General features: G+C 64.6%; 53 protein-coding genes and 1 tRNA gene (1 of these 54 cut by a window edge). 16 read left to right on the forward strand and 38 right to left on the reverse strand.

Features of this window, described 5'->3' with window-relative positions; all coding sequences use genetic code 11:
* The 17 genes from ABIB45_RS13120 to ABIB45_RS13200 all read right to left on the reverse strand — a co-directional run.
* Positions 1-190, reverse strand: partial view of an amidohydrolase gene (locus tag ABIB45_RS13120; RefSeq protein WP_354216300.1) — the 5' portion only. Its footprint begins 1,469 nt before the window's first position; the window shows 190 of its 1,659 coding nt (coding positions 1-190); its start codon is at positions 188-190; its stop codon lies off the left edge, out of view.
* Between the two features lie 93 nt (positions 191-283).
* Positions 284-3,208: a DEAD/DEAH box helicase gene (locus ABIB45_RS13125; protein WP_354216301.1), complete on the reverse strand. Its 2,925-nt coding sequence runs from the start codon at positions 3,206-3,208 to the stop codon at positions 284-286.
* Between the two features lie 24 nt (positions 3,209-3,232).
* Positions 3,233-4,027, reverse strand: coding sequence for a twin-arginine translocase subunit TatC (gene tatC, locus ABIB45_RS13130; protein ID WP_354216302.1), 795 nt, complete (start codon positions 4,025-4,027; stop codon positions 3,233-3,235).
* A 48-nt stretch (positions 4,028-4,075) separates the two neighbouring features.
* Complete coding sequence (gene tatA / locus ABIB45_RS13135; RefSeq protein ID WP_354216303.1) at positions 4,076-4,351, reverse strand: Sec-independent protein translocase subunit TatA; 276 nt, start codon at positions 4,349-4,351, stop codon at positions 4,076-4,078.
* A 32-nt stretch (positions 4,352-4,383) separates the two neighbouring features.
* A complete protein-coding gene (locus tag ABIB45_RS13140; RefSeq protein WP_354216304.1) occupies positions 4,384-4,728 on the reverse strand; it encodes a hypothetical protein in 345 nt (114 codons plus the stop codon).
* A 419-nt stretch (positions 4,729-5,147) separates the two neighbouring features.
* Positions 5,148-7,133, reverse strand: coding sequence for a helix-turn-helix transcriptional regulator (locus ABIB45_RS13145; RefSeq protein ID WP_354216305.1), 1,986 nt, complete (start codon positions 7,131-7,133; stop codon positions 5,148-5,150).
* A gap of 104 nt (positions 7,134-7,237) precedes the next feature.
* Positions 7,238-7,633, reverse strand: a complete 396-nt coding sequence (locus ABIB45_RS13150; RefSeq protein WP_354216306.1) for an FKBP-type peptidyl-prolyl cis-trans isomerase — start codon at positions 7,631-7,633, stop codon at positions 7,238-7,240.
* Positions 7,634-7,672: 39 nt separating this feature from the next.
* Positions 7,673-8,602: an FKBP-type peptidyl-prolyl cis-trans isomerase gene (locus ABIB45_RS13155; RefSeq protein WP_354216307.1), complete on the reverse strand. Its 930-nt coding sequence runs from the start codon at positions 8,600-8,602 to the stop codon at positions 7,673-7,675.
* A 109-nt stretch (positions 8,603-8,711) separates the two neighbouring features.
* Positions 8,712-10,076 carry a Pup--protein ligase gene (gene pafA / locus ABIB45_RS13160; protein ID WP_354216308.1) on the reverse strand — a complete coding sequence of 455 codons (1,365 nt, stop codon included), beginning with the start codon at positions 10,074-10,076 and terminating at the stop codon, positions 8,712-8,714.
* Position 10,077: 1 nt separating this feature from the next.
* Complete coding sequence (prcA, locus tag ABIB45_RS13165) at positions 10,078-10,797, reverse strand: proteasome subunit alpha (RefSeq protein ID WP_354216309.1); 720 nt, start codon at positions 10,795-10,797, stop codon at positions 10,078-10,080.
* Between the two features lies 1 nt (position 10,798).
* Positions 10,799-11,620, reverse strand: coding sequence for a proteasome subunit beta (gene prcB, locus ABIB45_RS13170; RefSeq protein WP_354216310.1), 822 nt, complete (start codon positions 11,618-11,620; stop codon positions 10,799-10,801).
* 76 nt (positions 11,621-11,696) lie between these two features.
* Positions 11,697-11,900 (reverse strand): ubiquitin-like protein Pup, encoded by a 204-nt coding sequence (locus ABIB45_RS13175; protein WP_354216371.1) that lies wholly within the window; start codon positions 11,898-11,900, stop codon positions 11,697-11,699.
* An 85-nt stretch (positions 11,901-11,985) separates the two neighbouring features.
* Complete coding sequence (gene dop, locus ABIB45_RS13180) at positions 11,986-13,659, reverse strand: depupylase/deamidase Dop (protein ID WP_354216311.1); 1,674 nt, start codon at positions 13,657-13,659, stop codon at positions 11,986-11,988.
* Positions 13,656-15,404 (reverse strand): proteasome ATPase, encoded by a 1,749-nt coding sequence (arc, locus tag ABIB45_RS13185; RefSeq protein ID WP_354216312.1) that lies wholly within the window; start codon positions 15,402-15,404, stop codon positions 13,656-13,658. The genes dop and arc overlap by 4 nt, the downstream gene beginning before the upstream one ends.
* An 82-nt stretch (positions 15,405-15,486) precedes the next feature.
* Positions 15,487-16,548, reverse strand: a complete 1,062-nt coding sequence (locus ABIB45_RS13190) for a tRNA (adenine-N1)-methyltransferase (RefSeq protein WP_354216313.1) — start codon at positions 16,546-16,548, stop codon at positions 15,487-15,489.
* 107 nt (positions 16,549-16,655) lie between these two features.
* Positions 16,656-17,822, reverse strand: coding sequence for a site-2 protease family protein (locus tag ABIB45_RS13195; protein ID WP_354216314.1), 1,167 nt, complete (start codon positions 17,820-17,822; stop codon positions 16,656-16,658).
* On the reverse strand, positions 17,819-18,505 hold the full coding sequence (locus tag ABIB45_RS13200) for an HAD family hydrolase (protein WP_354216372.1): 687 nt from the start codon (positions 18,503-18,505) through the stop codon (positions 17,819-17,821). The genes ABIB45_RS13195 and ABIB45_RS13200 overlap by 4 nt, the downstream gene beginning before the upstream one ends.
* Positions 18,506-18,706: 201 nt before the next feature.
* Here ABIB45_RS13200 and ABIB45_RS13205 point away from each other — a divergent pair, with 201 nt between their 5' ends.
* Positions 18,707-19,612 (forward strand): PAC2 family protein, encoded by a 906-nt coding sequence (locus tag ABIB45_RS13205; protein WP_354216315.1) that lies wholly within the window; start codon positions 18,707-18,709, stop codon positions 19,610-19,612.
* A 52-nt stretch (positions 19,613-19,664) separates the two neighbouring features.
* Here ABIB45_RS13205 and mshC read toward each other — a convergent pair whose 3' ends face one another.
* Both mshC and ABIB45_RS13215 read right to left on the reverse strand, forming a co-directional pair.
* Positions 19,665-20,942, reverse strand: coding sequence for a cysteine--1-D-myo-inosityl 2-amino-2-deoxy-alpha-D-glucopyranoside ligase (gene mshC / locus ABIB45_RS13210; protein ID WP_354216316.1), 1,278 nt, complete (start codon positions 20,940-20,942; stop codon positions 19,665-19,667).
* Positions 20,943-20,957: 15 nt separating this feature from the next.
* Positions 20,958-21,791 (reverse strand): undecaprenyl-diphosphate phosphatase, encoded by an 834-nt coding sequence (locus tag ABIB45_RS13215; protein ID WP_354216317.1) that lies wholly within the window; start codon positions 21,789-21,791, stop codon positions 20,958-20,960.
* Positions 21,792-21,841: 50 nt separating this feature from the next.
* Between ABIB45_RS13215 and ABIB45_RS13220 the strand changes: the two genes are divergently transcribed.
* Positions 21,842-22,777: an aldo/keto reductase gene (locus tag ABIB45_RS13220; protein ID WP_354216318.1), complete on the forward strand. Its 936-nt coding sequence runs from the start codon at positions 21,842-21,844 to the stop codon at positions 22,775-22,777.
* A gap of 30 nt (positions 22,778-22,807) precedes the next feature.
* Here the strand turns inward: ABIB45_RS13220 and ABIB45_RS13225 are convergent, their stop codons facing one another.
* Positions 22,808-23,074: a hypothetical protein gene (locus ABIB45_RS13225; protein WP_354216319.1), complete on the reverse strand. Its 267-nt coding sequence runs from the start codon at positions 23,072-23,074 to the stop codon at positions 22,808-22,810.
* 39 nt (positions 23,075-23,113) lie between these two features.
* Here ABIB45_RS13225 and ABIB45_RS13230 point away from each other — a divergent pair, with 39 nt between their 5' ends.
* On the forward strand, positions 23,114-23,347 hold the full coding sequence (locus tag ABIB45_RS13230) for a DUF5703 family protein (RefSeq protein WP_354216320.1): 234 nt from the start codon (positions 23,114-23,116) through the stop codon (positions 23,345-23,347).
* Positions 23,348-23,370: 23 nt separating this feature from the next.
* Here the strand turns inward: ABIB45_RS13230 and ABIB45_RS13235 are convergent, their stop codons facing one another.
* Positions 23,371-24,531 carry an acyl-CoA dehydrogenase family protein gene (locus ABIB45_RS13235; RefSeq protein WP_354216321.1) on the reverse strand — a complete coding sequence of 387 codons (1,161 nt, stop codon included), beginning with the start codon at positions 24,529-24,531 and terminating at the stop codon, positions 23,371-23,373.
* 12 nt (positions 24,532-24,543) lie between these two features.
* Positions 24,544-25,848 (reverse strand): M20/M25/M40 family metallo-hydrolase, encoded by a 1,305-nt coding sequence (locus tag ABIB45_RS13240; RefSeq protein ID WP_354216322.1) that lies wholly within the window; start codon positions 25,846-25,848, stop codon positions 24,544-24,546.
* Between the two features lie 172 nt (positions 25,849-26,020).
* On the opposite strand from ABIB45_RS13240, the gene ABIB45_RS13245 reads away from it, so the two are divergent.
* Both ABIB45_RS13245 and ABIB45_RS13250 read left to right on the forward strand, forming a co-directional pair.
* Positions 26,021-26,103, forward strand: a tRNA-Leu gene (locus ABIB45_RS13245).
* A 158-nt stretch (positions 26,104-26,261) separates the two neighbouring features.
* Positions 26,262-26,564 (forward strand): DUF4193 domain-containing protein, encoded by a 303-nt coding sequence (locus ABIB45_RS13250; RefSeq protein WP_056339942.1) that lies wholly within the window; start codon positions 26,262-26,264, stop codon positions 26,562-26,564.
* Between the two features lie 159 nt (positions 26,565-26,723).
* Here the strand turns inward: ABIB45_RS13250 and ABIB45_RS13255 are convergent, their stop codons facing one another.
* Positions 26,724-27,188 (reverse strand): GatB/YqeY domain-containing protein, encoded by a 465-nt coding sequence (locus ABIB45_RS13255; protein WP_354216323.1) that lies wholly within the window; start codon positions 27,186-27,188, stop codon positions 26,724-26,726.
* Positions 27,189-27,298: 110 nt separating this feature from the next.
* Between ABIB45_RS13255 and ABIB45_RS13260 the strand changes: the two genes are divergently transcribed.
* Complete coding sequence (locus ABIB45_RS13260) at positions 27,299-28,042, forward strand: M50 family metallopeptidase (RefSeq protein WP_354216324.1); 744 nt, start codon at positions 27,299-27,301, stop codon at positions 28,040-28,042.
* Positions 28,043-28,052: 10 nt separating this feature from the next.
* Entirely contained in the window at positions 28,053-29,192 is a 1,140-nt protein-coding gene (locus ABIB45_RS13265) for a glutathione S-transferase family protein (RefSeq protein WP_354216325.1), read from the forward strand.
* A 335-nt stretch (positions 29,193-29,527) separates the two neighbouring features.
* On the opposite strand, the gene ABIB45_RS13270 is transcribed toward ABIB45_RS13265, so the two are convergent.
* Positions 29,528-29,851 (reverse strand): hypothetical protein, encoded by a 324-nt coding sequence (locus ABIB45_RS13270; RefSeq protein WP_354216326.1) that lies wholly within the window; start codon positions 29,849-29,851, stop codon positions 29,528-29,530.
* Between the two features lie 151 nt (positions 29,852-30,002).
* On the opposite strand from ABIB45_RS13270, the gene ABIB45_RS13275 reads away from it, so the two are divergent.
* Positions 30,003-31,067: an FUSC family protein gene (locus tag ABIB45_RS13275; RefSeq protein WP_354216327.1), complete on the forward strand. Its 1,065-nt coding sequence runs from the start codon at positions 30,003-30,005 to the stop codon at positions 31,065-31,067.
* Here the strand turns inward: ABIB45_RS13275 and ABIB45_RS13280 are convergent.
* From ABIB45_RS13280 to ABIB45_RS13290, 3 genes are read right to left on the reverse strand one after another with little or no spacing between them, the layout of a single operon-like run.
* Complete coding sequence (locus ABIB45_RS13280; RefSeq protein WP_354216328.1) at positions 31,064-31,975, reverse strand: MaoC family dehydratase; 912 nt, start codon at positions 31,973-31,975, stop codon at positions 31,064-31,066. The two genes, ABIB45_RS13275 and ABIB45_RS13280, sit on opposite strands and share 4 nt — an antisense overlap.
* On the reverse strand, positions 31,972-33,312 hold the full coding sequence (locus ABIB45_RS13285) for a 3-oxoacyl-ACP reductase (protein ID WP_354216329.1): 1,341 nt from the start codon (positions 33,310-33,312) through the stop codon (positions 31,972-31,974). The genes ABIB45_RS13280 and ABIB45_RS13285 overlap by 4 nt, the downstream gene beginning before the upstream one ends.
* A gap of 9 nt (positions 33,313-33,321) precedes the next feature.
* Positions 33,322-34,689, reverse strand: a complete 1,368-nt coding sequence (locus ABIB45_RS13290; protein ID WP_354216330.1) for an acetyl-CoA C-acetyltransferase — start codon at positions 34,687-34,689, stop codon at positions 33,322-33,324.
* Between the two features lie 61 nt (positions 34,690-34,750).
* On the opposite strand from ABIB45_RS13290, the gene ABIB45_RS13295 reads away from it, so the two are divergent.
* Together ABIB45_RS13295 and ABIB45_RS13300 are read left to right on the forward strand one after the other, a co-directional pair.
* Positions 34,751-35,458, forward strand: a complete 708-nt coding sequence (locus ABIB45_RS13295) for a TetR/AcrR family transcriptional regulator (protein WP_502909180.1) — start codon at positions 34,751-34,753, stop codon at positions 35,456-35,458.
* 1 nt (position 35,459) lies between these two features.
* Positions 35,460-37,619, forward strand: coding sequence for an acyl-CoA dehydrogenase family protein (locus ABIB45_RS13300; RefSeq protein WP_502909181.1), 2,160 nt, complete (start codon positions 35,460-35,462; stop codon positions 37,617-37,619).
* Positions 37,620-37,793: 174 nt separating this feature from the next.
* Here the strand turns inward: ABIB45_RS13300 and glgA are convergent, their stop codons facing one another.
* Complete coding sequence (gene glgA, locus ABIB45_RS13305) at positions 37,794-38,990, reverse strand: glycogen synthase (RefSeq protein ID WP_354216332.1); 1,197 nt, start codon at positions 38,988-38,990, stop codon at positions 37,794-37,796.
* 101 nt (positions 38,991-39,091) lie between these two features.
* On the opposite strand from glgA, the gene glgC reads away from it, so the two are divergent.
* The 3 genes from glgC to ABIB45_RS13320 are packed head-to-tail and all read left to right on the forward strand — an operon-like array spanning position 39,092 to position 42,548.
* Positions 39,092-40,507: a glucose-1-phosphate adenylyltransferase gene (glgC, locus tag ABIB45_RS13310; protein ID WP_354216333.1), complete on the forward strand. Its 1,416-nt coding sequence runs from the start codon at positions 39,092-39,094 to the stop codon at positions 40,505-40,507.
* A 60-nt stretch (positions 40,508-40,567) separates the two neighbouring features.
* Positions 40,568-42,031: an SDR family NAD(P)-dependent oxidoreductase gene (locus tag ABIB45_RS13315; RefSeq protein ID WP_354216334.1), complete on the forward strand. Its 1,464-nt coding sequence runs from the start codon at positions 40,568-40,570 to the stop codon at positions 42,029-42,031.
* A 49-nt stretch (positions 42,032-42,080) separates the two neighbouring features.
* Positions 42,081-42,548, forward strand: coding sequence for a pyridoxamine 5'-phosphate oxidase family protein (locus ABIB45_RS13320; RefSeq protein ID WP_354216335.1), 468 nt, complete (start codon positions 42,081-42,083; stop codon positions 42,546-42,548).
* Positions 42,549-42,566: 18 nt separating this feature from the next.
* Here the strand turns inward: ABIB45_RS13320 and ABIB45_RS13325 are convergent, their stop codons facing one another.
* The 3 genes from ABIB45_RS13325 to ABIB45_RS13335 all read right to left on the reverse strand — a co-directional run bounded on the left by ABIB45_RS13325 (position 42,567) and on the right by ABIB45_RS13335 (position 45,973).
* Positions 42,567-43,418 carry a transglutaminase family protein gene (locus tag ABIB45_RS13325; protein ID WP_354216336.1) on the reverse strand — a complete coding sequence of 284 codons (852 nt, stop codon included), beginning with the start codon at positions 43,416-43,418 and terminating at the stop codon, positions 42,567-42,569.
* Positions 43,415-44,341, reverse strand: a complete 927-nt coding sequence (locus ABIB45_RS13330; RefSeq protein ID WP_111909491.1) for an alpha-E domain-containing protein — start codon at positions 44,339-44,341, stop codon at positions 43,415-43,417. Before ABIB45_RS13330 ends, ABIB45_RS13325 begins: the two co-directional genes overlap by 4 nt.
* 75 nt (positions 44,342-44,416) lie before the next feature.
* Complete coding sequence (locus ABIB45_RS13335; RefSeq protein ID WP_354216337.1) at positions 44,417-45,973, reverse strand: circularly permuted type 2 ATP-grasp protein; 1,557 nt, start codon at positions 45,971-45,973, stop codon at positions 44,417-44,419.
* Between the two features lie 191 nt (positions 45,974-46,164).
* Between ABIB45_RS13335 and ABIB45_RS13340 the strand changes: the two genes are divergently transcribed.
* Positions 46,165-47,169, forward strand: a complete 1,005-nt coding sequence (locus ABIB45_RS13340) for a YeiH family protein (protein ID WP_502909183.1) — start codon at positions 46,165-46,167, stop codon at positions 47,167-47,169.
* 65 nt (positions 47,170-47,234) lie between these two features.
* Positions 47,235-49,853 carry an aminopeptidase N gene (gene pepN / locus ABIB45_RS13345; protein WP_354216339.1) on the forward strand — a complete coding sequence of 873 codons (2,619 nt, stop codon included), beginning with the start codon at positions 47,235-47,237 and terminating at the stop codon, positions 49,851-49,853.
* Positions 49,854-49,872: 19 nt separating this feature from the next.
* Here the strand turns inward: pepN and lplAB are convergent, their stop codons facing one another.
* From lplAB to ABIB45_RS13370, 5 genes are all read right to left on the reverse strand, one after another.
* A complete protein-coding gene (gene lplAB, locus ABIB45_RS13350; RefSeq protein ID WP_354216340.1) occupies positions 49,873-50,964 on the reverse strand; it encodes a lipoate-protein ligase LplAB in 1,092 nt (363 codons plus the stop codon).
* 107 nt (positions 50,965-51,071) lie between these two features.
* Positions 51,072-51,329, reverse strand: a complete 258-nt coding sequence (locus tag ABIB45_RS13355; RefSeq protein ID WP_024365679.1) for a type B 50S ribosomal protein L31 — start codon at positions 51,327-51,329, stop codon at positions 51,072-51,074.
* A 105-nt stretch (positions 51,330-51,434) separates the two neighbouring features.
* The gene (locus ABIB45_RS13360; protein WP_354216341.1) at positions 51,435-52,259 is read right to left on the reverse strand and encodes a TrmH family RNA methyltransferase; all 825 of its coding nucleotides are present in this window, start codon (positions 52,257-52,259) and stop codon (positions 51,435-51,437) included.
* Between the two features lie 7 nt (positions 52,260-52,266).
* Positions 52,267-53,052: a sulfite exporter TauE/SafE family protein gene (locus ABIB45_RS13365; RefSeq protein ID WP_354216342.1), complete on the reverse strand. Its 786-nt coding sequence runs from the start codon at positions 53,050-53,052 to the stop codon at positions 52,267-52,269.
* Between the two features lie 15 nt (positions 53,053-53,067).
* Positions 53,068-53,853, reverse strand: coding sequence for an ABC transporter ATP-binding protein (locus ABIB45_RS13370; RefSeq protein ID WP_354216343.1), 786 nt, complete (start codon positions 53,851-53,853; stop codon positions 53,068-53,070).
* A gap of 143 nt (positions 53,854-53,996) precedes the next feature.
* On the opposite strand from ABIB45_RS13370, the gene serB reads away from it, so the two are divergent.
* Complete coding sequence (gene serB, locus ABIB45_RS13375) at positions 53,997-54,890, forward strand: phosphoserine phosphatase SerB (RefSeq protein ID WP_354216344.1); 894 nt, start codon at positions 53,997-53,999, stop codon at positions 54,888-54,890.
* A gap of 139 nt (positions 54,891-55,029) precedes the next feature.
* Here the strand turns inward: serB and ABIB45_RS13380 are convergent, their stop codons facing one another.
* Entirely contained in the window at positions 55,030-55,782 is a 753-nt protein-coding gene (locus ABIB45_RS13380; RefSeq protein ID WP_354216345.1) for an SDR family oxidoreductase, read from the reverse strand.
* 127 nt (positions 55,783-55,909) lie between these two features.
* Entirely contained in the window at positions 55,910-56,635 is a 726-nt protein-coding gene (gene fabG / locus ABIB45_RS13385) for a 3-oxoacyl-ACP reductase FabG (RefSeq protein WP_354216346.1), read from the reverse strand.
* Positions 56,636-56,730 lie beyond the last annotated feature (95 nt).

A 56,730-nucleotide genomic window follows, 5' to 3' on the forward strand; every position in this document is an offset into this window, starting at 1 on the left:
GGTCGATGATCTCCATGGACGAGTCCGCAATGGATGACGCTGCCTGTTCGGAGCCCACCCAGGCAACGGTGTCGCCGTCCACCACCATGGCGGTGGCCAACGGATCCGCGGCCGAGTACACCGAGCCGTTACGGTACAGGACCACCTTGCGCTCGGGCGGGGCAGGCACGGTGTAACGATCAATGGTCATCGGGGTAAAGCTCCTGGGTAGGGGTGGACAGCACCGGCTGCCGGTACATCAAAGGACTGTTGTATCTATGGTCGTACATCAAGGACGGCTTCATCACAGCACAGACGAGTACGCCACTACACCGCGGCGGATCAGCGAGATGGCCTCCGAACATAGCCGTGCGAGACGTGGATCAAGGCCGGGAATCTTGGCCAGTTGGTCCAGGAGGTCAATAACCTGCTTGACCCAGCGGACAAAGTCGCCCGCCGCCAGGTCAGTGCCGTTCAGCACGTCCTGGAGGTGCCGTCCCTTTGCCCACTTGTACATGGGCCAGACAAGTCCCAGTTCGGGTTCCCCGGTCAGCGGCAGCTTGTTCTGCTCTTCGACGTCCTCCAGCGCGGACCACTCACGGACCACCAGATCCACGGACGTTTCCAGTGCGATGCTCGGCATTCGGGGGCGGAGCCCCCTGTCTTCGCGCTTGGCCTGATAGACGAGGACACTCGCCAGGGCTGCAACCTCGACGGCGTCAAGATCGCCGAACGCACCCAACCGGAGGGACTGTGAAATCAGCAGGTCCTTCTCGCCATAGATCCGGCGGAGGCGCTGGCCGTCGGGACTGATGGACAGGCGGCCATCGGCGCCGGCCTCCAGGTAGCCGTAGGCCGACAGGACGTCGCAGACACGGTCGAACGTCTTCGCAATCGTATTGGTCCGGCCTTGGATCTGGCGGACCAGTGCGTCCGTATCGCGGCGCAGCTTCCACCAGCGTTCTGACCAGCGTGCGTGGTCTTCACGCTCGCTGCACCCGTGGCAGGGGTGTGCCCGGAGTGCCCGGCGAAGCTCCGTGATCCGCTTCTCCTGGTTGGGCAGCACACTTCCCAGGCCGAAGTCAGTGGTGCGGCCTGGCGCGGGTGGACGGTTTTCCCGCAGGGCGTTCCGGGCCGACGAGGCGAGGTCGCGCCGTGACTTGGGGATTTTGGCGTTGAACGTCTTCGGAATCCGGATCCGCGTCACGGGTGCGATGGGACCTTCGAGGTCCTCGGCGCCGATCCGTCTAAGCTGGTTGTCAAGGGTGAGGACCGCAGGCCGTGGCTCCCGGCCGCTGTGGTCCGAACTGAGCACAACGGCCAGCCCGGGAGCCCGCCCTCCCGGAACGTCCACCACGTCACCGGGCATGAGCCGTGCAAGGGAGTCCTCGTTGAGGGACTTCCGGGCCCGCGATTTGGTCCGCGAGGTGACATTTTCGGCGTCGGACAGTTCACGGCGTAACCGCGCATACTCGGTGAAGTCGCCGAGATGGCAGGTCATGGATTTCGCGTAGCCTGCAAGGGACTCTTCCCGGCTGCGCACCTGCTTGGCGAGACCCACCACGGACCGGTCCGCCTGGAACTGTGCAAACGAGGATTCGAGGATTTCCCGCGCGCGGGCGCGGCCAAACTGTGCCAGCAGGTTGATGCTCATGTTGTATGTGGGCTGGAAGCTTGAATTCAGCGGATAAGTCCGGCGCGAGGCGAGGCCAGCCACCGCCGCAGGATCCGTCCCCGGCTGCCAGAGGACCACCGCATGGCCTTCGACGTCGATGCCCCGGCGGCCGGCGCGTCCGGTCAGTTGGGTGTACTCCCCTGCTGTGATGTCCACATGGGCTTCGCCATTGAACTTGTCCAGTTTTTCCAAAACCACGGACCGGGCGGGCATGTTGACGCCAAGGGCAAGGGTCTCGGTGGCGAAGACAGCCTTAACCAGTCCCTCGACGAAGAGTTTCTCCACCACTTCCTTGAACGTGGGCAGCATGCCGGCGTGGTGGGCGGCGAAACCCCGCAGCAGGCCCTCCCGCCACGTCCAGAAGCCCAGGATGTCCAGATCCTCAGGCGGGATGTCCTGCCCCGCTTCGTCGACGCGCTGGACAATGATGCGCTGCTCCTTCTCCGTGGTCAGCCAGAGCCCCGACGAGACGCACTGGGCCACGGCGGCGTCGCAGCCAGCACGGGAAAAGATAAAGGTGATGGCCGGCAGCAGGTCCTGGCGGTCCAGGCTGGCAACCACCTGGGGACGGCTGGCCTTCCGGACGGCACCGGGCAGTGGTCCCTGTGACGTGCGGACCTCTGCACGTTGCCGGTGCTGGCGGCGCTGGCTCCGACCGCCATGGCCGAACCGTCCACGGAAGCTCTCCTGGCCTTCGCTGCGGGCCATGGCAAGCAGGTCCGGGTTGACCTCGAACCGCCGCCCTGCGGAGTCATCGCGGGCGGCGGCATCCCGTTCTGGATCCGGCTCTTCCCGGACCGGCAGGGGTGCTCCGGTCTGGGCGTCCGCGGGCGGCGCAATTTCGTCAAAAGTAGTTTCGCCGGCGAACAGGTCCACAATTTCCCGGCCCACCATAACGTGCTGCCACAAGGGAACAGGCCGGTGCTCGGAAACGATGATGTCGGTGTCACCGCGAACGGTGTCCAGCCACGCACCGAACTCTTCTGCGTTCGAAACCGTGGCACTGAGCGAAACAACCTGGACTTCGCTTGGAAGGTGGATGATCACTTCCTCCCACACGGCGCCGCGGAAGCGGTCTGCGAGGTAGTGGACTTCGTCCATGACCACAAACCCGAGGTCGTCCAGTGTGGCGGATTCGGCGTAGAGCATGTTGCGGAGGACTTCGGTGGTCATGACCACGACCGGGGCGTCCCCATTGATGCTGGTGTCGCCCGTCAGGAGCCCAACGTTTTCCGCCCCGTATTTTTCGGCGAGTTCGGTGAACTTCTGGTTGCTTAGCGCCTTGATGGGCGTGGTGTAGAAAGCCTTAAGATGCCGCTCCAACGCAAGGTAAATGGCAAACTCCCCCACAATGGTCTTCCCAGCGCCGGTAGGGGCGGCCACCAGCACTCCCCTGCCTTCCTGAAGGGAACGGCAGGCGAGGCGCTGGAATTCGTCGAGTTCAAAATCGAGGGTGCGGACAAACCCGCCCAGGTAGGTGCGCCCCTCGGCTGTGCGTTCCGCGCTGGCCCGGTAACTTTCAGAGGGCGAGAGCGGCCCGGAGATAGAGGACATGCTTCAAGCCTAGTGCGCTGCGCGCTACAGGTTCTTCAGTTCACTGCCGGGAGTAGCGATGTCGGCTGTTGCGTCCGTCTCGGCAACTTGTTTCGCCACCCGTTTGTCCTTGCGCTTGTCGTTGAAGATACACAGTCCAATGGCGGCGAAAAACAGGATCAGCAGGGGTGCAGCCAGCAGGAACATGGACAGCGCGTCGGTCCCTGGTGCGGCCAGGGCGGCGAGGACGAATACCAGGAAGACGATGATCCGCCAGGCTTTGAAGATGGTCCGGCCCCGCACAATCCCGGCCAGGTTGATACCCACCAGGATCACGGGCACCAGGAAGGAAATACCCAGGGTCAGCAGCATCTGCGTTGCGAACGTGAGGTAGTCGGTAGCCGAGATGTTGTTGGCGCCGGTCTGGGGGGTGAACTGGAGCAGTGCCCTGACTACCGTAGGGAAAACCAGCCAGGCCACAAAAACGCCGGCCAGGAACAGGGGTACGGCGGCAGTCATAAAGCCGAGCGTGTAGCCCCGTTCCTTCCGGGTCAGCCCGGGGGTAATAAAAGCCCAAACCTGGTAGATCCACACCGGGCTGGAAATCACCAGCCCGATCTGGATGGCAATCTGGATCTTGAAAGCAAACGGATCCGCGATGGTCGCAAAGTTCAGGACAGCCGTCCGGCCGGTTTCATGGGCAATGGATATCAGCGGGGCCGAGAGGCTTCCGACGACGGGGTCGTAAAGGAACCAGCCTGCCACGGCGGCAAGCAGCACAGCAATTGCCGATTTGATCAGCCGGTTCTTGAGCTCCTTGAGATGGTCCCAAAGAGCCATCCGCCCCTCCGGGTTGGATTTACGGCCCCGCGTCAGTGCCACTGTAGGTTATGCGCGGTTAGACGGCGGAACGTCAGTGCCGTCCGTCGGCTCGCCGGGCTTGGGGTGCGGGTGATTGACGATCTTGCCTTCCACCGGCCCCGAGGCGTCGTCGGTGGATTCAGTCTTGCCGTCGTTCTTCATCTCCTTGACCTCGGATTTGATGATCCGCATGGACTGGCCCAGGCTGCGGGCCATGGCAGGGAGCTTGGGCGCAGCAAAAAGAAGCAGCGCAACGACGATGATTATGACAATTGGCCAGGGGCCATCAAAGAGTCTTCCCACGGGAATTCCTTTCCTCTTACAACATCCTACGTCTAACTGAGATCCAGATCGCGAAGCGACTGGGGCTGGCCCCGATGGTGCTTGCGCTGTACCCGCCTCTGGCGGCGGTCCTCCCGGCGGGATGACTTGGATGCGTCGTAATCATGTCGCATCTGTGCAGGCGAGGCAAAAATGGCGCCGCCCGGTTGGACCGGCGCGGCACTTTGTGGCTCGCCGGCCACGACCGGTGCCAGGTGACCGAATTTCGAACCGGCGTCGCCAAGATCCTTCAGTACCGCCCTGATCTGGCGGTACAAACGGATGCCCAGGAGGACATAAAGGAGCAGGGACAACGCAACGAGCGCTATCCAGATCAGGATCCATGACCACCAAGGCATGCTGACGAGTCTAGACGATATGAGGGAGTGGGGGGGGCTGGCCGTGGGCGGCCCTTGGTCCTCTTGGAGTCCATTCTCGCCCCGGCGGATCCGGACCGCGACTGGGCGCAGGTGGGCACAAGGCAGCGCGTGGAGTGAACTCGCGTCGCGACTATGAGTAACCGGAAACGGCCACGCTCGACCCGAGAGAAGCAATCCGCACCAGCCGAACCCCTCGTCCTGCGGTAACCAAACCCGTGCATATTAGTCTGACAAAACCACGTCGCCAACGACACGCTGACCACCCCCACCAGACGCCCCGGACCAAACAAGATGCGAACCACGGACCAACCTGCCCACGGCACTTATCAGAAAAGCGGCCCCCGGCTTTCAAGCCCGCGACCGCTTCCCACTCTCCTCTTGACAGAATCCACTACATGTTAGTCGCCGTAGCGGACCAGGGCCGCCTCGATCCAGGCCCGCGACGCGGCCGCAAGGTCCACGGGGTGCAGGATCCGTGCCGACCCGCCATGCTGTGCCACGAACATGGGCAGCCAGGTTGTGCTGCCAAACCGGATCTCGGCCACGAGTCCGCCGTCCGGCAGGGTTGCCACCCGTTCGGCATAGTAGTCGTCGGCCAGTCCCGCGCCCTTCCTGGTGAGCTGCACCAGGACGGTGGTGTCGTCGTCGTTGGGCGTGAACAGTTTGGCCGGGAACCCTTCTTCCGGCCGGACCTGCGTGGACGCCGGGTTTCCGTTCGGCGCAATCCCCTGGACCCTGTCCAGCCTGAAATTCCGCAGTCCCCGGGCGGAGTGGCAGTAGGCCTCGAAGTACCAGGTGTTGTCCAGCGAGTACAGACGGAGCGGGTCCACGTTCCGTTCGGAGACCTGGTCCCGCTGAGCGGATAAATACACCAGCCGCAGCTGTGAGCGGTCCCGGATGGCATCCCGGACCACGTGAAGGACGGCCGAATCCGCGGGCCCGACTTCCGGGCCGGCCAGCGAACCTGCCCGGAGACCCTCTTCACCGGCCGCCGCCATTAGTTTAAGGGTCACCGATTCCAGGGCGCCGCCCTCGGCGAGTTCCGGAAGCCCGTTCAGCGTCTCCAGACCGGTCAAGAGTGCGCAGGCCTCATCCACGGTGAACCGGACCGGCCTGGTGAGGTCCAAATCCTGGGTGATGTAGACATGGCCTTCCTCCCAGTGGATATCCAGCAGGTCGTCAGGATAGCCCCCGGGCAGGCCGGAACAGATGAGGATCCGGAGGTCACTCTCCAGCTCGGCGGGTGTGATCTCGAACCGTGCTGCGACGTCGTGGATGTGCAGGCCCTGGTTGTGGACCAGGAAAGGCACCAGCTGCAACATGCGCTTGAGCTGGTCCTCCGAAGTACGCTTGCGGACGGACGGGCCGCGCGGGGAGTCCGCAAACCGGTAGCCAGGAACCGGAACCGCGCAGAACGTGGCGGCGCTCTGCAGCCGGTGACGCACTGCCGCCACCAGTTCCTGGGGCTCACGGGCCACGGCGTCCGGTCCGTAGGAGGCGAGCTCCTCGGCCAGCACCTCGGTGTCCCGGAACTCCACGTGCAGCCGTTCGTCGGCGCCGTCGGGCGTTTCCGCACTGAGGTTGGGCACCAGCGCGGCGCGCCGGCGCAGACCAAGGAGGCGCCCCCTCCGGACGTCCACGACGGCGGTCCGGAGCGGAAGTTCGGGGAGCCCGTCCAACTCTTCGCGGATGTTGAAATCCGCCGGCGGCGAGTACGATTCCTTGCCCAGCACGGTGACGCCGCCGGTGAACCGGGAAAGCCGGAAATGGCGTGGCGCCAGTCGTGAACGGTCGTAGCCGGTCAGGTACCACTGGCCAAACCGGCTTCCGAGGCCCCACGGTTCTACCGTCCGCTGCTCTTCCTTGCCCGTGGTGCCGGCGAGGTACCGGAAACTGACCGGGTGCCGGGCATGCATGGCCGCAACAACGTCGTCGAACGCCTGGCCGGCCGGTCTAATCCGCGGCTGCACGCCGAGCGGAAGTTCGACGTCGGACAGCGTTCCGGAGGCCTGGAGCTTTCGCAGGGCGTTGGCGGCGGCAGCCCCCAACGCGGCGCGCTCCCATAGCTGGGAAGCCAGGAGAAGGACTGTCCACTCCCCCGGGCTGAGCCGGACATCGGGCAGGCGGTTCGATTCCTTGCCGATGCGGTAGCGCGTGGTCGCCGGGTCATCTTCGCTCCAGCCGTGGTCCGTCACCGTTTCCACGTCGAAGCCGAACTGTCGGAGGTCGTTCTTGTCCCGCTCAAACATCCGGCCGAACGCGACGTCGTTGCCGGAGGTGTCGTGGTAGACCTTCGCCCGCAGCTCTGAGCGGCGCAGGCCATATTTGGTGTTCAGAAGGGCGATCAGGAGGTTCAAGAGGCGCTCAGTACGGGTGACGGACACTCTGGCTACGTTACTAAATTCCTTCGCGGAAAGCCGAAAGCGCGGCAGCAACCGGGAAACAGCTCCTGATTGTTACCGCGCTTTCCGGTCCCAGTGTTTTCCGGTCAGCGGACGCCGACGAGGTCCACCACAAAGATCAGTGCTTCGTTGGGGCCGATTGCCCCACCGGCACCGCGGGAGCCGTACGCCAGCTCAGAGGGAATCTCCAGGCGGCGGCGGCCGCCCACCTTCATGCCCAGCAGGCCCTGGTCCCAGCCCTGGATGACCTGGCCCACGCCGACACGGAAGTCCAGCGGCGCGCCGCGGCCCCAGGAAGCATCGAATTCTTCGCCGGTGGACCAGGCCACGCCGACGTAGTGTGTCGACACAGTGTCGCCCTTCTTTGCCTCGGTGCCGTCGCCCTCAATGAGGTCAGTGATGACCAGCTCGGTGGGGACATCGCCTTGCGGGAAGTCAATCTCCGGCTTCTGGCGGTCGAAATCGCGTTGACCAAATGACATGTTTCTCCTTCGTATGGTGGGTGGGTGATGTGTTGAAAGCTATTTGACGCCCAGGATGTCCACAACGAAGACAAGGTCACCCTTGGCTTCGCCCTGGCCGGCATCACCGTATGCGAGGTCCTTGGGAACGACAAGGAGGACGCGGGAGCCCACCGTTTTGCCTGCGAGTCCCTGGGTCCAGCCCTTAATGACGCCGGTCAATGGGAAGCTGGCGGGCTTGCCGCGGTCAAAGCTTGAATCGAACTTGGTGCCGCCCACGAGGTTGACGCCCACATAGTTGACGGTGAGCGTGTCAGTGGCCTTCACTTCCGCGCCCTTTCCCTTGATGAGGTCCTGCGCCACCAAGGCGGTTGGTGCCGCGGCACCCTCGACGTAGATCTCGGGGATGCCCTGGTCATTTTCCTTGACCGTCGGTAGTCCGGCGGGCGGGGTGACAGTTTCGCCCTCAGGCTTTTCGAGCGCCTGCGCCACGTCTTTCGCAGAAATCAGCTTGATCACCAGAAGCTGGGTTGGCTGGGCTGTGGCGCCCGCAGCGGCAGCCTTCCCGGGTACGGCAAGGGCCAGGGTTGAACCGAGTTTCGCCCCCACAAAAGCGTTGTAGATGACCGGGCTTCCGGTCTTGAGGTCCTCGCTGAGCTCGAGCGGCTCAGGTTCTCCCGGGAAGGTATCTTCCAGCGTGGAACCGTCGGTTCCGTTGACTGCGAGAATCGAAATGTTGGCGATCTGGTTTGCTTTTACCGGGGCGCCGTCACCTTCAGCGAGCACCTTGATGGTGGGTGCTGTGACCTCCAGCGGCTTGGTGAACTCAACACCCGGAGCTTTTTTGTCCCCATTTTCCGTCAGTTTCAGGGAGTCGAACTTGGCAGTGTCACCGGCCGACTGGCTGGTGGGTTCCGGTGCCGCGGGCGAACCGCCACAAGCGGTAAGCAGCAGCAGACCGGGGATAAGGATTGCTAGGAGTCGGCGCACGTAAGAGAACTTTCGTCGGGGCAAGGTGGACGCGATACCGGAACAGGTGCCCGGCACCGCTGCAGGGCCAAAGAATGGCCCTGCCAAGGATAGCCCCTGAACCTGAACGTCACCCCATAGAGTTCAAGAGGGCATCCACCCGGTCATCGATGCTGCGGAACGGATCCTTGCACAGGATGGTCTGGTGGGCGCGGTCGTTGAGCTTCAGGTGTACCCAGTCCACGGTGTAGTCCCTGCCCAGTTCCTGTGCCCGCCGGACAAAGTCGCCCCTGAGCTTCGCGCGGGTGGTCTGCGGCGGTGCATCCACGGCGTCCTTGATCACGGTGTCGTCAACCACGCGACGCACCGCGCCCCTGGCCTGCAGCAGGTAATAGAGGCCGCGGGTCCGTGAAATATCGTGGTAGGTCAGGTCAAGCTGGGCGATCCGGGGTGCATCCAGGCCAAGGCCGTGCCGCTCCCGGTAGTTGTCCATCAGCTTCTTCTTGATGGCCCAGTCAATTTCTGTGTCGATGGTGCTGGTATTACCGCTTCCGATTGCATCCAGCGTCCGCTCCCAGAGGTCCAGGATCAGCGGAACGTGGGGGTTGTGGGCGCCGTGCTCCTGCACAAAAGCTTTGACCTTGGTCAGGTATTCCTGCTGGATCTCCAACGCAGTGAGCTGGCGGCCGTTGGCGAGCCGGACCAGCGCACGGCCGCTGAGGTCGTGGGAGATCTCCCGGATGCTGCGGATGGGATTCTCCATCCGCATGTCCCGCATGATCACCCCGGCCTCAATCATGCGGAGAATGAGGTCCACTGAGCCCACCTTGAGCAGGGCCGTGGTTTCGGACATATTGGAGTCGCCCACAATGACGTGGAGCCGACGGAAGAATTCGGCGTCGGCGTGCGGTTCATCCCGGGTGTTGATAATGGGACGCGACCGGGTGGTGGCCGATGATACGCCTTCCCAGATGTGGTCTGCCCGCTGCGAAAATGCATATGTTGCCCCGTGCGGAGTCTTCAGGATCTTGCCCGCGCCGGCGATCAGCTGGCGCGTGACCAGGAACGGGATCAGAATCTCTGCGAGCCGGGAGAATTCGCCCCGGCGCGGGATGAGGTAGTTCTCGTGGCTGCCATAGGAGTTCCCGGCGGAATCGGTGTTGTTCTTGAACAGGTAGACGGTTCCGTTGAACCCCTCGGCGGCAAGCCGTGCCTGCGCCTCATCCACGAGGTCGTCGAGGATCAACTCGCCGGCGCGGTCGTGGGCGACCAGCTGGGCGAGGTCATCACATTCCGCGGTGGCGTACTCGGGGTGCGAGCCGACGTCGAGATACAGCCGTGAACCGTTAGTCAGGAACACGTTGGAGGACCGGCCCCAGCTGACCACTTTGCGGAACAGGTACCTCGCCACCTCCTCAGGCGCCAGCGGCCGCGAATCGGGGCTCGAATACGAGATTCCGAATTCGGTCTCAATACCGAAGATCCTCTTGTCCATCTCAGTCCTCCTCCGCAAGCAGCGCCGTGATGTCGGCGTCGTTCAATCGCCGGAAGGCCCGGCGGAAGCCCCTGGCGGTCTCCGACTGCCTGTCCAGGACGGCAACCTCAACGGCTTTGGCCGGAAGGGTCGCGCCCTCTTCGCCCTGCTCCGTTCCGCCCGCCAGGCTGCTGATGGCCAGCCGGACGGCTGCGGGAAACCGCAGCGAAGAACGCCAGCCCTCGGCGATGACGGATGAGACGCGCTCCGCCTGGCCACCCATCACGATGAAGCCGTGCTCGTCGGCGATCGACCCATCAAAAGTCAGCCGGTACAGGTGGTCCTGCTCCGGCGTCGGGCCTACCTCGGCGACCGCAAGTTCCACTTCAAATGGCTTCTGCTCGGCAGTGAAGACCGCGCCGAGGCTTTGCGCGTAGACGCTTGCCAGGCCCCGCGCGGTGACGTCCTCACGGTCGTAGGAGTAGCCCCGCACGTCCGCGTATCGGACCCCGGCCTGGCGCAGGCTCTCAAATTCGTTGTACTTGCCGACGGCGGCGAAGGCGATCTTGTCGTAGATCTCACCGACCTTATGCAGCGAAGGTGACGGATTTTCAGCGACGAGGGTGATTCCGTCCTGGCAGCTGATGACAACCACGGACCTGCCGCGGGCGATGCCCTTCCGTGCGAAGTCCGCACGGTCCTTCATCAGTTGTTCAGGCGAGACATAGAACTGCTGCGTCATGTCAGGCCTCCCGCCGCTCAGCAGACCGGGCCGCAATGATGCTTCCCGCCACAGCCGCCAGTTCCGGTTCCGGGATGCGCCTGGCGCCGTCCCGGTTCACCGTGTACACGACGGGCCAGAGCTGGCGGACCGGATCCGGACCGCCTGTTGCGGAGTCGTCGTCGGCGGCGTCATAGAGCGATTCGACGGCAACGGAGACCGCTTCGGCTTCCGTCAGGTTGGGCCGCCAGAGTTTTTTGAGCGCGCCACGGGCGAAAACAGAGCCAGAGCCGACGGTGTGGTGCTCGCGTTCCTCGTACCGGCCTCCTGTGACGTCGTAGGAGAAGAGGCGGCCCACTCCGGCAGTAGTGTCGAAACCGGCAAAGAGGGGCACTACTGCCAGGCCCTGCAGGGCCATGGGAAGATTGCCGCGGATCATGGCGCCCAGTCGGTTGGCCTTGCCGTCCAAGCTCAGGAGTGTGCCTTCGATCTTTTCGTAGTGCTCCAGTTCCACCTGAAAGAGCCGCGTCAGGTCGATGGCAATCCCGGCAGTGCCAGCGATTCCCAGCACCGAGTACCTGTCTGCCGGGAAGACCTTTTCGATATGCCTGCTCGCAATCATGTTGCCCATGGTGGCTCGCCGGTCACCGGCCATCAGCACACCTCCGCCGTAGCTCATCGCCACGATGGTGGTGGCATGCGGCACCTGCAGCGGAGTGGCTCCGGCTGTGGCCCCAGGCAGCGCGCGGTTGTACGGAAGCAGGTCCGGACGGTCCCGCTGCAGATGCTCGGTAAATGACGACGTCGCGTTGCCGGCTACCTGGTTGGCGGTTGATTCCTGCACTGGTGCACTCCTTGAACGTGGTCCTTCTACGGAACAGCTTCCGGCCGGCGCGGCGTCCGCCACTATCCGGCTGCGGCTACTGGCCGCCCTTTTGGACGAAGGCGCGGACGAACTCCTCAGCGTTGGACTCCAGGACGCCGTCAATTTCGTCCAGGAGGTCATCGACGCCCTGGGTGGCGGCCGATGCCTGGGCTTCGGGGGCGGCCGGGGGCGCCTCCGGGATGTCCTCTTCGACCTGGCTGTCGCGCGATTGTGGCTGCTGCTGTTCCTGGCCTGCCATGGTGATCTCTCCTTCGGGAAGCATCGGATCCGGGCGGATCTGCTGATACGCCCATATTGCCACGCTGAACGCCTGCTGGCGCGGTTTACGCCGGAGGCGGAGGGGTGTTGTGCCCAAGGAGTTCGGCGAGGAACGGTCCGGCCGTGCGGTGGCGGGCGAATAGCCCTCCCGTGAGGGCCCTGGTGCCGCGAAGGGGCTCCCTGGTGGGCACGCGCTGCAGCCGGCCGTATCCCGGGACATCGAAGATGACCGAGTCCCAGCTGGCCCCGACCACGTCTTTGCCGAAGCTGCTGATGCAGTGTCCGCGGAAGAACGCACGCGTGTCCGGCGGCGGTTCGGTCACCGCTGCGGCGATCGCCGAGTCCTCGACAATCCGATCCATGCGGTTCCTGGCAAGGAACCGGTAGTACAGCCCCTTTTCCGGCCTGATGTCGGCCCACTGCAGGTCCACAAGGCCCAGCCTTGCGTCATTCCAGGCGAGGTTGTCCCGGCTGCGATAGCCCTCCAAAAGGGAGAGTTTCGCCAGCCACTCCACGGAGGTGGCCGCGCTACTCCTGTCCGAATGGAGCTGGGTCAGGGTAGCGGCCCAGCGTTCCAGTACTTCGTGCGTATGGCCGTCCCCGTCCACAGCATCGGCAACCCCGGTGTCCTGCGCCAGCTTGGCCGCCGCCTCGTGGTACATCCACTGCAGATCCAGGGCCGTAACGCGGCGGCCGTCCAAAAGCCTGAGCCTGGCCGTCAGCGACGTGTCGTGGCTGACCGCCTGCAAGGCCGAAACGGGCTCGTGGACCTCCACTTTGGGCGCCAGGCCGGCCTCGATAAGGCTCAGGACCAGCGCAGTGGTGCCGAACTTAAGGTAGTTCGAGGACTGGCTGAGGTTGGCGTCCCCGATGATGACATGCAGGCGCCGGTATTTGTCGGCCGTGGCATGGGGCTCGTCCCGGGTATTGATGATCGGCCGGCGGATGGTGGTTTCCAAGCCCACTTCGGCTTCGAAGAAGTCGGCCCGCTGGCTGATCTGGTACCCCGGGGTGGAACTGTCCTGCCCTCTGCTCACCCGCCCTGCGCCGCACATAATCTGGCGTGTGACGAAGAAGGGCGTCAGTCCCCGCACAATGTCCCCGAAAGGCACTGAGCGCGGCATCAGGTAGTTCTCGTGGGAGCCATACGAGACGGACTTGTTGTCCGTATTGTTTTTATAGAGGTTGACCGGCGGCAGCTCTGGATCCGCAGCCAGGCGCCGCACCGCTGCCAGCGCAACGAGATCTCCAGCAGCATCCCAGATCACGGCATCACGGGGATTGGTCACCTCGGCGCTGGAGTATTCCGGGTGGGCGTGGTCCACGTAGAGGCGGGCACCGTTTCCCAGCACCATGTTCATCAGCAGGCTGCCGGCCCCGTCCTCGCCGTCCAGTTCCAGCTCCTCGCGGCCGTAGGCCAGCGCCACCGCTTCGGCGTCGAGTACCGGCGGTTGGTCGGTGAGCTGGCTGGGGTGGGCCGAAGCGCGTTCCAGGGTCCAGCCACGGGCGTCGTGTAGGGGCTCCTCATCCGTGTAGTCCCACCGGGTCTCTGCCCCGCCGGCCGCCCGTTGCCGTGTCACGTGGGCGTACGCCTGGACAACGCGGGCGGACATCATGGTGGCATTTGCCCCCGGTGCGGACGGCGCATGGATGCCGTACTCCGTTTCCGCCCCCATCACGCGCATGGCCCCGCCAGCAGGGAGCGAGTCCCCGGCGGCGCGTTCCGGGGCTGCCGTCATAGGTACTGTCCCGTGTTGGGCATCGTTTCGATGGACTTGCCGGGCTCCTGGCCGGCTTTGCCCTGCACAATGGTGCGGATGTAGGTGATCCGCTCGCCCTTCTTGCCGGAGATGCGTGCCCAGTCGTCCGGATTCGTGGTGTTCGGCATGTCCTCGTGCTCGCGGAATTCGTCCACCACAGCACGAAGCAGGTGCTCAATCCGGAGGCCCTTCTGGTGCAGGGTCAGGAGGTCTTTGATGGCGTACTTCTTGGCCCGGTCCACAACGTTCTGAACCACTGCGCCGGAGTTGAAGTCCTTGAAGTAGAGCATCTCGGTATCACCGTTGGCGTAGGTGACCTCCAGGTATTCGTTGGACTTCTCCGTGGAGTACATGGCTTCGACCGTGCGCTGGACCATGGCGTCCACGGTCGCCTGGACGTCGCCGCTGTGTTCCGCGAGATCGGACTCGTGGAACGGCAGGTCCGTGGTGATGTACTTGTTGAAAATGTCGGCCGCGGCCTCGGCATCCGGACGCTGGATCTTCACCTTTACGTCAAGCCGGCCAGGGCGGAGGATGGCGGGGTCAATCATGTCCTCACGGTTGGAGGCACCAATGACAATGACGTTGTCCAGCCGCTCCACGCCGTCGATCTCGCTCAGGAGCTGGGGCACAATGGTGGTCTCGACGTCGGAGGAGATCCCGGTGCCGCGGGTGCGGAACAGCGAATCCATCTCGTCAAAGAAAACCACTACCGGACTGCCGTCCGAAGCCTTCTCCCGGGCCCGCGAAAAGATCAGGCGGATGTGGCGCTCCGTCTCCCCCACGTACTTGTCCAGGAGTTCCGGGCCCTTGATGTTGAGGAAGTAACTTTTCAGGTCCGTATTGCCGGACCGCTCAGCCGCCCGCGCGGCCAGCGAGTTGGCAACAGCCTTGGCGATCAGGGTTTTGCCGCAGCCCGGCGGGCCGTAAAGCAGAATGCCCTTCGGGGCCTTCAACCCGTGTTCGCGGTACAGGTCCGGGTGGAGGAACGGCAGTTCAACGGCATCCCGGATCTGCTCGATCTGCGGGCCGAGGCCGCCGATGTCCTCGTATGTGATGTCAGGGACTTCTTCGAGGACGAGGTTCTCCACTTCGGAGCGGGGAACCTTCTCGAGGGCGTACCCGGTGCGCGAATCGATGGACAGGGCGTCCCCTACCCGGAGCTTTTCGGTAAGCAGGGCGCCGGAGAGCCGGATGACCCGCTCCTCATCCGCCCGGCCCACTACCAGCGCGCGGTCCGTTCCCAGCATTTCCTTGAGCGTTGCGAGCTCGCCGGCGCGCTCGTAACCGAGACCGGCAACGATCAGCAGTGCCTCGTTGAGCAGGACCTCCTGGCCGGCAGCCAGCTGGTTGATGTTGACCAGGGGGCTGATCCCCACCCGCATCTTCCGGCCGGCATTGAAAATATCGGCTGATTCCTCGGTGGCGGCCTGCCCGCTGCCAGCTGATGGCATACGCCGGGGATTGAGCTGCAGGATGGTACCGAAGCTGTACGGGGGCTGGCCTTCCTGGTCCAGGGCGTTTTTCAGGCGCAGGATTTCGACTTTCGCCGCTTCCAGCGTGCTGACCAGCTTCGCGTTATTCTGCGTAGCGGCGGCAAGCTGGCGGTCGATGTGCCTGAGTTTGTCCCGGAGGACGTTGACCTGCCGGTCTGCGACAGACAGTTCGTTGGCGGCAGCCTGCTCCGCCGGTGTACGTCCGGAGTCCTGATTCGGCGTCTCCATGATGCATCAGCCCTTCCTGCTCTTCTGCTTAAGACCTTAGCCCCAAGTTGGCAGGTACTGCTGGCGACTCCCGAAATGTGGACTAGTTCGTGATCTCCGGTGCGTCCTTGACGTTGGTCCCGGCGATGGCATCGCGGGCGGCCCTGCGGAGCTTCTTGTCGGAGACCAGCCGCTCGCCAACTGCGCCCGGCGTCCAGGCGTTGACATCTTCTTCATTGAAATCTGTCTTTGAGGGACGCCGCTTGACCGAAATTCCTGTGACGCCGTCGGCCAGCCGGCGGCTCACCAGGAGGAAGCCGGTGTGGGCCACCATGCGGTGGTCCGGGCGGACTGCCAGGCCCTCCAGGTGCCAGCCGCGGACCATGGACTCCCAGGCGTCGGGTTCGGTGAAGCGGCCGTCTGCCCGGATGGCCTCCGCGGTCCGGGAAAGCTGCGTAACGGTGGCGACGTAATTGATCCAGACACCACCGGGGGCAAGCACGGTGGCTACGGCGTCCAGGCACTCCCAGGGAGCCAGCATGTCCAGGACCACGCGGTCAACGGAGCCGGGAGCCTCGCTGCGGACCACTTCCTCCTGGAAGTCGCCCAACGAAATTTTCCAGGCGGGGTGGGGGCCACCAAAGATGGTCTCCACATTCCCACGGGCGATGTCCGCAAATTCTTCACGGCGTTCGAAGGAGTGCAGGTAGCCGTTGTCTCCCACTGCCCGGAGCAATGAGATGGACAAGGCACCGGAACCCACACCGGCTTCAACCACCCTGGCGCCCGGGAAGATGTCGGCCATGGTGACGATCTGGCCGGCGTCCTTGGGGTAGACCACTGCGGCGCCGCGGGGCATGGAAAGGACAAAGTCCGAGAGGAGCGGGCGCAGCGTCTGATACTGCTGGCCGACGTTGTTCACCACAACAGAGCCGTCCGCTTTGCCGATGATCCCATCATGGTTCAGGAAGCCGCGGTGGGTGTGGAAGGCGCCGCCGATTTCAAGCGTGACGGTGTTCATGCGGCCGCGTTCATCAGTCAGCTGGACCCGCTCCCCTTCGCGGAAAGGTCCGCGGCGGCGGGCAGCCCCCACCGGCTGGACACCGTTGGCGGCAACACCGGCTGTGGACGGTGCTGCGGTTGCGGCGGCAGATTCGCTGCTCATGAAAAGTTCCTCGTTCCTGTAAGACATGGGGCCACGCATCAATAGTCCGCCGGGTGCGTACAGGCACGGGCAACCATGCGGCGGCAGTGCACGGCCGGCACGTAACTCTACCGGCTTTGACCCTGCGGGTGCTTATTCGGCCGGACTGCCTTACCGGTGATGGCGGTCACTACCGCGTTTTGCGACAGGAGGCCGGTGACGGTGCCGTTGTGGTCCACCACGGCATACTCATGGCCTTCCAGCTGCGAAAGATACTGGATCAGTTCCTGTCCCTGCGACCATTCAGGTACGTAGGCGCCAGCCGCCAAAGCGTAGGACACCGCCGTCGCGGAGGTGGAATCCGCTGCAGACTCGGGAACTGCGGCGAGTGCGCGCCTGTCCACGACACCCTGCGGGCGTCCCTCCGGCCCGCACACCACGACTGCTGGCGATCCCTCCGATGCCAGGCGGCGGATGTCGGCAACGGTGGCGGTCGCGGGAAGTCCGACGGCGGGGGCCGCGAGGGCCGTTGCGCTCACCAGGTGCAGCCGGCCGCGCATGGTTCCCTGCTGGATGGCGGCGCTTGCCCCCATCCAGAGGAACCCGCCGACGAGGACGGTGATCATCAGGAGGCTGAAATCCGGAGTCACGCCGGCCAGCAGCGGCATCGCTATGAACCAGAGGCCGAGGGCCACCACGATGACGCGGCCGGCCCAGCCGGCCGCTACCGTGCCCTTGGCCTGGCTGCCGGTGGCCTTCCAGACGGCCGATTCAACAATGCGTCCGCCGTCCAGCGGAAGTCCGGGCAGGACGTTGAAGATGCCAATGACGAAGTTTGCCCACATAAAGATGTTGCTCAGGGTGTCCGCCACAACACCCATGCTGGCGCCGGACAGGACCAGCCAGGCGCCGCCGGCAAGGACCAGGTTCGCGGCCGGACCTGCCAGCGCCACGACCACGGACCGTGCCGGGGTGGCGGTGAAATTCTCAAACTGGGTGTGGCCGCCCCAGAGATTCAGCACGATCTTCTGGGTGGGCCAGCCGTAGACCTTGGCAGTGAGGGCGTGAGCCAACTCGTGGACCAGGACCGAAATGAGCAGCAGCAACGCGTAGGCGAACGCCACGTAGTAGGCGGTAATGCCGAATCCGGGATTGCGTTCCAACAGCACCGGTCCGTAGACGATGACGGTAAAGGTGGCAATCACAAACCAGGAGTACGCCAGGATGATGGGGATTCCGGCGATCCGGCCGAGCCGGATTCCTTCCCGGCGAGCCGGAGCGGGCGTTTCACTCAAGACGGGCTCCCGGACGTAGGCGCCAGCAACCCCGCCGAAATTGCCAGGCTTTCGGCCGCGATTGCTTCCAGCTCAGAAACCGTGCGGCCTGCAAGAGAGTCCCAAGTGGTGTGCCTGGGGTCTGCCGGCAGCGGGACGATGTGGGGAATTGCCACTGTGGCCACCCCGGATGCCAGCGCCGCAGCCACGCCCGGCGCCGAATCTTCCAGGGCGACACAGTGGTCGATGGTCAGTCCGGGATCTGCGTCCTGAAGCAGTTCCACCGCTTTGAGGTAGGCCTCCGGGTGGGGCTTGCCCCGGGCCACGGTATCACCGGTGACCATGAATTCGAAGTAGGGCTTGGGCAGGCTCGCCACGATTTCGCGGGCCAGCGGCCCCTCTGACATGGTGACCAGCGCACACCGCACGCCGGCGCTGTGCAGGTCATCGAGCAGTTCCCTGGCTCCGGGACGCCACGGGACGGAGCGCTGGACGCTCTGGATTACTTCCGCGGTCAGGGTGTCGATAATTTGCCTGGTCTCCAGCCGGACGCCGGCGTCCTGCAGGATTGCGGCTGAAAACGTCAGGGCCTGCCCTACGAGTTGGGTGGCCTGTTCGTGTGACCAGGTACCGCCATGGGCTTCCACCAGGGCGCGCTCTGCGGCAATCCAATACGGTTCCGTATCCACGATGGTGCCGTCCATATCCCAAAGAACAGCACGGAGCGGGGAAACAGGGGGTGAGGATCGCATGCGTTCAGTCTACGGTGCCAGCCTTAACGCCAGCCGTGGGGTACGCCCTTGGCGAATATCGCGGTGGGTGCGGCGTGCCGGGGGGCGACGCAGGCACACTTTTTGGCCGTGCATGGAATGCATCGTCCCGGTTCTTGGACGTAGGGTGAAGAAATGAATAGCTTCGACGGAGACACCACGGAACCTGGTGCCGCGCCTGAACAGGAGCAGTTCCTGCTGCCAGTGGCCGATGGGGAGCGCATCACTGTGATGCTGGCGGCATTTGAAGGCTGGAACGATGCCGGCGAAGCAGCCAGTGACTCGCTGCGCTATCTCAATAGGGTGTGGGGCGGCAAAAAAGTCGGGTCCATCGACGCCGACGAATACTACGATTTCCAGTTCACCCGCCCCACCGTCCGCCGGACCGCGTCCGGGGAACGCAAGATCAAGTGGCCCGCCACCCGGATCTACAAGGCAAGTGCGCCGGATTCGAATGTGGATGTCATCTTCGTCCAAGGTACGGAGCCGTCTTACAAATGGCGGGCCTACACCGCGGAACTGCTGGTCCATGCGGAAGCGCTGAAGGTGGATTATGTGGTTCTTGTGGGGGCGCTGCTGGCCGATGTGCCGCACAGCAGGCCGATTCCGGTGAGCACGTCCTCGGATGACGCCCCGCTTCGGGAACGACTCAATCTGGAACCGTCCCAGTACGAAGGTCCCGTGGGCATTGTTGGTGTGCTGTCCGAAGTAGCCCTGCTGGCCGGAATTCCCACGGTCTCGCTGTGGGCGGCGGTCCCCCACTACGTTGCCCAGTCCCCGTCACCCAAGGCCCAACTGGCCCTTCTGCACCGGGTGGAAGAGCTGCTCCAGCTACCGTTGGATACCCACGAGCTGGCGGAGGAGTCAGCTGCGTGGGAGCGCGGCGTGGACGAGTTGGCCACCGAAGATCCGGAAATCGCAGCGTATGTCCGCCAGCTTGAGGAAGCGAAGGACACCGCCGACCTCCCGGAAGCCAGCGGAGAGTCCATCGCGCGTGAGTTTGAGCGCTACCTGAAGCGGCGGGGCCGCGACAAACCCTGAGCCCTGTGCCGGCGTCCGCCCGCAGTTACATGGCGGGCGGACGGTCACTTCGCTAAAGTACGACGCCGAGCAGCGCCTCGACGGCTTCCCTCACCAGGGCTTCATCCCGTGGGCTGCCCGCTTCCGCGGCTGCGATCGACGTAGCGGCCCAGCGGTCGACAGCTTCCAGCGCTCCCGGCGCATTCAGGTCGGCGGCAAGCGCCGACCGCATTTCCCCGATCACGGCTGCCGCGGATCCGGCCGGCGCGACGGAGAGGGCGCGGCGCCAGGCCGCGAGCCTGTCCTTCGCGTCCGCGAAGCCCGCCGGCGTCCATGACCAGTCTGAACGGTAGTGGTGGGCCAGGATTGCCAGCCGGATGGCGGCTGGCTCCTCGCCGGCTGCCCGCAGCTTTGACACCAGGACCAGGTTGCCCTTGGATTTGCTCATTTTTTCACCGTCCAGGCCCACCATTCCGGCGTGGGCGTAGTGGTGTGCCAGCGGAACACCGGCCAGCGAATAGGCGTGGCCTGCCCCCATTTCGTGGTGGGGGAAGATGAGGTCTGAGCCGCCGCCCTGGACGGTGAAGGGTGCGGGAAGATACTGCTGGGCGATGACCGTGCACTCGATGTGCCACCCCGGCCTGCCCTGGCCCAGCTCGCCGCCGGGCCAGCTGGGTTCGCCGTCCCGGGCCACCCGCCAGAGGAGGGGATCCAGCGCCTGCCGTTTGCCGGCCCTGCCTGGGTCGCCGCCGCGTTCGGCAAAAAGTTCAAGCATCTCGGCTTCACCGAGGTGTGAGATCGAGCCCAGGGTCCAGGCATCAGGTGCGACGGTTTGCTTGCCGGCGGCTTCGACGTCGTAGTAGACATCGCCGTCGGGTTCTCCCGCCGCACCCGGCACACGGTAGGCCAGGCCCATTCGCACCAGGCGCTCAATGGCGGGAACAATCAGGTCCACCGATTCAACAGCGCCGATGTAGCGGTCCGGGGCCACGACGTTCAGGGCTTCCATGTCCGTCTGGAATAGTTCGATCTGGCTCGCTGCCAGGTCCTGCCAGTCCACACCGGTGGCTGTGGCGCGCTCCAGCAGGGGATCATCCACATCGGTCACGTTCTGGACGTAGGAGACCTTGTCGCCGGCGTCCCGCCAGGCCCTGTTCAAGAGGTCAAACGCCACGTAGCTGGCGGCGTGGCCCATGTGGGTGGCGTCATATGGAGTGATGCCGCAGACATACAGTGACTGCTCACCACCGGAAGGCAGGCCTACTTCGCGCCCCTGGGCGGTGTCGAAGAGACGGATGGCGGGCATGGCGCCGGGCACAACAGGTACAGGGCGGGAGGTCCAGGATTTCACAGCCCTAGCCTACTTCTAGGCGCTGATGACATTGAAACCGAGCAGGAGGTATAAGGCCAAGCCCAGGAGGATCCGGTACCAGACAAAGACCCGGTAGCTCCGCGTGGAGACGAATTTAAGGAACCACCCAATGATCATGTAGCCAACCGCAAAGGCGATGACTGTGGCCAGCGCAGTCTCCGGGAGTCCGTACGGGCCCGTGATGCCGTCCTTGCTGACCACTTTGTACAGCTGGTACAGCCCGCTGCCGAACACCGCCGGGATGGCCAGGAGGAACGAGTAGCGGGCGGCGGCTTCGCGTGTGTAGCCCATCAGGAGGCCTGCGGTGATGGTGCCGCCGGATCGGGAGACGCCGGGGATGAGAGCCAGGGCCTGGGCGAATCCGTACAGGATGCCGTGTTTGTACGTGAGCTGGGAAAGATCCCTTTCCTGCTTTCCGATAGCGTCCGCCACAGCCAGGATCAAGCCGAAAACGATCAGCATGGTAGCGACGATCCACAGGCTGCGGAGTACCGACTCAATCTGGTCCTGGAAGAGCAGGCCCAGCACGATGATCGGCAGGCTGCCGAGAATCACCAGCCAGCCCATGCGCGCATCGGGATCGTTCCGGGCAACCTTGCCCCCCAGCGAGCCCGCCCACGCTTTGATGATCCGGACAATGTCGCGCCAGAAGTACACCACCACTGCAGTTTCGGTACCGAGCTGGGTGATCGCCGTAAACGCCGCCCCTGGATCAGACGCGTTGGGTAGGAACTGTCCCACAATCCGCAGATGCGCGCTTGATGAAATCGGTAGAAATTCGGTCAGACCCTGTATCAGGCCCAGCAGGGCCGCTTCAAACCAGTTCACGCTAAGACACTACGTCATGCACCCTGTTGATTCCCCGTAAGCTTGCAGCTATGCAGCAGCGTTACGTCGGCAACAGTGGATTGCGAGTCTCCGCCCTCTCCCTCGGCACCATGTCCTGGGCCGGCGAAACCGATGAACAGGACGCCTCGGAGATGTTGCGCACATTCGTCGACGGCGGCGGAAAACTCATCGACACGGCTGCCTCCTACTCGGAAGGGCGTGCGGAGGCGATGATCGGGTCCCTGTTGGGTGACGTGGTCTCCCGCACCGAAGTCTGCATTTCCACTAAAGCGGGGACGTCGGCGTCGGACGGCCGGCGGACGGTGGACACGTCGCGAAACGCGATGCTGAGCAGCCTGGACGCCAGCCTGGCGAGGCTTGGAACTGATTATGTGGACGTCTGGTTTGCCCAGGCATGGGACGGCAACGTCCCCCTGGATGAAACGCTGTCTGCCCTCGAATTCGCGCTCCGCAGCGGCCGCGCCCGTTATGCGGGCATTGCTAATTTCAATGGCTGGCAGAGCGCAAAGGCCGCAGCAGTGGCCGGCTTTCAGCTCGTCGCTGCCCAGGCCGAGTACTCATTGCTCCAGCGGACACCTGAGGCGGAACTGATCCCGGCCGTTGAAGACGCCGGCCTGGGGCTGATGGCATGGGCACCCCTGGGCCGGGGCGTGCTGACAGGCAAATACCGCAGCAGTATCCCCGCTGATTCCCGCGCGGCGCGTCCTGGTTCCGCACCTTATGTGGAGCCGTATTTGGAGCAGCAGCCCTCGAGTGTTGTGGAAGCTGTGGCGATGGCAGCCAAGGGCCTGGGCCGGACGCCACTTGATGTGTCGCTGAGCTGGCTGCTGGCGCAGCATGGGGTGGCCACCGCCGTCGTCGGACCCCGCACGCCGCTCCAGGCAAAAGAGATCCTCGCTGCCCAGTTGACCCGCCTTCCCCCGGAGATTGCGCGGGCGCTCGAGGATGTGTCCCAGCCCGCCTAAGGCTGTGGAACGTGCTGGTGTCCGGTCGCGTCAGTCCTCGAGGATTTCGATGTCCTCGTCTTCGGTGATAGTGGCGTCATCGTCCTCGTCCTCTTCGTCGTCAAAGACCTGAAGGGGCGTGACCTCGCTGTAAGCCTCGTAGAGCGCGTCTTCATAAACCTCGAACGCATCTGAAACGGCAAAAAAAGCGGCTTCGACGGCGGGATCCCCATCGTCGCGCCGGTTGGATGCTGCTATAAGGTGTTCTTCCAAGGCGGTTGTCAAGGACTGAAGCGCGACACGCGGATCGATGCTCATGACTTCACGTTAGCCGGAAAAGGACGAAAATGGAGAGCAATGAAGGAACATTTTCTCACCAGCTCGGTCCAGCGCGAACGGGACTTTCTTAAGCAGTACGAGTACCTCGTACTGACGGTCAGCCCCGACGATTCACTGCCTGATGCCAGGCGCCGGCTCGTGGAGCATTCCGAGTACGGCAAGTGGGAGCTGGAGCGCAGCGTGCTGTATCTGGGCGGCGCCAGGCGCTTCTGGCTCCGCCGCCGGGTCATGCAGGTCCAGCGGACCGTATAAGGGTGCGTAGACCAGCGGACCGGCTAGGCCTCCAGCGGCCCCAGCCAGGCGTTCGCCACCGTGTTGTGCGCCGATTCATCATCTGACGGGTGGAACATGCCGGCCAGGACGTCCCGGTACAGGCGCTCGAGTTCAGAGCCTCGGAAGTAGCTTGAACCACCGCTGACCCTGATGGCCAGGTCCACTACGCGGCGTGCGGTCTCCGTGGCATTCACCTTCAGTCCGACCAGCTTGGGGAACCACTGGGACCCGTGGTCGGTGAGGGCATCGACGTCGTGGGTAACGGCCAGCAGCTGGGGGTAGAGGCTGTCCATGGCCATCGCGGCCTCGGCGACTTTCCAGCGGATGTCCGGATCCTGTGCGTAGCTTCTGCCGCCGTTCTTGAAGGAGGTCCGCCGTTTCACCGCCTCCACTCCAAGGGTGAGGGCACGCTCGCCGATTCCGGTGTATACGGCAGCGAGCAAGGACTCAAAGCAGGCGAAGATAGCGAAGATCAGCGGATCGGCGTTGGGCCCCACCGGCAGCTTTCGGAAAATCCGGTCCGGCCCTGCCTCGACGCCGTCAAGGACCGTGGTGTTGGACTGGCTGGCCCGCATGCCCAGGGTGTCCCAGTCGTCCAGGATGGTGTAACCCGCAGCGTCCCGCTGGATAAATCCGTGCACCAACTCGCCGTCGCCTGCCCGGGCGTGGGCGTCCTTGCCGAATATCCCCAGCCTGGTCCATGCCGGCGAAAGGCTGGTGAAGATCTTGGTACCGGTGAAGCTGTAACCGCCGCTTGGCAGCGGGACGGCCGCCGTCTTCGAATCAAAAAGGACCGAATCGTTTCCGGCTTCGGAATTGCCGAACGAGAAGATCTCGCCGCGGGCTGCTTCCTGCAGGACGAAGTCCAGTGATTCATCGCCCCGGGCGGCCAGGACCTGTGCGACGCCGGTCCAGACCAGGTGCATATTGACGGCCAGGGCGGTGGCGGGAGCAGCCGTTGCCAGCCTCCGCTGGCACTGAGCTGCCGCCTCGAGCCCAAGCCCCAGGCCGCCGTCGGACGTTGGAACAAAAAGCCTGAGGTAGCCCGCGGCGGTCAACTCTTCAAGGTCCTCAGCGAAAAACGAATTGTCCCGGTCGTAACGGGCAGCGCGGCTGCGGATGCCCTCGAGCAGCGGGTCAGGAAGGAGTTCTTCGGGTGTCATGTCCTGCACGGCTCAGTAGTTGGTGAGGAGAGTGTTGAGGACCCGGGCGCCGAACTTCAGGGAGTCCACGGGGACTCTTTCATCCACGCCGTGGAACATTCCGGTGAAATCAAGGTCCGCAGGCAACTGGAGGGGTGCGAAGCCGTAGCCGGTGATGCCCAGCCTGCTCAGGGATTTGTTGTCCGTGCCCCCGGAAAGAGTGTACGGCAGGACCTTCGCACCGGGATCCTCGGAATGCAGAGCATCGATCATGGAGTCCACCAGGTTCCCAGCGAACGGCACTTCCAGCGAAACGTCGTTGTGGACATAGCTCACATCAACGCCTGCACCCGCGAGTTCCCGCACGATTTCCAGGACGTGATCCTGCTGGCCGGGAAGAGTGCGGCAGTCCACCAGCGCCTCAGCCGATTCGGGGATGACGTTGTGCTTGTAGCCGCCTTTCAGCAGCGTGGGGTTAGTGGTGTTCTGCAGGGTAGCCCCAACAAAGCGGGCTACCGTGCCGAGCTGGTCAAGGAGGCGGTCCGGGTTGTCCGGATCGAATTCGACGCCGGTGAGTTCGGTCACGCCGTCCAGGAACTGCCGCGTTGTAGGAGTGAGCTCAATGGGCCACTTGTATTCACCGATCCGGGTCACCGCCGCCGCCAGGCGCGTCACCGCGTTGTCCGTGTTGATCTGGGAGCCGTGTCCTGCCCGGCCGTGGGCCACCAGACGAAGCCAGGAGATGCCCTTTTCCGCGGTCTGCAGGAGGTACGTGCGCTGGCCGCCGATGGTTGCCGAGAACCCGCCCACTTCTGAGATGGCTTCGGTGGCGCCCTCGAAAAGCTCCGGCCGCTTGTCAACGGCGTAACGGGCGCCGTACTCACCGCCGGCCTCCTCGTCGGCAAAAAAGGCGAACACGATATCGCGCTTGGGTTTCCGTCCCGACCTCGCCAAATCCCGCATGACGGAAAGGATCATGGCATCCATGTCCTTCATGTCCACTGCCCCGCGGCCCCAGATGAGTCCATCCTTCACTTCGGCACCGAAGGGATCCACGGACCATTGGTCACGCAGCGCCGGAACGACGTCCAGATGACCATGCACCACCAACGCGCTGGCAGAAGGGTCCTGGCCTGTCATGCGGGTAACGACGCTGGCCCGGCCGGGAGCAGATTCGAAGATCTCCGCAGCGAGGCCAACCTCCTCGATCAGCCCCGCCGTGTACTCAGCTGCTGCCCGCTCGCCCGGCCCGGAACCGTCACCGTAGTTCGAGGTGTCTATCCGGATAAGGTTCTGGCAGATCCGGACAACTTCGTCCTCGGCACGGATGTCAGACATGGAAACTCCTTGGGCAGGGGGCTGGCGGGAAAACCAGGGCGGTTTCGTGTGCCTTCAGCCTACCCATCCGCCCCGATTCGATGTTTACGGAAACTTCGTGTTAGAGTCTTTCTCGCTGCTTCGGACAAACGCGAAACGCTGAAAGGCGGAACCGTTGACCGAATTACCACCTGCGCGGGTGGCGGAATGGCAGACGCGCTAGCTTGAGGTGCTAGTCCTCGAAAGGGGGTGGGGGTTCAAGTCCCCCTCCGCGCACACATGGGAAAACCCCCGGAATCCTTGGATTTCGGGGGTTTTTTCTATATCTGCCCGCGGCGCCACAGACAAATTTTTGCCAGCCTATTGGGGAATAGCAGCCGGATGCTGTACGTTGCATACGCGACAGACGAACCAAAGAAAAGAGATACACCTAAGTGGCAACCGATTACGATGAACTTCGCTCCGACGTCAAGGAGTCGCAGGACAACTCACTCGAGGCACTGCAGTCCGCCAATGCACCGGACGCCCGCAGCGTCGTCCTCGAGCTCGATGAAGCCGATGGACTGGATGGCGCCGGCGTCCCCGGCGGCGAGTTCGTTGCCGAGGAACTGGTCGTTCAGGTTATCCCCCAGGCCGAGGACGAGTTTACGTGCTACTCCTGTTTCCTGGTCCGGCACCGCTCGCAGATTGCACGCCAGAAAGACGGCCACAGCTACTGCACGGACTGCGAAGGCTGATTCCAAGCACCGCAGAATTATCTGTTCCGGTTTCTTTACCCGCCGGCAGGAGATCAAGGCACGCCCACACACAGTAGGCGTGCCTTTCCTGTTTCGCGATGTTGAGCCAGTGAATGTTGAGTTAGGCAGGGTTGAGTCCTGCGGGGTTGGGCTTCGGATTCACGCCAGCCGGCTGCGCACGATCTCGCTGACCGCCTTGCCGTCGAAGCGCCCGGCAATCCGCGCCGTGACAGGTTTCATGACGGCACCCAACTGACGAAGGCCTGGTTCCACGCCTTCGGACCGCAGCCCGGCAATAGTTTCGTCAACGATCGCCTCGACTTCCGCAGCCGTGAGCGCACGGGGCAGGTACGCCTCAATGACTTCCGCCTCGGCGATCTCGGCGGCAGCCCGCTGAGCTTCGCCGGCGTCCGTGTAGATCTTTGCCGTCTCGCGCCGCTTGGCTGCCTCCTTCTGCAACAGCGAGGTCACCTGGGCATCATCGAGCTCAATAGGCGTTTTCCCCGACTTTTCCCGGGTTTCGATTTCGCCCAGGACATTGCGCACCGTTATCAGGGCGGTCTTATTCCGCTCCTTCATATGTGCCACAACGTCAGCGTGCAGACGTTCCTTCAAACTGCTCACAGTGTTCCTCGATTCGTTCAGCGCCGGCGGGAGGCAGGACAATGATGAACCGTCCCTCTAGTACCGTAGAGGCCTATGGCTGACAATAACTACTCCCTGTCCGGCGGGGAATGAATTTGCTTTCCGAGCAACTGTGGCAGCGGGCCATGGACGCCTTCAGCATGGCAGCCGTCCCCCACGTGACGCTTGTCGAACTGGCGGTGGTCTTCTTGATGGCAACCGCACTGTCCATCCCCCGGGCCACGTGGCAGTACTTTGGGCTCCTCGCCACCGCAACCCATGAACTCGGCCACGCCTTTGCCGCACTCATGAGCGGCCAACGCCTCAGCGGAATCACGCTCCGGCTGGACCATTCCGGCACCACCACCAGTTACAGCCGGGGACGGCTCGCTGCCGTGTGGTCGGGATTCTGGGGTTATCCGGTTCCAGCCCTGACGGGAGCCGCCCTGGTCACCGCCGGGTTTGGTGGCTGGGGTCCGGCAGCCCTTGCTACCGGCACGCTCATCCTCATAGCTTCGCTGCTCTTTATGCGGAACTTCGCCGGTGTCCTTATCACCGGCGGTGCGATCACCGGCGGCGTATTGCTCGTCCTTTTTGTCCCCAGCGGCCTCACCGGCCACGTGGCGATCAGCCTGGGTGTGGCCCTGTTGGTCGCAGCAGTCAGGGACCTTGCCAAACTCACCAACGTCCACCTGCGGCGCCGGGACCGGCTGGCCAGTTCCGATGCCTACATTCTGTACCGCTCAACGTCAGTTCCGTCGGGCATCTGGATTGCGCTGTTTCTCGCCATTGTTGCCGGCTGCTGGCTGGTCGCGTGGCAACCCATCTCTTCAATCCTCGACGCAGTCGCCTAGGCTTGTCCGCATGAGCCAGGAATCAGCGGGCCGTCGGCCTGCCATCAACACACCGAGCATCAACAGCCCGGATCGCTCCGACCACAGCAACGCCCACAGCACCAAGGGCGCCTATGTGACAGGCGGCGCTGAGTTCATCCGGGACACCAACTACATCGAGGACCGGATCACCCGGGACGGCCGCCCGGGCGACAACGGCGAGCCGGGGTGGCCCGTGGAGGCCGGCCGCTACCGGCTAATCGCGGCGCGGGCCTGCCCTTGGGCAAACCGGACCGTGATTGTTCGCAGGCTCCTGGGGCTCGAGGACGCGATCTCCCTCGGCCAGCCGGGGCCCACTCACGATGTCCGGTCGTGGACTTTTGACCTGGATGAGGGCGGCGTTGATCCGGTCCTGGGCATTGAGCGGCTCCAGAGCGCCTACTTCCGGCGGTTCCCGGATTATCCCCGCGGCATCACAGTACCGGCCATCGTGGAGGTGGCCAGCGGCGCGGTAGTGACCAACAACTTCCCCCAGATCACGCTGGACTTTGGCACGGAATGGGCTCAGTTCCACCGGCCGGGGGCCCCGGATCTGTATCCGGAACACCTCCGAACGGAAATTGACGCCGTCAACAAGCGCGTCTTCACCGAGGTCAACAACGGCGTCTACCGCTGCGGGTTTGCAGGCTCCCAGGCCGCGTACAACACCGCTTACACGCGGCTGTGGACGGCCTTGGACTGGCTCGAGGAACGCCTCACCGGCCAGCGGTACCTCGTAGGTGAGACCATTACCGAGGCCGATGTCCGGCTGTTCACCACCCTCGCCCGCTTCGACGCCGTCTATCACGCCCATTTCAAATGCAACCGGCAGAAACTCAGCGAGATGCCCGCTCTCTGGGGCTACGCACGGGACCTTTTCCAAACTCCAGGATTTGGCGACACTATCGATTTTGTCCAAATCAAGCAGCACTATTACATCGTCCATGAGGACATCAACCCCACCCGGATTGTACCGCAGGGTCCGGACCTGTCCGGGTGGCTGGAGCCCCACGGGAGGGAATCGCTTGGTGGCAGGCCGTTTGGTGATGGCACACCCCCGGGACCTGTGCGGGCCGGCGAAGAAGTCACTCCGGGCCACGGCGCAATGGCCGCATCGGAAAGCGCTTTTTGACAGGCTATGAGTCAGTCCTGGATCTGTTCGAAGACTTCCTGGCAGACGATCCGGCGTACAGCGCGCAGGTGGCAGCCTACCGGCACGGTGTGAAAGTAGTGGACCTGCACGGCGGCTCCCACATGACGGCCGAATCCATCACGGGCGCGTACTCGGTATCCAAGGGGGCCCGCGGCCCTGGTCATCGCCCTGCTCGTCCAGGAGGGCCTGCTGGACCTTGACCGGACGGGGGCGCACTATTGGCCCAAATTCGCTGTCCACGGCTAGGACCGGCTCCTCGTCCGCGAAGCGTTGTCCCACCAGGGCGGCCCGATAGGTATTGAGGGCAGATTCGCCTACGACGAATTCACCACACCCGAAGCAGACACACGGTTGGCCAAGGCCCGGCCGTTGTGGCGTTCCGGCAGCTGCTTCGGGTACCACCCCTCACCATCAGAATTGTCATGGCGGAACTCTGCCGGCGGGTCACGGGAACCACCCTGCAGAGCCTCTTTGACCATCGTGTGCGCACGGCTTACGGTGACGACTTCTTCCTGGGCCTGCCGGCGGAGCAGTAGTCCCATTACCGGGACGTTCTGTCCAACGTCGACTCCGGGCAACCGTGGCTGGATCCGCTGAGGAGAGGGGCTCAACGCGAACGCCGCGGTGGGTTCCGTCATGGAACTGCCCAACCACCGGTCCGTGCGGGCTGCGGGCATGAGCGCCGGCGGTGGCCTCGGCCGCCTTGTCGTAGCGGACGGCGGCACCTAACGTAAGCGGATGGGTGATACTCACACGCAGCCGGAGCCCCCTCGCGCGAAGGCGGCCCGAATGCTGAGAAGTGCCGTGGCCGATGTCTCCGCGGCCTTCACGCTCCAGCGCCTGCTGCTGGCGGCGAAAGCGGCCCTTGCTGCGGGACTGGCGTTCGCCGTCGCGCCCCTTATGCCAGGTTCTGCTGCAGACTATCCGTACTACGCGCCACTGGGCGCCTTGGTGGCGATGTACCGCAACGTTGCGGGATCGGTCCGGCAGGGACTCCAGACGCTGGTGGGCCTCGCCTTGGGCATTGGCCTCGCCTTTGTGCTCGTCAGTATCAGTGATCCCTCGCCGATCGCCGTCGCGATATTCATGGGGATAGGGGTCCTGCTTGGCGGACTCCCCCGGATCGGTTCCGGCAGTGACTGGATTCCGACGGCGGCGCTGCTGGTCCTGCTGGTGGGCGGAAGTAACCCGGACGACTTTTCTTTTGGCTACCTGCTCCAGATGGGAGCCGGCGTCGCAGTCGGTATCGCCGTCAACTTCCTGGTCTTCCCGCCCCTTCACTTCGAGGCGGCAGCAACAAGCCTGAGCGAACTCCGCCTGGCACTGGGCAGGCAGTTGACCGATATGGGAGCAGCCCTGACGGAAACGTGGCCTCCCGAGCATGAGGACTGGTCCAGCCGCTCGAATGAGCTGTCAGAAGCCGCTCGGACCGTCCGCCACCTCGTCCAGGAAGCCGACGCAAGCCGGCGGGCCAATCCGCGCAGGCGGTTCCATCCGCGGGATGTGGATCTTGACTACCGCAACCTGCGCGAGCTTGAGCGGGTGACCTTCCACATCCAGGATATGACCGAAGTGCTCTCCGACGTCATCTGGGCCGATGACGCACCGTACACGGTTCCGTTCCAGGACAGCGCGCCGCTGGCCGCCGCCCTGAACGCTGCCGGGGAGCTGCTGGCCTCGTTCCATGGGGAGAACGAGGCCGAGCAGCGGCGGCTGTTCGCGGCGGCGAAGTCAGCCGTGGACGCCTGTATGGCCGGGGAACATCGGGACCGTGCCGATGCTGCCGTGACGGCGTCCGAGTCCATCGTCCTGAGCCTCCACCGCATCCTCCGGGCCGTCCGCCCGGCGTCCTAGAGTGGTGCCACAGAGCCACTGAAGTGCTTGCGGCCGGAGCTGGGATTCCATGCGACGTACTCCGACCGCTGCCAGCCTCCCCCCGGCGCCTGGTCAGTAGTGATCTCCAATGCAACCCGGCCCGGCAGGAACACCGGTGCCTCGAACGTCACGGCCCAGGTGAAGGTTTCGCCCTTCACGGGCCCCACGTCCGCGAGTGCCCTGGACGCGAGGTACATCCCGTGGGAGATGGAGCGACGCATCCCCAGTGCTTTGGCCGACAGGACACTCAGGTGGATTGGGTTGAAGTCACCGGACACGGCGGCGTACGCGCGTCCCGTGTCGACCCCCAGGTTCCAGACCGCCGTCGGGTCCGGCGGCGTGAAGTGGGGCTGTCCGGTGTTGGGTGATGGTTTGTCTATGCCCGGAAGGAACACGCCCTTGGCGAGATACGTGGACCGGCCTATCCAGCGGATGTCCGGTGTCCCCGCGCCACGGATCTCGGCGACGACGTCCAGTTGGGTCCCCGCCCGGTGCCCGCGGAGGTTCTCCACCCGGGCCTCAATGTCGAGGAACTCCGTGAACAATACCGGGAAACGTTGCTCAACATAGTTGTTCAGGTGGATCATGCCCAACAGCGGCAACGGAAAATCGTCACGGTTCATGACGCTCATGGCAAGGGGGAAGGCGAGCGCGTGGAGATATCCGGCGGGGAGGGTGTCCCTGGCCGTCAGGCCGATCAGGTGCTGGTAGGCGGTGAGATTGCCAACGTCGGCCCCGACGCTGCGCACTTCGTGCCCGGTGGCCGGCAGGGTTGAGCCATGGTGGGTCCCCAACACCCGGCGTCGCGCCGCCTGTGCGGCGGCATTGACGTAAAGCTTTGAGAGCGAGGGCATTTCGCCCAGGATGACCGGTTGCGCGGCACTCATGCTCCCACCAGGTTCTGTCCGCAGACGCGCAGGATGTCCCCGTTGATACCGCCCGCGGCATCGCTGGCGAGGAAAGCGATGGCCTCGGCCACGTCGGACGGCAGGCCGCCTTGCTGCAGCGCGTTCAGCCGCCGGCCCACTTCCCGGACGGCAAAGGGGATCCGCGCCGTCATGTCAGTTTCAATGAAGCCGGGCGCCACCGCGTTGACTGTCCCGCCCCGGACGGCCATCAGGGGAGCCGTGGCACGGACCATCCCCATAACCCCGCCCTTGGAGGCGGCGTAATTCGTTTGGCCCCGGTTGCCCGCAATTCCGCTGGTGGAAGCGACCGAGACGATCTTGGGTGAATCGCGGAAGTGGTCCGAGGCGAGCAGGGCGTCGTTGATCCTGAGCTGTGCGGCAATGTTGATGTTGAGCACCGAGTTCCAGCGCGCGTGGTCCATGTTGGCCAGGAGCTTGTCCCTGGTGATGCCGGCGTTGTGAATCACGATATCCAGGTGCCCATGCCGCCGTACCGCGTGCTCAAGGATGCGCTGGCCTGCATCCTCGCGGCTGATGTCCAGTTGCAGGGCCGTCCCGTGAACGTCGTTGGCCACTGCGGCCAGGAGGTCCCCTGCCGCCGGGATGTCAACAAGCACCAGCGTGGCCCCGTCCCGGTGGAGGGTCCGGGCAATGGCCGCGCCGATGCCTCGGGCGGCGCCGGTGACCACGGCAACCTTGCCCGCCAGCGGCTTCTCGGCATTATCAGGCAGTGCGCCCTCCGCTGTGCTGACCGTCAGGAACTGGCCGTCAACGAATGCCGACCGGCCAGAGAGGAAGAAGCGCAGCGCCGCCAGGGCACTCGGACCTGTGGTCCCGACAGCTTCGGCCAGGAGGATGCCGTTTGCCGTCGCGCCCGCCCGGAGCTCCTTGGCCAGGGACCGCACGAAGCCGTCCACACCTTGCCGTGCCGCCGCCACGGCTGGACTGCCCGCTTCTGCCGCTGGCCGGGAGATGGTGACGAACCGGGCGCTCGGGCCGAGATCCCGCAGCGAGGACGCCGCGGAGAGCACAGGCTTTTCAAGGTCATCCGGGGTTGTCAGGCCGTCCAGCACCACAATGATGGCTCCGAGCTTTTCGCGGGGTACAGCGTGCCGGCGCACATCAAGGTTCCACGAAAGCAGTGTGGCGGCCAGTTCGTCCGCGCCGGCCGTACTTCCCTGCACCAGGACGGGGCCGCTGACCAGGGCCTGGCCCGGCGTGTAGCGACGCAACACCGCCGGCTGTGGAAGGCCCAGCCGCTTGGCGAGGTCCTTGCCCGGGCCCTGGCTGACCAGGCGGGTGTATGTGTCTGTCATCCGGTGCTCCTACGCTGCTTCGAGAATGGCGACGACGCCCTGGCCGCCGGCAGCGCAAATGGAAATGAGGCCGCGTGCTGGCCTGCCGTCCACTGCGCCCTTGGCCTGTAGCATCTTGGCGAGCGAGGCGACGATGCGCCCGCCGGTGGCAGCGAACGGATGGCCCGCTGCCAGGGACGAGCCGTTGACGTTCAGCCTGGTGCGGTCGACGCTGCCGAAGGCGCCGTCGAGTCCCAGTCGGGTGCGGCCGAATTCCTCGTCTTCCCATGCAGCCAACGTGCTGAGGACAGTCCCGGCGAAAGCTTCATGGATCTCAAAGAAGTCGAAGTCGTCAAGCGTCAGACCGTTGCGGGCCAGGAGCCGTGGCACTGCGAACGCGGGAGCCATCAGCAATCCGTCCTTGCCGTGGACGAAGTCCACAGCAGCGGCTTCACCATCCACCACAGTTGCCAGCATGGGCAGGTCATGTGCTTCGGCCCAGTCCGCCGATGCCAGCAAGACCGTGGCCGCCCCATCGGTCAGCGGGGTGGAGTTTCCCGCGGTCATGGTGGCTTCGGCGCCGAGGTTTTTGCCAAAGACGGGTTTGAGGGTTGCAAGCTTCTCCAGTGTGGTGTCCGGCCTCAGGTTCGAGTCCTTGGCGAGCCCCCGGTACGGGGTCAGGAGGTCGTCGAAGAAGCCTGCATCGTAAGCTGCGGCCAGGTTGCGGTGGCTGTTGAACGCCAACTCATCCTGAGCCTCACGCGAAACGTTCCATTGCGCAGTTGTGAGCGCCTGGTGCTCCCCCATGGACAGGCCGGTCCGTGGTTCACCGGTACTAGGCGCGTCAGGGGCAAGATCCTTGGGCCGCAGCCGGCTGAGAACCTGGAGCCTTTGCGGAAGGGTCTTGGCGCGATTGAGGTCCAGGAGCACCTCGCGCAGGCCTTCACTGACAGCTATGGGGGCATCCGATGCAGAGTCCACACCGCCGGCGATCGCGGAATCGATCTGGCCCAGCTTGATCTTGTTGGCCAGGCCAAGGACCGCTTCCAGGCCGGTGGCGCACGCCTGCTGGAGGTCGTAGGCGGGAGTCTCCGCCGATAACGCTGAACCCAGCACTGCCTCGCGGGTCAGGTTGAAGTCCCGTGAGTGCTTCAGCACGGCTCCCGCGGCCACCTCTCCGATCCGCTCATCCTGGAGGCCGAACCTGGCAATCAGTCCGTCCAGCGCAGCAGTCAGCATGTCCTGGTTGGACGACTTGGTGTAGGCCCCACCGGAACGGGCAAATGGGATCCTGTTGCCGCCGACGATCACGGCCTGGCGCACCGGGCGCAGTGCGTTAGTCACGGCGGATCCGGCGAATTCCTGGGGTCCGGTTGCGGACTGTCCGTTGACGGACATGGGTGTCTCCTCTGATCTGCGACAGTTACCGATACCCAGCGTACCTGATACGCTGGGTATCGTGAACAACATCCCCCCAGAACGCCCGAGGCCGGCCACCGGCGGAAATGCCGACGGCCGCTCCGCCCGCTGGCAGACCCACCGGGAGGAACGCCGCTGGGAGCTCATCAAGTCCGCGCGGCGTGCGGTCCACGCCTTGGGGAGTGACGCGTCCATGGAGGAGATTGCAGCGGCCGCGGGCACGTCCAAGTCAGTTTTTTACCGCTACTTCGGTGATAAGGCCGGCCTGCAGCACGCTGTCGGGGAAGTTGTCCTCAGCCAGATGCAACGTAAGATCCGCGAAGCGGCCCAGAGTGCGCAGACCCCGAGGGAGGGCCTGTTCGCCATGATCTCTGCCTACCTCCAGATGGCGGAGACCAGCCCCAACGTCTACAGCTTCGTCACCCGCTACACTCCGGTGGACGTGGAGACCAGCCAAGGGCCAGCGGCGATTTCAGGGGCATTGGGCCACTTTTTTGATTCCATCGCCGAGATGATCGCGGCTCCGATGCGGACACACCTGGGCAACGGACGGTTAGCAGTGCTCGGCTACTGGCCCACAGCTGCCATCGGACTGGTCCGGAATGCCGGTGAGCAGTGGCTCAGCACTCCCGATTCCGCGGCCAAGCCGGACCAGGAAGCAATGGCCCAACAAATTACAGCCTGGCTCTGCGTGGGAATCGCCCCAGAGCTCTCCGAAACACTTGTCAGAACCAACGAAGGACATTGACATGACCGAAGTAGTGGACCGACCGGGCGGCCAGAACGCCGCTGTCACCAAATCAGGCGCAACCAAACAAAGCGCAACCACTGCAGGCGCAATGTACCCGGCCACCTCGCGGCGGGACACGCTGCCCGCCGTCGACGTGGCTGCCCTCGGCGAGCAGCTCCTCGGCAAGTGGGCTGACTCCCGCAGGCACGCGCGCGCCCTGTCGGCCGATCCGGCCCTGCATAAGACCGAGGGCCTGACGCATACGGAGCACCGCACCCGGACGTTCGGCCAGCTGAAGTACCTCGTGGATCACAACGCCGTACACCGGGCCTTCCCGGCGGCACTCGGTGGCGCCGACGACCATGGCGGCAACGTGGCCGGGTTCGAGGAACTGGTCACCGCAGACCCGTCCCTGCAAATCAAGGCCGGCGTCCAGTGGGGCCTCTTCGGCTCAGCGGTGATGCACCTCGGCACGGAGGAGCACCATGCCAAGTGGTTGCCGAGCATCATGAGCCTGGAGATCCCCGGCTGCTTCGCCATGACCGAGACCGGCCATGGCTCTGACGTTGCAAGCATTTCCACCACCGCGACGTTCGACGTCAAGACCCAGGAGTTTGTCATCCACACGCCGTTCCGGGCAGCGTGGAAGGACTACATCGGCAACGCAGCCACGGACGGCCTGGGCGCCGTGGTTTTCGCGCAGCTCGTGACCAAGGGCGTCAGCCACGGCGTGCATGCGTTCTACGTTGACCTCCGGGATCCCCGGACCAAGGAGTTGCTGCCCGGCATCGGCGGCGAGGACGACGGCGTTAAGGGTGGCCTTAACGGGATCGACAACGGCCGGCTGCACTTCGATCACGTACGCATTCCCCGGACCAATCTCCTCAACCGCTATGGCGATGTTGCCCCCGATGCCACCTACACCTCCTCGATCGCCAGCCCCGGCCGCCGCTTCTTCACCATGCTGGGGACCCTCGTCCAGGGCCGCGTGTCACTGGATGGAGCGGCCGTTGCAGCGTCAAAGATCGCCCTGGCCGCCGCCATCCGCTACGCCACCGAACGACGCCAGTTCAATGCGTCCTCCCACACGGACGAAGAAGTCCTCCTCGACTACCAGCGGCACCAGCTCCGCCTCTTCACGCGGCTGGCCACCACGTACGCTGCGGGCTTCGCCCACGAGCAGCTGCTCCAGAAGTTCGACGACGTCTTCTCGGGCGCCCACGACACCGACGAAGACCGGCAGGACCTTGAGACACTCGCGGCAGCACTGAAGCCGCTCAGCACCTGGCATGCCCTGGATACCCTGCAGGAATGCCGCGAGGCCTGCGGTGGCGCCGGCTTCCTGATCGAAAACCGCTTCGCCTCCCTGCGTGCAGACCTGGATGTCTACGTCACGTTCGAAGGCGATAACACCGTACTGCTCCAGCTCGTGGCCAAGCGGCTCCTGGCCGACTACGCCAAAGAGTTCAGGAACGTCGATTTCGGGGTGCTGGCCCGTTACGTGGTGACCCAGGCAACAGGCGTGGCGATCCACCGCACCGGCCTGCGGCAGGTGGCCCAGTTTGTGGCCGACACAGGCTCCGTCCAAAAGGCAGCTATTGCGCTCCGCGACGAGGAGGGCCAGCGCGCCCTCCTTACCGACCGCGTCCAGACCATGGTGGCGGACGTCGGGGCAGCTTTGAAGGGCGCCAACAGGCTTCCCTTCGAAAAAGGCGCCGCCCTGTTCAACCAGCACCAGAACGAGCTGATCGACGCTGCCCAGGCGCACGCGGAACTCCTGCAGTGGGAGGCGTTCACGGAGGCTCTGGGTGAGGTCACCGACCGCGGTACGAAAGTGGTGTTGACCTGGCTCCGCGACCTCTTCGGCCTGTCGCTGATTGAAAAGAACCTCGCCTGGTACCTCATGAATGGCCGGCTCTCCATGCAGAGGGCGCGTACCGTGGGTGACTACATCGACCGGCTCCTGGTCAAGATCCGGCCCCACGCCCTGGACCTCGTTGACGCCTTCGGGTACGGCGATGAGCATGTGCGGGCCGCGATCGCCACCGGCGCCGAAAAGACGCGGCAGGACGAAGCCCGTGCCTACGTCAGGGCACAGCGGGCCAGAGGCAACGCTCCGGTCGACGAAAAGGTGCTGCTGGCGCACGCGGCTGCCGCCGCACAAACCCGTCACGCCTAGCCGCCGGCCCCGCGGACACCGCAGTTTGTGTCCAGATATCACGGCTTTTCGGGTGCGGAAGTCGCGGTATCTGGACAAAAACTCGGGGAAATAACGACGACGGCGCCGCTCCCCTGATGTGGGGAGCGGCGCCGTCGTGCGTTGCTGAATGTTTAGTCACTGACCGACGTGGCGTCAGGAAAGCACCGAGCGGTAGACCTCAAGGGTGGTCTCCGTAATGGACTCCCAGGAGAAATGCTCCTCCGCACGGCGGCGGCCCGCCTGCCCCATGGCACGCGCCCGCTCAGGATCGGACACAACCTCAGTCAGGGCCGCGGCAAACTCGGTCACGAACTTCTCCGGGTCCAGCGGAGTTCCCGTCCCGTCGGTGACCTGCTCGAGATCAACCAACAGGCCAGTCTCACCGTGCCTGACCACCTCCGGAATACCACCGGTGGCACTGGCCACAACGGCCGCGCCGCAGGCCATGGCTTCGAGGTTCACGATGCCGAGCGGCTCATAGATCGACGGGCACGCGAAAGCGGTTGCGTGGCTCAGGACCTGGACAAGTTCATGGCGCGGAAGCATTCGCTCGATGAGGATGACGCCGGTACGCTGGCGCTGCAGCTCCTCGATGAGGCGGGCCGTTTCGGCGGCGAGTTCAGGAGTGTCCGCGGCGCCCAGGCACAGGACAACCTGGACATCGGCTGGCAGCTTGGCGGCCGCGCGAAGCAGGTACGGAACGCCCTTCTGGCGCGTGTTCCGGCCCACGAAGACCACGCTTGGTTTCTGGGGGTCGATGCCGAGCGCCCGCACTGCATCTTCGCCTTCATCGCGCTGCCACAGTTGAACATCGATGCCGTTGTGGACCACCCTGACCTTGGCAGGGTCAACATCGGGGTAGCTGCGCAAAATGTCCTGGCGCATACCTTCCGAGACTGCGATGATGGCCGCGGCTGCTTCATAGGAAGTCTTTTCCACCCAGGAGGAGAGCGCGTAGCCGCCGCCGAGCTGCTCGGCTTTCCAGGGCCGCAGGGGTTCCAGGCTGTGCGCGCTGAGAACGTGCGGGATGCCGTGCAGCAGTGACGCCAGATGCCCCGCCATGTTCGCGTACCAGGTATGGGAGTGAACAAGATCGGCCCCCTCGATGTCAGGCACGATCCGCAGATCAACCCCCAGGGTCTGGACGGCCGCGTTGGCCGAACCCAGGTCCTCGGGCACGGCATAGGAAGTCACCCCGGCACCGTGGTAGCCAGCGTCGCGGGGCGCCCCAAAAGCACGGACCTGCAGGTCAACATGCTTACTCAGCACCCTGCTCAACTCGGCTACGTGGACTCCGGCGCCACCATAAATCTCCGGCGGGAATTCTTTAGTCACAATATCTATTCGCACGTTACCCAAGGTAGTCGTTCCGCAGCATCTGTTCTAGTGTGAAGGAGTCCGGGCAAGCCGGACTGTTTGGGGAGTTACGAAGGCGTACAGGAGCGACCAATATGCCGTTAAACAAAAAAGTCCTGGCCATTGTCCTTGCAGGCGGCGAGGGGAACCGGCTCATGCCATTGACGGCAGACCGGGCCAAACCAGCCGTGCCTTTCGCGGGCGGCTACCGCCTGATCGATTTTGCGTTGTCCAACCTGGTGAATTCACGGTATTTGCAGATCGTGGTGCTCACGCAATACAAATCCCACAGCCTCGACCGCCACATATCCGAAACGTGGCGGATGTCCAACCATCTGGGTAACTATGTAGCGTCCGTCCCCGCCCAGCAGCGTGTCGGCAAGAGCTGGTTCCTGGGCAGCGCAAACGCCATTTACCAGTCCCTGAACCTGATCCACGACGCCAACCCCGACATTGTCGTCGTTGTTGGCGCGGACCATGTCTACCGCATGGACTTCGCCCAGATGGTGGAGCAGCACGTGCTCAGTGGAGCGAAAGCCACCGTAGCTGCAGTGCGCCAGCCCCTGAACATGGCCGACCAGTTCGGTGTGATCGAAGTGGACAAGGCGGATCCGCAGAAGATTTCCGCGTTTGTGGAGAAGCCCGCCTCCACCCCCGGCCTTGCTGCAGACCCCACCCAGTTCCTGGCCTCCATGGGCAACTACGTCTTCAACGCCGACGCCCTGGTGGAGGCACTGCACGTTGACGCGGAACGGCTGGACACCAAACACGACATGGGCGGGGACATCATCCCGTACTTCGTCAGCCAGGGCGAGGCCGGCGTCTACGACTTCACCCTTAACGACATCCCCGGCTCCACCGACCGCGACCGCACGTACTGGCGTGACGTCGGCACCATCGATTCGTTCTACGACGCACACATGGACCTCATCTCGCCCGTGCCGATCTTCAATCTGTACAACTCTGAGTGGCCCATCTACACGCGGCAGAGTGTCTCGCCGCCCGCCAAGTTCGTCCGCGGCGAGGGCGGCACCGTCGGCTCGGCGCTGGATTCGATCGTTGCGAGCGGAACTGTGATCTCAGGGGGCATCGTTGAAGGCTCCGTGCTGTCCAACGACGTCTTTGTCGACAGGTCCAGCCGCGTGCTCGACTCCGTGCTGATGGACAAGGTGAACATAGGTGCGGGAGCCGTTGTCAAGCGGGCCATCATTGACAAGAACGTGAAGGTCCCGGCCGGCGCGGCGATCGGGCTCGATCACGACCTTGACCGGGCCCGCGGCTTCAAGGTTACGGACTCAGGCATCACGGTCCTGTCCAAGGGGCAGGTCGTTCCCGAACCGGACGAGGCTGAGCGGGCCCTGTCGGCTAACAACCTGGTCATGGTGCCGGAAGCCGTGCGGGCCGCCACGGAATCGTGGCCCGAGTTGAGGGAGTCGATGGACAGGGTCGTTGAAGTCCACGCCGCCGCCGTCGGCGTCACAGTACCGGACTCACAGTCCAGCAAAGCGTAGTGTCCGGCGGGAGCCCGGTGCCGTCGGCCCGGGCCCCCCGCAGGCTGTAAAATTGGGTCAATGAGCTCTCCAGATCCATTAGCCGGACTGACCCCTGAGGAAATCCAGGCCTGCCTCAAGGTCCTGAACACCATCCACGTCTACGACGAGGAACACCCGGACTATGTTTCGGTGCGCCGGGCCACGGGAAAAATGTTCAAAGCCGTGAAGCGCCACCGCCGCGTCACGAAGCGTGATTTAATCTCAGAAGCTGACCGGGCCGTCATTGCCCAGACTGCCACCGCGGCGCCGGACCGCATTGACGACGAAACGCGCGGCAACAAGCTGGCGACGTCTGCCACCGGCGAGATTGCCGGACACCTCATCCGGTCGCGGCCCTGCTACATCTGCAAGCGCCACTACACACAGGTGGATTCCTTTTACCACCAGCTCTGCCCCGAGTGCGCCACGTTCAGCCACAGCAAGCGGGACGCGCGAACGGACCTCACGGGCCGGCGGGCGCTGCTTACCGGCGGCAGGGCAAAGATCGGCATGTACATCGCCCTCCGCTTGCTCCGGGACGGCGCCCACACCACCATCACCACGCGGTTTCCCAAGGACGCTGCGCGCCGTTTTGCGGCCATGGAAGACAGCGGCGAGTGGCTGCACCGGCTCCGGATTGTGGGCATCGACCTGCGTGACCCCTCGCAGGTGATGGCCCTGACGGATTCCCTCAATGCGGCGGGCCCGCTGGACATCATCATCAACAACGCCGCCCAGACCGTGCGCCGGTCCGGGAACGCCTACAAGCCGTTGGTGGATGCGGAGGACGAAGCGCTGCCGGCCGAACTTGAACCCGCCAACGGTGGGCCCGAGCTGCTGACCTTCGGCCATGCCCACGACAAACATCCCCTCGCCCTGACCAGCACCGTGACAGAACACCCCGTGCTGGCAGGAGACGCGATTACCTCCCTGGCGCTCTCCACAGGTTCCGCCTCGTTGGAGCGCATCGCCTCTGGCACTGCGATCGACGCCGGCGGGCTTGTTCCGGATCTTGCCACCATCAACAGCTGGACCCAGGTAGTGGATGAGGTGGAGCCCCTGGAGATGCTGGAGGTCCAGCTTTGCAACGTGACGGCTCCCTTCCTCCTGGTCAGCCGGCTCCGGGATGCCATGAAGCGTTCCACGGCCCGCAGGAAGTACATCGTCAACGTCTCCGCCATGGAAGGCCAGTTCTCCCGGGCCTACAAGGGACCCGGGCACCCTCACACCAACATGGCCAAGGCCGCCCTAAACATGATGACCCGGACCAGCGCGCAGGAAATGCTGGACGCCGACGGCATTTTGATGACGGCCGTGGACACCGGCTGGATCACCGATGAGCGCCCGCACTTCACCAAGGTCCGCCTGATGGAAGAGGGCTTCCACGCTCCGCTGGACCTGGTGGACGGTGCCGCGAGGGTCTACGACCCGATCGTGACGGGCGAGAACGGCGAAGACCAGTTTGGGGTATTCCTGAAGGATTACAAGCCCAGCCCCTGGTAGGCAGAAGGGCACTGTCCTGACAGGGCACCCACAGCGTAGGCTCGGCGTCATGAGCAGCGAATCAGTTACCGAAGTACACAATCTGGAGCACCACGTGTGCTGGGACCTTCTCCGGACAGTCTCCGTAGGCAGGCTGGCTATCCTCGTGGACGGGCATCCGGACATCTTCCCCATCAACTACACCGTGGACGGCGGAACAATCGTCTTCCGCACCGGCCAAGGGACCAAGCTGGCCGGCGCCTCGGGAGGTTCCCCTGTGGCAGTGGAAGCCGACGGCGTAGATGCCGTCAGCGGCCTTGCCTGGAGCGTGGTGCTCAAGGGGCCCGCGACAGCTATCAAGGGCACCGAGGCCGTCCTGGACACCGCCGCCCTGTACCTGTTCCCATGGCAGGCCGGAAAGAAGGACACCTTCATCCGCGTCAGCCCTGACACCCTGACTGGACGCCGGTTCAAGGTCACCGCTCCGATGACGTGGTGGACCCAGCTCAGTGGGGCCGCCAAGGCCTCCCCCGAGTAACCCTGGCGGCCGCTCAGCCTAGGCCAGGCGGCTGATTTCCACGCTCACGCTTAAGGCCGAACCTCCGCCGCCGGACAGGATGCCCTTCAGCGGCGGCACGTCGCGGTAGTCACGGCCCCTGGCCACTGTGACGTGGAAGTCGCCGGCGGGTTTGTGGTTAGTGGGATCCCAGCTTCGCCAGTCCCCATCCCAGAACTCCAGCCACGCGTGTGACTGGCCTGCGACGGTCTCGCCGATGTCCGCCGTCGACCGCGGGTGCAGGTACCCCGAAACGTACCGGGCGGGGATCCCGCAACTGCGCAGCGCACCGATGGCCAGGTGGGCAAGGTCCTGGCAGACGCCTTGCCGCTGGCCCCAGGCTTCTTCGGCGTTGGTGGTAACCGCTGTGGAGCCGGACATGTACGTCATTTCGCCGCGCATCCACTCAAAGATGGCCATGGCAGCCGCATGCGGGTTCTTGCCCGCGACCACGCCGGGAATGATTCCCAGCACTTCCGCGCCCGGGCCGCTGAGCTGCGACTGCGGCAGCCAGTCGCTGAAAGTATTCAGCGTCTCCTCCGAGGACAGCACGTCCCAGCCCACGATGTCGGCATCGGAGGGGATTTTTTCGGCCCGGTGCACTTCAACCGTGATGTTCGAGACAACTTCGAGGTGCTCATGCGGCATCTGCATATCGAAAGCAGTCACGCGGGTGCCCCAGTAATCCCGGTAGTTGCTCACGGCCGCCTGCGACGGCGAGACCTTCAGGATCGATTCGAGGACCACCTGCTGGGGATCCGTCAGAGGCGTCATACGGGCCTCGTTGTAAGAGAGCGTGACGCGGCCGTTGTATTTGTAGGTGGTCGTGTGCACGATGCTTAGCCGGGTCATGAAACTTCTCCCACCCAGGCCAGTTCGTCTGCCTGATTGAAGTATTTACGGGAAATGGCGTCGGAAGCCTGGGCGACGGCCTTCTGCACGCGTTCCATATGTTCGGGCAGCTCTGACATGAGATCGTCCGTCCGATGGAACTCCAGGAAGGTGCGGGCCTGGCCCACGATGCGGCGGGCATCGTTGATGAATCCGACGCGCTGCGCGGACGGGTCCAGCTTGGCGAGGCACTCGTCGGCGTCCCTCAGGGCGTAGACGATGGACCGTGGAAACAGCCGGTCCAGCAAGAGGAACTCGGCGGCGTGCTGGTCCCCGAAGGCCGCTCGGCGGGTCCGTAGGAACGACTCATAGGCGCCGGCACAGCGCAGCATGTTGACCCAGGACATGCCTGCGGACAGGACATCCCGGGTGGAAAGCATCCGCGCCGTCATGTCCGCGCGCTCCAGGGAACGGCCCAGCACCAGGAACAGCCAGCTCTCGTCGTGGCTTACGGTGGTGTCGGCCAGGCCGCTGACCATGGCCGTCCGCTCCAGGGTCCAGTTGCAGAACCGGTAAGTCCCCACTACGTCCTTCCGGTGCTGGCTCAGCCCGTAGTACGTGGTGTTGAGGCTTTCCCACAAGCCCGAGGACACGGTCTCGCGGGCACGGCGGGCGTTTTCGCGTGCAGCGCCCAGCGATCCGGCGATGGACGTGGCGCTGGTCTTGTCGTAGGCCAGGGCGTGCAGGAGTTCGGGCAAGCCAAAATCCTCGCTCTGCGGCCGGGCGCCCATCACGGCGAGCAGTTCCTGGGCAACGCGGCGGCGTTCGTCCATGGGGAGGTGGTTGAGGCGCTCCAGGTGCACGTCCAGGATGCGTGCCGTACCGTCGGCCCGCTCAACATAGCGTCCGATCCAAAAAAGGGACTCAGCAATACGGCTAAGCATTCGCGGTGACCTCCTGCACGTCTGAAATCAGTGGGGATGAACCCATGGGTGATTGCGCCGGTTCCAAAGCCCGGCTCACTGCTGCTGCTCCGGCTGGCGGTCGCGCCAGTTGCTTTCCACTGGCCAGACCGATACCCGCTCGCGGAGGGAAATCGTCGGCCGCGGAACCGTCTCCACGGGCACCTGGGGCGAACCAGCCAGCACCCAGGTGTCCTTTGAGCCGCCGCCCTGGCTGGAATTCACAATCAGGGAGCCTTCCTTGAGTGCAACCCTGGTGAGCCCGCCGGGCAGCACCCAGACGTCGTCGCCGTCGTTCACTGCGAAGGGGCGAAGGTCCACGTGCCGGGGGCCGAACTTGTCCCCGCCCAGGGTGGGGACGGTGGAAAGCTGCAGGACCGGCTGGGCAATCCAGCCGCGTGGATCGGCGATGACCCGCTGGCGCAGGGCTTCCAGTTCGTCCTTGGAGGCATCCGGCCCGATCACCAGGCCTTTGCCGCCGGAACCGTCCACGGGCTTCACCACCAGTTCAGCGATGTTGTCCAGGACGTACTCCCTGGCTTCCTTTTCCTCGAGGCGGAAAGTGTCCACGTTCGCGATGACGGGCTCCTCGCTGAGGTAGTAGCGGATGAGGTCCGGAACGTAGCTGTAGACAAGCTTGTCATCGGCCACGCCGTTGCCCACGGCGTTGGCGATGGTCACCCCGCCGGCGCGTGCAGCATTGACCAGGCCGGGGCAGCCGAGCATGGAGTCTGAGCGGAACTGCAGCGGGTCCAGGAATTCGTCGTCGATGCGTTTGTAGATCACGTCCACGCGCTGCTCCCCGGCCGTGGTGCGCATGTAGACGCGGTTGCCGCGGCAGATGAGGTCACGGCCCTCCACGAGTTCTACGCCCATCAGCCCCGCCAGGAGGGTGTGTTCAAAGTAGGCGCTGTTGAAGACGCCGGGCGTCAGGACAACTACCGTGGGATCGTCGACGCCGGCGGGCGCTGTTTTGCGCAGCGCCGACAGCAGCCGTCGCGGGTACTCTTCCACCGGCCGGATAAGCTGCTGGCCGAACGCTTCAGGCAGGCCTTTGGCCATGGCACGACGGTTCTCCAGCACGTAGCTGACCCCGGACGGCACCCGAACATTGTCCTCCAGGACGCGGAACGTCCCCGCCGCGTCGCGGACCACGTCGATCCCGGAAATGTGGACCCGGACCCCACCGGCGGGGTCAAAGCCCTGCACCTGGCGGTGGAAGTGTGCGCTGGTGGTGACGAGCTGGCGCGGGATCACGCCATCGGCCACCACGTTCATTTTGTCGTAGACGTCGTTGAGGAAGGCTTCAAGGGCGCGGACGCGCTGCGCCACACCCTTTTCCAGCACGGTCCACTCATCCGCGGGAATAACCCGCGGCACGATATCGAGGGGGAAGGGCCGCTCCTCCCCCGCAAAGTCAAAGGTCACTCCGCGGTCCAGGAACGTCCGCGCCATCGAGTCCGCCCGTGCACTGACATCGGCGAGGGACAGCTTGCGGAGCGCGTCCGCCACCTCCGCATACGAGTCGCGGGCTTCCTGGCCTGGGGCGAACATCTCGTCGTAAGCGCCGGTTCGCCCGGCGGCCACGGAGTAATCCTGGAATAGGTCTGACATGTCCTTTAGCCAACCATCTTTTTGTTTCGAAATCATTACCGCCATCCATTGTGGCGTGTTGCGGCACATGCGCCGGTTCGTGGAATTCGCGCGCCATCCGGCAAGGTAGGTGAGTGGCAGAGAAGACTAATCCCGGGAACTCCGGAACCGGATGGAATGGTGGCCGCGGCCTTAGACCCCGCCGCCGCTGGCTGCCGGGTGATGTGGACAGGCTCCTTCCCGGCCTCCTGACGGCTGCGATCGCCCTGGGCGGTGCCTTCGCCGTGCATGCCGCAGTGCCAGCCCTTCCGGCGATGACAGTTGCCGTGGCCCTGGGTTTGCTCGCCGCGAACCTGCCCGGGACGGCAGTCTGGATCGCGGGGCGGGCAAGGCCGGGCCTGGACTTCGCGGGCAAGCACCTGATGCGGGGCGGAATCATCCTGCTGGGCCTCAAAGTGAGCATCATGGACATCCTGGGCCTGGGCTGGCTGGCCATGGTCCTGATCACCGCTGTGGTCCTGCTGAGCTTCGGCGGCACCTACCTGCTGGTCCGGCTGTTCCGGTTGCCTCGCGAGACCGCATTGCTGGTGGCCACCGGCTTTTCCATCTGCGGCGCGTCAGCGATCGGCGCCATGGCTGCAGTACGCCGCATCCGGCATGCAGACACCGTCCTTCCAGTCGCGCTGGTGACACTCTGCGGCACGCTGGCGATCGGACTGCTGCCGCTACTGATGCATCCCCTGCAGCTGAGCCCGGTGACATTCGGAGCCTGGACCGGGGCCTCAGTCCACGATGTCGGCCAGGTGGTGGCCACAGCGCAGACCGCAGGCACGGCGGCACTGGGGATCGCCGTCATCGTCAAACTCACGCGCGTGCTGCTGCTGGCACCGGTGGTGGCAGTGGCAGGCGTGCACCACCGCGCCAGCGTGTCCCCGCAGAAGCAGCAGCAGTCGCTGCCTCCCGTGATCCCCTTGTTCGTGATCGGGTTCGTGGCCATGGTGGCGCTCCGGTCCACGGGCTGGCTGGCCACGGGTTGGCTCGAGGCAGGCGCCGGGCTCCAGGACGTGTTGCTGGGCGCGGCGCTGTTCGGGCTCGGTTCGGCCGTGCGGATCCGTACCCTCCTGCACACCGGAGCCCGGGCGCTGCTGGCCGCGCTCGCGGCGTGGCTCCTGATCGCCCTGCTGGGCTTGGGAGCGGCTTTGGTAATCACTGCCTGACCGCCAGCCCTCGCCCCGGGGCGTCAGCCGCTATCCGCAAGAGGCTCCCGTGATTAGATAGCTGAGTGTCACATGAGAATCTGCAGCGCAGCGAGGCCGCCCAACGTTCAGCGCTGATCACCACGCACAGCTACGACGTTTCCCTGGACGTGAGGCAGGCCGCGGATCCGGCCGTCGCGGGGTACCCCAGCCGCAGCGTCATCAATTTCTCCGCAGCGGAGCCCGGCCAGGGCCTGACAGCGTCCACCTTCCTGGATTTCATCTCCGGCGAGGTCCACAGCGTGCTCCTCAACGGCGAGGAGTTGCCGGTGGTGGACGTTCTGGACGGGTCCCGCATCCGGCTCGACAACCTGCAGGCCGAGAACCAGGTCACCGTTACCGGCACCGCCCTGTACAGCCGGTCGGGCGAAGGCATGCACCGCTTCGTCGATCCCGCCGACGGGCAGTGCTACCTCTATACGCAGTACGAGCCGGCCGATGCGCGGCGCGTGTTCGCCAATTTCGAGCAGCCGGACCTTAAAGCCGTATTCACGTTCCATGTGATGGCACCGGCGGGCTGGGAAGTCGCCTCCAACGGGGCCGAGGCCGCCCGCACCCAACTGGCCGGCGATCCGGACACCAGCCGCTGGGACTTCGCCCCTACCAAACCGATGTCCACCTACATCACCACCGTCCTCGCCGGCCCCTACGTCAAAGCCCAGGACCACTGGAGCGCAACGCTCGACGACGGTACGCAGCTGGAGCTGCCGCTGGCACTGTATTGCCGGGCTTCCATGGCGGATTCCTTCGATCCCGCGGTCCTTTTTGGCCTCACCAAGAGCGGCCTGGATTTCTTCAACAGGCTCTTTGGCTTCCCTTACCCCTGGGGCAAGTACGACCAGGCCTTTGTGCCGGAATACAACCTGGGCGCAATGGAAAACCCGGGACTTGTCACCTTCACCGAAAGCTACGTCTTCACGTCGCGGGCCACCGACGCCCAATACCAGGCGCGCGCGAACACCCTGATGCATGAGATGGCGCACATGTGGTTCGGGGACCTGGTCACCATGCAGTGGTGGGACGACCTGTGGCTCAAGGAATCCTTTGCCGACTACATGGGTACCCTGGGCGTTGACCGGGCCACGGCATGGGAGACAGCCTGGGTGAGCTTCGCGAACAAACGCAAGGCCTGGGCCTATGTCCAGGACCAGCTGCCCACCACCCACCCGATCGTTGCGGACATTCCCGACCTCGAGGCCGCCAAGCAGAACTTCGACGGCATCACCTATGCCAAGGGCGCCTCCGCGCTCAAGCAGCTGGTGACCTACGTGGGGTTTGACGCGTTCATCGACGGTGCCAGGCAGTATTTCCGCGACCACGCGTACGGAAACACCACTCTGGCAGATCTGCTGGCCGCCCTGGGCGCGTCTTCCGGCCGGGACCTGACCGGCTGGGCAACGCAGTGGCTGCAGACCTCCGGCATCTCCACGCTGTCCTGGGAAATAACGGCCGACGACGGCGTCCTGGGCTCGGTGACAATCGTCCAGGATGCGCTGGACCCGGTTACCAGACGGGAGGAGCTGCGGCCGCACCGGCTCCGGGTGGGCCTGTACAACACGGACGACGCCGGCGCCCTGGTCCGGACCGGCAGCATCGAAACTGACGTAGTGGGCCGCAGAACCGAGGTGCCTGGGCTCGCCGGCCAGCCCCGGCCTGAGCTGCTGCTGCTCAACGACGAGGATCTGACCTATGCGAAGGTCCGGCTCGACCCGGCATCGGAAGCCACGGTGCGGGCATCTTTGGACCGGCTTACCGACCCCATGGCACGTGCCCTGTGCTGGACGGCGTTGTGGAACTCTGCCCGTGACGGGGAAAGCCCGGCCACCCGCTACGTTGACGCGGTGACCGCTTTCGGTCCGTCCGAGACCGGGATCGGCGTGCTGCTGAACATCCTCCAGAACGCGTCCACCGCCGTCGAACGCTACACCGCGCCAACCAGACGCGGGGCGGCACGCAGCGCCTTCCTGGCCGCGGCCGACGCCCAGCTTGGCAAAGCCGATCCAGGCTCCGACCACCAGCTGGCATGGGCGCGGACGGTGGCGGCCGTCAGCCAGCATGACGCCGCCCTCATGACGCGGCTCAGGCGACTCCTGGACGGCCCTGTGGCGGTCAACGGCCTGGAGGTGGACGCGGAGCTGCGCTGGAACATCTGGCACGCTCTGGCGGCCAATGGACAGGCCACCGTGGCCGAGCTGGGCGCCGAGTTGGCGCGGGACACCACCGCCTCTGGCCAGGCTGGCCACGCAACGGCGCTCGCAGCCCGTCCGGATCCCGACGTCAAAGCGGCCACCTGGCAGGATGCCGTTCACGGAACGAAGCTGTCCAACCAACTCCTCAGCGCCACCATCGCCGGGTTCACCACCGCTCCCGCCGCACTGCTGGACCCTTATGTGGAACCGTATTTCGAGTGCCTGCGCGACGTGTGGGCCAACCGCAGCATCGAGATCGCCAGCCGGATCGTGCGGGGTCTTTACCCGCCGGCGCCGGACCTGCCGGAAGATGGCACCCTGCCGGCGGAACAAGCGGTGGTACGCCGCACCGACGCCTGGCTGGATGCAAACGCCGATGCTCCCGGCGGCCTGCGCAGGATCATCGTGGAGCAGCGCAGCCATCTGCTGCGGGCGCTCACCGCACAACTGAAGTAGTTCGCCGGAAGCCGCCCCGTCAGGGGACGCGGTGCAGCCATTCCTCAGTGCCGAACTTGGCAGCCACCCGGTCGCGGGCGGCGGCCAGTTCGGCGCCGGTCAGTTCCGACGGAGTGGCCGCGTAGCGTTCCGTGAATACTTCCGTCATGGCAGCAATAATCTCCGTGCGGGCGAGCCCCGTCTGGCGCCGGAGCGGATCCACGCGCTTCTTGGCACTGCGTGTGCCCTTGTCCGAGAGCTTTTCCTTGCCGATGCGCAGGACTTCGACCATCTTGTCAGCGTCCATGTCGTAGCTCATGGTGACGTGGTGCAGCATGCCGCCGTTGGCCAGGCGCTTCTGCGCGGCCCCGCCGATCTTGCCCTGGTCCGTGGCGATGTCGTTCAAGGGCACATAAAAGGCTGTGATGCCGAGCTTCTCCAGCGCGGCCATCACCCAGGCATCCAGGAAGGCATAGGAGTCCGCGAAGCTGATTCCGTCCACAAGAGTCTGCGGCACATAAAGCGAGTAGGTGATGCAGTTGCCGGCCTCCATAAACATCGCTCCCCCGCCGCTGATCCGGCGGACCACGCTGATGCCGTGCCGGGCCACGCCGTCAGGGTGCAGTTCGTTGCGGACCGACTGGAAGCTGCCGATGACCACCGACGGTTCCTCCCAGTCCCAGAACCGCAGCGTGGGGTTGCGGCGGCCAGCGCCCACCTCTTCGGTGAGGACCTCATCCAGGGCAACATTGAGGTGGGTGGGCAGCACCCTGGGCGCGATGATGCTCCAGTGATGGTCCGACCAGGACGTCGCCTGCGCCAGGGCACGGCGGACGGTGACCGCAACTGCGTCGGCGGTAAAGCCGAACAGGACGGCCCCGGGCGGCAGGGAGTCGCTGACCGCCGCGGACAGCTCGGCCGCCGTCGTCGTCTCCGCCAGTCCGTTGAGGGCCCGGTTGATCTCAGGAAGCGCCTCGTCCGGCTCCAGGAAGAAGTCGCCGCTCACGGACACCTCCGCCAGGAAGCCGTCCACGACGGCGAGGTCCACCACCACCAGTTTGCCGCCGGGTACCTTGTACTCGCCGTGGCGGCGGCCGGAGCGGTCTTCAGCTGGTTCTGGTGTGAGCGTCATGCACACTATCCTGCCCCACACCGCACGTGGTTACGCAACGCCAGGAACGCGAAAAGCCCGCACCGTTGCCGGTGCGGGCTTTCCAAAGAAGCTTGGGCTGAAGTGAATTACTTCTTGCCGCCGAAGCCCTTGAAGCGAGCGTTGAAGCGCTCGACGCGGCCTGCAGAGTCCATGATGCGCTGCTTGCCCGTGTAGAACGGGTGGGACTCGGAGGAGATTTCGACGTCGATAACCGGGTAGGTGTTTCCGTCTTCCCACTCGATGGTCTTCTTGGAAGACACGGTGGACTTGGTCAGGAACTTGACGCCGGAAGCCAGGTCGTTGAAAACAACAGCTTCGTACTTCGGGTGTGTATCAGACTTCATAATGGGACCTTTGTTCGCACAACTGGATTTTGCCAGCTGCCAGGTATGAATGGGATGGCGGCCGCTGCAGAAACCGCAGGACAGCCAGCTGTTAATAATAGCGGATCAACGTGAACCCTGCGAACCGCGCGGCCGCAGCTCCCAGAAAGCCACAGCCGAGGCGGCAGCGACGTTGAGAGAGTCCACACCGGCGCGCATGGGGATCTTGACCGCTAGGTCGACGGCGGTGAGCGTTTCTGCGCTCATGCCGGCGCCTTCGGTGCCGAGCACCAAGGCTAGGCGGTCTGGATTGCGGGCGGCGACGAGGTCGACGTCGACCGCGTCCTGCGTCAGTTCCAACGCGGCCACGGTGAAGCCGTGCTCCTTGAGGATCGCAAGGTCCTGAGGCCAGGACTCCAGCCTCGCCCACGGAACCTGGAAGACGGTGCCCATGCTCACCCGGACGCTGCGCCGGTACAACGGATCACCGCAGCGGGGTGAAATCAGGACGGCATCGATGTCCAGGGCCGCGGCGGAGCGAAAAATAGCGCCAACGTTGGTGTGGTCCACGATGTCCTCGAGGACGGCGACCCGGCGTGCGTCCGCCAGGAGTTCGCGAAGGGGTACGGGCTCTGGCCGCTGCATTGCGGCCATTGCCCCGCGGTGCAGGTGGAAGCCGGTGATTTCTTCGAGAAGCGCGGCGCTGCCAATGAACGCAGGCACGTCCGGGTGGGCGCTCAGGACGTCCTGCAGGTCAGCCAGCCATTTCTTCGCCAGGAAAAAGGACCTCGGCCGGTGGCCCGCGGCCAGCGCACGGCGCAGGACCCGGGAGGATTCGGCGATGTACATGCCTTCAGCCGGTTCGCGGAGCTTGCGCAGATGCACGTCTGTCAGCTGCGTGTAGTCGGAAACGCGGGGATCCCCGGCCGATTCAAGATAGTGGATTGTCACCGGAAGATTATTTCAGCAGATTGGCGATCATAAAGCCCAGCGCCACCAGGCCAAGAGAGAAGATCACTCCGCGAAGGACCGGCGGGGACAGCCTGCGGCCAATCTTCGAACCGATGACGCCGCCAATGAGGGAGCTGAGAGCGATGATGGCCACCACCGCCCAGTTGATGCGGCCGAAGGCGAACAACAGATATGACGCAGCCGCCACGATGTTCACACCCAGGACCAGGATGTTCTTCATGGCATTGGCGTTCTGGATGGTCCCCGTCATGAAGACGCCCAGGATGCCCACCAGCAGGATGCCCTGGGCTGCCACGAAGTAGCCGCCGTACACGCCGGCCAGGTACACCAGCACGATCAACAACAGGCCGTGCCCCTTGTCCTTGAGGGCGTGCTCGGGGTTTTCCTCCCGGGCCCGCACCCACTGTTGGAGCCGGGGCTGGAAGACCACCATCAGCAGCGCCAGCACAATCAGGACCGGAGCGGCGTAGTAGAAGACTTTTTCCGGCAGGTTCAGCAGCAGCCAGGCGCCGCTGATGCCGCCGAGCAGCGAGGCAGGCAGAAGCCTGAGGAGCTGTTGGCCCCGGCCCTTGAGTTCCTTCCGGTATCCCCACGCACCGGCGGCGTTGCCTGCCACCAGCCCCATGGCATTACTGATGGAAGCTGTTACCGGGGCGATGCCGAGGGCGATGAGGACGGGAAACGTGACCAGGGTGCCGGAGCCTACGACGGCATTGATGGTGCCGGCCCACAGGCCGGCAAAAAACACAAGGATGCTGCTGAGAAGCTCCACCGCGACGGGACCGCGTTAGCGGCGTGCGGCGGCGGTGTACCTGCCCGCGCTGGAAGTCACATCGAGCGCAAGGCCGAACGTCTCGCTGAGGTTCCCCGCGGTCAGCACCTCGGCGAGGGGGCCGGCCGCAACCACATTGGCCTCCCGAAGCAGCATGGCATGGGTGAAGCCCGGCGGAACTTCTTCAAGGTGGTGGGTGACCAGGACAATGGCCGGCGCCGTCTCGTCGCGGGCAAGCTCGCTGAGGCGGTGCACCAGGTCTTCGCGTCCGCCCAGATCCAGGCCGGCGCCCGGCTCGTCCAGCAGGAGGAGTTCGGGATCCGTCATCAGGGCACGGGCAATCTGGACGCGTTTACGCTCCCCCTCGGACAGGGACGCGAACTTACGGTTTAGCAGTGGCCCCATGCCCCAGTCATTGAGCAGCCTGAAGGCGCGGCGCTCGTCGGCCCGCTCATAGCCCTCACGCCAACGGCCCGTCACACCATAAGCGGCCGTGACCACAACGTTCAGGACGGTCTCAGCCTCGGGGATGTGGTTGGCCAGGGCCGCGGAGGACAGCCCGATACGGGGACGGAGTTCAAACACATCCACCGCGCCGAGCAGTTCGTCCAGGATGCTGGCTCTGCCGCTGGAGGGGTGCAGCCGGGCAGCGGCGATCTGCAGGAGCGTGGTCTTGCCGGCGCCGTTGGGGCCAAGAATGACCCAACGCTCACCTTCCCTGACCTGCCAGTCCACCTTGTTCAGGAGCTTCTTTGCCCCACGGACAACGCTGACGGCGGCCAATTCAAGAACTTCACTCATAGGAGTAGACACTAGGACAAAACGGGGGCCGACTGATAACTGATACCCCCACCGCGGCGGACGCCCGGACCGCCGCACTGCCACTGATTCCATGTCACGCCACGAATTCGGGCGCCCGCTCCGCGCTGGCTATTATTGCAGCCATGACTCCGAACGTGACTGCGGTCAGCTACGGCCCGAAACTGACTGACTCCGAGCTCGGGCGCCTGCGCACCCTTTTGGCTGGCAACGGCGCCACAGTCGGGTCGGAAGCGCGGGGCGGAGACAGCAGGTTCGAGGTCCACACTATGGGGCTGGCCCTGGCCGACGGCACAACCGCCGGTATCGCCGCCCTCCGCCGGGCGGTAGCAGACGCGGCCCAGGACGGGCTGGACACCGCTATCGTTCCAGCGGGGCTGCGCGAGGCTCAGCGGAAGTTCCTGATCATGGACGTGGACTCAACGCTGATCCAGCAGGAAGTTATCGAGCTCCTGGCGGCATACGCCGGCAAACGAGAGGAAGTTGCTGCGGTCACCGAAGCCGCCATGCGGGGGGAACTGGATTTCGCGCAGAGCCTCCACGCGCGGGTGGCGGTACTCGCAGGCCTGCCGGCCGCCGTCGTCGAATCCGTCCGGGCCGAAGTGATGCTCAGCGAGGGTGCTGCCGAACTGGTGGCAGCGTTCAAGGCTGCAGGCCACGTGGTGGCGGTGGTCTCCGGCGGATTCAACCAGATCCTGCGTCCGATCGCCGAGGACCTGGGCCTGGACTACTGGATCGCCAACGAGCTTGAAATCGTCGACGGCGCCCTCACCGGCAAGGTGCTCGGTGCTGTGATCGACCGGGCCGCGAAGGAAAAGTACCTGCGCGCTTGGGCTGCCGCCGAGGGAATTGCGATGGAACACACCATCGCGGTGGGCGACGGCGCCAACGATCTCGATATGCTCGGGGCCGCCGGGATCGGGGTGGCGTTCAACGCTAAACCGGCGGTGCGGGCCGTGGCGGATTCCGCCATCAACATGCCCTACCTCGACGCAGTGAGGCACATCGCCGGCGTCTGATTCCTTTAAAGCGAGACGGGCCCAAGCCCGACGCCTTCCCTGACCGGGCTTGCGGGGTAAGGGTGCGGGCGCCCGGGCAGTTCGCGGCAGTGTTCGCCAAGGAACACTGCCGCGACATGCCATCTGGCGGGGGCCTGAGTTAGTTGGCGCCCTTGCCGAAGTAGTCGGCGCCGCCGGCGTACTCCGTGTGGCCGGATTCGACGTCCGCGGTGGCCATGCCTGCCACCACCGCAGCGAACTCCTCCACGGAGTAGAGCTTGCCGGCCTCGGCGCGGCGGGCTTCGATGGCTCCGGGGCTGGAGCGGTCCAGCAGGGTGGCGGTTACGGTGCCCTCGATCATGTCACCCGAAACGACCACCAGCGAGATGCCCTTTTCCGCCAGGTTGGGCAGGAGTTCACGCAGCGCGTCCTCGCCGGCACGCTTGCTGCGGGCGACGGGCTCGTAGTCCGGCATGGTGGGCACAGTGTTGATGAAGTGGGCCTGGTGGCTGGTCACGAAGACCACGCGCGAGCCTTCCTTCATCAGCGGCACGGCAGCGTTGAGCATGTTGACCTGGGCGTCGCGGTTGAGCTTCAGCGCGTAGTCGTCCTCCATGCCGGATTCCATGCCGCCGGACGCGTTAAGCACCAGCACGTCCAGTGAACCGAAGTTCTCCATTGCCGCACTGGCCAGCGCCTGCACGCCTTCCAGGGTGGTCAGGTCAGCCCCGACCGCCGTGGCGCGGCCGCCGGCAGCCTCAATTCCCGCGACCACTTTGTTGGCGCGCGGCGCCTTCTGGCGGTAGTTGACCACCACGGCGGCGCCCTCGCCGGCCAGGATCTTGGCCACTTCGGCACCGATCCCCCGCGAGGATCCGGTCACGATGGCAGTCTTGTTGTCCAGCAGTCCCACACGGGCTCCTTTGTTTGATATGTCTAAATCGCTTGGGGTCTGCAGTCCATCATGCCAGCGCGGGCCCCGCGTCCGCTTGTGCGACCCCCACAAATAAGAGGAGTCCGGCTAGTTTGGCGCAGGCCTGCTAGTGGCCCATGCCCAGGCCGCCGTCCACCGGGATGACAGCACCGGAAATGTAGGCTGCCTCGTCGCTGGCAATCCACCGGACCACGTTCGCTACTTCCGAGGCCTCGGCAAAACGGCCGGCCGGGATACCGGCAAGGTAGTCCTTCTGGGTTGCTTCGGGAAGCTCGGCTGTCATATCAGTGTTGATGAAGCCAGGCGCCACAACGTTGGCCGTGATTCCGCGGGAACCCAATTCCCGGGTCAGGGAGCGGGCCACACCCACCAAGCCGGCCTTTGACGCGGAGTAGTTGATCTGCCCCGGGGCGCCGTACAGCCCGGACACTGAGGAGATCAGGACTACGCGGCCCTTCCGCAGGCGGATCATGCCCCTGGACGCACGCTTGATGACGCGGAATGCGCCGGTCAGATTGGTATCGATCACGGAGGTGAAGTCGTCCTCGCTCATGCGCAGCAGGAGTGTGTCTTTGGTAATCCCGGCGTTCGCCACCAGGACTTCCACCGGACCGTGGGCTGCCTCGACCTCGGTAAAGGCCGCATCGACTGATGCTTCGTCTGTGACGTCAGCCTTCACGCCAAGGATCCCGGCCGGCAGCTGAGACTCGCTCCGGTACGTTACGGCCACCTTGTCGCCATTGGCCAGGAACGCCTCGGCGATGGCAAGGCCAATGCCACGGTTGCCTCCGGTGATCAGGACGCTGCGGGCGGTGGCGGCTGCTTCAGACATAAGACGCTCCGGAATTCTGCGGCAGGAGGCACCGCGGTAGAGACGGGTGGGGGATTTTTACTGCCTCCGATCTTAGCCTCCGTTTGGGTGCGTCT

It is taken from the genome of Arthrobacter sp. UYCo732, assembly GCF_040547265.1.
In the GTDB taxonomy this organism is placed as follows: domain Bacteria; phylum Actinomycetota; class Actinomycetes; order Actinomycetales; family Micrococcaceae; genus Arthrobacter.

Coding starts and splice junctions, on each gene's coding strand:
- ABIB45_RS13125 (WP_354216301.1), bottom strand. CDS start 3,208: ATGTCCTCTATCTCCGGGCCGCTCTCGCCCTCTGAAAGTTACCGGGCC.
- tatC (WP_354216302.1), bottom strand. CDS start 4,027: ATGGCTCTTTGGGACCATCTCAAGGAGCTCAAGAACCGGCTGATCAAA.
- ABIB45_RS13140 (WP_354216304.1), bottom strand. CDS start 4,728: ATGCCTTGGTGGTCATGGATCCTGATCTGGATAGCGCTCGTTGCGTTG.
- ABIB45_RS13150 (WP_354216306.1), bottom strand. CDS start 7,633: ATGTCATTTGGTCAACGCGATTTCGACCGCCAGAAGCCGGAGATTGAC.
- pafA (WP_354216308.1), bottom strand. CDS start 10,076: ATGGACAAGAGGATCTTCGGTATTGAGACCGAATTCGGAATCTCGTAT.
- prcA (WP_354216309.1), bottom strand. CDS start 10,797: ATGACGCAGCAGTTCTATGTCTCGCCTGAACAACTGATGAAGGACCGT.
- ABIB45_RS13175 (WP_354216371.1), bottom strand. CDS start 11,900: ATGGCAGGCCAGGAACAGCAGCAGCCACAATCGCGCGACAGCCAGGTC.
- dop (WP_354216311.1), bottom strand. CDS start 13,659: ATGACGGCAGCCCCGGAACGCGCCGCCGGGGACTCGCTCCCTGCTGGC.
- arc (WP_354216312.1), bottom strand. CDS start 15,404: ATGGAGACGCCGAATCAGGACTCCGGACGTACACCGGCGGAGCAGGCT.
- ABIB45_RS13190 (WP_354216313.1), bottom strand. CDS start 16,548: ATGAGCAGCGAATCTGCCGCCGCAACCGCAGCACCGTCCACAGCCGGT.
- ABIB45_RS13200 (WP_354216372.1), bottom strand. CDS start 18,505: ATGGACGGCACCATCGTGGATACGGAACCGTATTGGATTGCCGCAGAG.
- ABIB45_RS13205 (WP_354216315.1), top strand. CDS start 18,707: ATGAATAGCTTCGACGGAGACACCACGGAACCTGGTGCCGCGCCTGAA.
- ABIB45_RS13220 (WP_354216318.1), top strand. CDS start 21,842: ATGCAGCAGCGTTACGTCGGCAACAGTGGATTGCGAGTCTCCGCCCTC.
- ABIB45_RS13225 (WP_354216319.1), bottom strand. CDS start 23,074: ATGAGCATCGATCCGCGTGTCGCGCTTCAGTCCTTGACAACCGCCTTG.
- ABIB45_RS13230 (WP_354216320.1), top strand. CDS start 23,114: ATGAAGGAACATTTTCTCACCAGCTCGGTCCAGCGCGAACGGGACTTT.
- ABIB45_RS13235 (WP_354216321.1), bottom strand. CDS start 24,531: ATGACACCCGAAGAACTCCTTCCTGACCCGCTGCTCGAGGGCATCCGC.
- ABIB45_RS13240 (WP_354216322.1), bottom strand. CDS start 25,848: ATGTCTGACATCCGTGCCGAGGACGAAGTTGTCCGGATCTGCCAGAAC.
- ABIB45_RS13260 (WP_354216324.1), top strand. CDS start 27,299: ATGAATTTGCTTTCCGAGCAACTGTGGCAGCGGGCCATGGACGCCTTC.
- ABIB45_RS13265 (WP_354216325.1), top strand. CDS start 28,053: ATGAGCCAGGAATCAGCGGGCCGTCGGCCTGCCATCAACACACCGAGC.
- ABIB45_RS13270 (WP_354216326.1), bottom strand. CDS start 29,851: ATGACGGAACCCACCGCGGCGTTCGCGTTGAGCCCCTCTCCTCAGCGG.
- ABIB45_RS13275 (WP_354216327.1), top strand. CDS start 30,003: ATGCTGAGAAGTGCCGTGGCCGATGTCTCCGCGGCCTTCACGCTCCAG.
- ABIB45_RS13280 (WP_354216328.1), bottom strand. CDS start 31,975: ATGAGTGCCGCGCAACCGGTCATCCTGGGCGAAATGCCCTCGCTCTCA.
- ABIB45_RS13285 (WP_354216329.1), bottom strand. CDS start 33,312: ATGACAGACACATACACCCGCCTGGTCAGCCAGGGCCCGGGCAAGGAC.
- ABIB45_RS13290 (WP_354216330.1), bottom strand. CDS start 34,689: ATGTCCGTCAACGGACAGTCCGCAACCGGACCCCAGGAATTCGCCGGA.
- ABIB45_RS13300 (WP_502909181.1), top strand. CDS start 35,460: ATGACCGAAGTAGTGGACCGACCGGGCGGCCAGAACGCCGCTGTCACC.
- glgC (WP_354216333.1), top strand. CDS start 39,092: ATGCCGTTAAACAAAAAAGTCCTGGCCATTGTCCTTGCAGGCGGCGAG.
- ABIB45_RS13315 (WP_354216334.1), top strand. CDS start 40,568: ATGAGCTCTCCAGATCCATTAGCCGGACTGACCCCTGAGGAAATCCAG.
- ABIB45_RS13320 (WP_354216335.1), top strand. CDS start 42,081: ATGAGCAGCGAATCAGTTACCGAAGTACACAATCTGGAGCACCACGTG.
- ABIB45_RS13325 (WP_354216336.1), bottom strand. CDS start 43,418: ATGACCCGGCTAAGCATCGTGCACACGACCACCTACAAATACAACGGC.
- ABIB45_RS13330 (WP_111909491.1), bottom strand. CDS start 44,341: ATGCTTAGCCGTATTGCTGAGTCCCTTTTTTGGATCGGACGCTATGTT.
- ABIB45_RS13335 (WP_354216337.1), bottom strand. CDS start 45,973: ATGTCAGACCTATTCCAGGATTACTCCGTGGCCGCCGGGCGAACCGGC.
- lplAB (WP_354216340.1), bottom strand. CDS start 50,964: ATGACGCTCACACCAGAACCAGCTGAAGACCGCTCCGGCCGCCGCCAC.
- ABIB45_RS13355 (WP_024365679.1), bottom strand. CDS start 51,329: ATGAAGTCTGATACACACCCGAAGTACGAAGCTGTTGTTTTCAACGAC.
- ABIB45_RS13370 (WP_354216343.1), bottom strand. CDS start 53,853: ATGAGTGAAGTTCTTGAATTGGCCGCCGTCAGCGTTGTCCGTGGGGCA.
- serB (WP_354216344.1), top strand. CDS start 53,997: ATGACTCCGAACGTGACTGCGGTCAGCTACGGCCCGAAACTGACTGAC.
- fabG (WP_354216346.1), bottom strand. CDS start 56,635: ATGTCTGAAGCAGCCGCCACCGCCCGCAGCGTCCTGATCACCGGAGGC.